A 46,536-nucleotide genomic window follows, 5' to 3' on the forward strand; every position below is an offset into this window, starting at 1 on the left:
TCAGCGCGCGGCGCCGACCAGGACCTTCGGTTCCTCGGGCGGTGCGGCCGGGCGCAGCGCGGTGCCCTCGACGTCGAGCTCGGGCAGCCAGCGCAGCCACTTCGGCAGCCACCAGGCGCGCTCACCGAGCAGGGTCAGGGCTGCCGGCACCAGGATCATGCGCACCACGAACGCATCGGTGAAGATGCCGACGGCCAGCGCGAAGGCGATGGACTTGATGGTGGCCTCACCGGCCGGCACGAAGCCGGCGAACACCGAGAACATGATCAGCGCGGCGGTGACGACGACCGGGGCGGCCTGGCGGAAGCCGGTGTGGATCGCGTCGAGCGGGTTGGCGCCGCGGTGATGCGCCTCGTGCATCCGGGACACCAGGAAGATCTGGTAGTCCATGGCCAGGCCGAACAGGATGCCGATGACCAGGATCGGGGTCAGGCTGATCAGCGGTCCGGTGCTGGCCAGGTTGACCGCGTCGCCCAACCATCCCCACTGGAAGACCGCCACCGTGGCGCCCAGGGATGCGCCGATGGTGAGCAGGAAGCCCAGCACGCCGACCAACGGCACCAGTAGCGAACGGAACACCAGCACCAGCAGAACCAGTGCCAGGCCGACGACGATGGCGAGGTAGATCGGCAGCGCGCGGTCGAGCGAGGTGGCCACGTCCACGCTGACCGCGGTGGCGCCGGTGACCGACGCCTGTGCACCGTCCAGTTCGGACAGTTGGGCGCGTAGATCGGTGACCAGCCGCTCGGTGGCCGGACTGTCCGGGCCGGACTTCGGGATGATCGTGAGCATGGCGGCGGTGCCGGTGGGGTTGGGTACCGGCGGGGTCACCATGGCGACGTCGTCGAGCCGGCCGATCCGGTCGACCGTTCCGGTGGCCGTCGCGACCGGGTCGTCGCCTTCGAACAGCACGATCAGCGGACCGTTGAAGCCGGCGCCGAACCCGTCGGCGAGCAGTTGCTGGGCGCGGGCCTGGGTGGTGTCCGGCGCGGGGATCTGCACCAGGGTGGTCTGCAGGGACGCCGCCGGCAGGGCGAGCACGCCGAGTGCCAGCACCGAGATCAGCAGCGCGGTGCCGCGCCGGCGAGTGACCGTGCGGATCCAGCCACGGAAGAAGCCGCGCTCGCGGACCGGCGCCGCTCCGGCCGGCGCGGTGCGCTCCTTGCGTGGCAGCACGCGGCGGCCGAGCAGGCTCAGCACCGCCGGAACCAGGGTGACGGCGATGAGGACGGCGACCACGATGGTCGCCGCGGCGGCGATGCCCATCTGGGTCAGGAACGGGATGCCCACCACGGCGAGGCCGGTGAGCGCGATGACCACGGTCAGTCCGGCGGTGACGACGGCCGATCCCGCGGTGCCGACGGCGGTGGCGACGGCGGTGCCGACATCCGAACCGTCGCGCAGTTCCTGGCGGTAGCGGTTGATGATGAACAGGGCGTAGTCGATGCCCACGGCCAGGCCCAGCATCGCGGCCAGCGTCGGGGTGGTGGACTGCAGGTCCATGAACCCGGTGGCGATGGTGATGCCCAGCGTGCCGATGCCGACGCCGGTGGCCGCGGTCAGCAGGTTCATCCCGGCCGTGACCAGCGAGCCGTAGGTGAGGGCCAGGATCAGCAGCGCGAGGATCACGCCGAGCGCCTCGGCGGGCCCGCCCACCTCGGGAACCTCGTGCACGGCCTCGCCGGTGACCTCCACGGTCAGCCCGGCGGACCGGGCGTCGTCCACGGCGTCCAGCAGCGCGGCGCGTTCCTCCTCGGTCACCGCCCCGGGCGGCGCGGTGTAGGTGACGGTGCTGTACGCCGTGGTCTGGTCGGCGTTGACCGCCGGCCGGGCGGGATCGAGCGGGTTGCTCGCCGACGTCACACCGGGCAGGCCGGACAGATCGGCCACCACGTCGCCGACCGCCTTGGCGTTCTCGGGCGTGGTCAGCACCTGCCCGTCCGGAGCCTTGAGCACCACGCGCGCCGTAGCCCCGCCCCCGCCGAACTCCTCGCTGATCTTCTCCAGCGCGGTGGTCGACTCCTGCCCCGGGATGGACATGGCGTTCGAGGTCTCACCGGACAGCGTCAGCGCGCCTGCGACCGCGCCGGCGAGCACCGCCAGCCACAGCACGACGGCGATCAGCCGGTGCCGGTGCACCCCGAACCCGACCTTGTACAACAGTTTCGCCACGGCCCTTCAGCCCTCCACCTGGTCGTCGTGCAACGGCCGGGGATGGCCGAGCGTGTCAAGGCAGGTCGCGATGATGTGCGGCCGCCATGTGGTTTTCTCGCCCGCCCGATTGGCGGCAAGAGTGAGTACGGCCATCGCGCTCAGCGCCCCGACCACGCGGATCGCCCGCTCGGACCGCGCCTCCAGGTCGACCCCGAACAGCTCAGGCAACAACAACGCGTCACTGTGGCTGGCCGGGTCCTCCGGTGCCGTGACCGCCCGAAACAGCAGCGCCACCAACCCAGGCCGATCCAGCGCGACATCGGTCAACAACTCCAACACCCGCCGATCCCGCGCCACACCGAGCGGCAGCCCCGCAACCTGATCGAGCACCCGCCTGCTCTGCACCGCCCCCAGCTCCCGAGCAGCCTGGAACAGCGCATCCTTGCTCGGATAGTGATGCAGCAACCCCGCCTTCGACAGCCCCACCGCATCCGCAAGAGCTTTCAACGAGGTGTGCTCAAACCCATGCTGAGCGAACTCACCCGCAACCCGATCGAGGATCTCCTCCTCAACCTGATTCCTGAACGTCCGTGCCACACCCCCGAGGTTACCCCCCTACCGACCGATCCGGTCGGTAAACCAACCGATCTGGTCGGTGTCCTTCCTCACCCTTCCTGCCTGAAAATCTCGTGAACGCCCCCGAGTCAGTCCTCGTCGACGGCCAGAACCGCGACGCCAACCCCACCGCCCCTGCCGATCACGAGTGCGTCAAACGTGTACCGAGTAACAGGATTCCCCGACCTGAGATCACTGTTCGTCCACCATCGGGCCTCCGCACCGAGCAACTGTGCCAGCCGGCCGACTGTCTCCTGCGCCACATCGGACGACCAGTGCCTCTTTCCTCCGTAGGCCAGCGTCGTGGACGCGATCCTCACCAGCATCCCCAACGCCGTGTCCCGGTCGACCTCCCGCACGCGCTGACGGAGCTGTTCGGCGTCCCGGAGCTCCCACTCCTGGTGACCGGATCCGCTCACCAGGTCGACAACCGGGCACTCCTGGATGAACCCGAACACGCGTTCGAAGAAATCGACATCGTCGAGGACCTCCACCAACGTCAACAGGGTCCCGCCGTCGTCTGGTCCCACCAGGTCCATCATCAGACGTCGGACGCGCACCAACCGCTCAGAGGTATCCAGCCTGGTCACCCCGCCTCCGCCACGAGCAGCTCTGTCACGGCACCAGCCTGCCTGGCCGGGTCCATGCTCGCCCAACCACCACCACGAAGTGATTCACTCGCCCACCCCGAATCAGGGAAGAGGCACCGGCCCCAATCGCGGACGGTCGCAGATTACGGCGGCGAAGGCGTACCGAATGCTGCGAGCAATCATGAACGCTCGACGATGAACTGATCAAGCCGAACCCGTGTCGTACCAAGGGAACCGCCCGATAGGCTACATCGGAGCGTCCGATCACGACGATCGTTCAAGTGTTCGCGCTCGCGGATGTGATGCAAGCCCGGTTCCGGGCGTCGATCGTGGTCGCGTCGGCGGGTGCCAGCACTTGGGAGCGATGCACCGAAGGGGCCACGGGAAAGAAGAAGTCCAACTAGGACAGTCGTAAGAAGGCAAGAAGGACGACGAACCCGATAACGGCGAGGCGGCCTCCTGGCCCGCTAATGGCCCGGACTGGGTGTCGATCTACGGGCGGAGTGTTGCCGGAGCACCGGTGGCACCCCCTCTGAGCTGGGGAGGGACCGGCTGGAGCGGGTGACGGGAATCGAACCCGCATGGCCAGCTTGGAAGATCCGGCCCCGATCACGCCCCTGACCAGCCAACCCCCTGACCTGCGCCGGAGCGGGGGACAGGTGCCGTGAACACCCGCCATTGACCGCTGCTGACCGCGAGAAGGGGCACGCGAGGGGCACGACCCGCCGCGTGCGCCTCACCGTGCGCTCCGCCCGGAACACCTCGGTCAACTCCTGCCTAGCCCATAGCACGAGCTGGTTCGGACCCTGTTCCCGGTTTGCCCGCACGACGCCTCCCACCACTCGTCCGACAAGATCAGTTGCTCAGCTCCGCTGGCCCACTCGCCCCCGGTTCCCCCGCCCTTGCCGCCCGTTAGCGCCGGGTCGTTGGGGTCAAGGGTGGCGAAGCCATCGGCGCAGCCGACGCGACGAAGGAGCGCCCTTGATGCCGGCGGCCCGGTGTTAAACGATCTCGGGCGCAGTGGGGACGGCTACCGGGCACCGCGCTGCAAGCCTGGTCGGCTTACGATCAGACATGGAGCTAGCGCCTGATGACGAGATCCGAAGCCGCGAGGAACTGGCGGCATTCGTACGCAATCTTCGCCAACACTTCCTACGGGATGGTGATGAGTGGGAGAACCCCACCCTGGACCGCTTCCTAGATGCGCTGGCGGCGTGGATTACGGACGCCCCTGGCTGGTCGGAACGTTGGCAAGGAGTTGCCACCTCAAGGCGACTGGACCTTCTTCGCTCGCGCACTCGACGCAGCCGTCCTGTATGAGTGACTGCTGCATCGCGTCCCGGCCCACCTGTTGACCGTAGTCAACGGATTCGTGCCGCCCGGCGGCGTGCGGTCGTCCGCCCGAGCTGAGTCGCGCCGCGCGGGCCCGGTCGGCGTGAGCGAAGCGGCAGCCGGCCGTGGTCCGCGATGGATGCCAGCACCAGTCCCAGCGTGAGCGGCACCGCAAGCGCGCCGCCGGGCGGCGCGCCTTGATCCCATAGAGCCAGGTTCGGCAGCAAGGTGGGGACCGATCTGTCGTGTTCCGGCTGATGCTTGACAGGTTGGCTCCACCTGATGCTTGACACCGCTGGTCTTGGGTTTGATCACCCGAACGTGATCGTTCGTGGTGGAGGTCCGGGGCCTGATGCTGGTGGAGCTCAGTGTGGTCGAGCAGCGGTATCACGCCGTGATGGAAGTTTTGGCGGGCATTCCGGTGACCGAGGTGGCTGCCCGTTATCGGGTGTCGCGGCAGTCGGTGCATGTCTGGGTTGGCCGCTATCGGGATGGTGGTCTGGCCGGGCTGGCGGATCGGTCGCACCGGCCGAAGTCATGTCCACACCAGGTGGATGGGCAGGTGGCGGCCCTGGTCTGCGAACTACGCCGGGCGCATCCCGGCTGGGGACCGCGTCGGCTGGTGCACGAGTTGGCGCGGCGGGAGGTCACGGCGATGCCGTCGCGGTCCACGGCCTATCGGGTGCTGCTGCGCGCCGGGCTGATCGAGCCCGGGGCCCGGAAACGCAAGCGGGCCGAGTATCGGCGGTGGGAACGGTCGGCGCCGATGCAGTTGTGGCAGCTGGACATCATGGGCGGGGTGTTCCTCACCGACGGCTCCGAGGTCAAAGTGGTGACCGGCATCGATGACCATTCCCGGTTCGTCGTCTGCGCCACGGTCGTCGCGCGTGCCACCGGACGGGCCGTGTCCACCGCGTTCGCCCAGGCCCTGAGGCGCTATGGGGTTCCGGGGGAAGTGTTGACCGATAACGGAAAGCAGTTCACCGGCAAGTTCGGCGGGCCCCGCGCCGGCGAGGTGCTGTTTGATCGGATCTGCCGGGAGAACGGCATCACCCACCGGCTGACCGCGGTCCGCTCACCCACCACGACCGGGAAGATCGAACGGTTCCACGGCACGTTGCGCCGCGAACTGCTCGACCACAGCGGACCGTTCGAGTCGATCACCCATGCTCAGGCGGTGATCGATACCTGGGTCACCGGCTACAACATCGACCGACCCCACCAAGCCCTGGACATGGCCCCGCCGATCGACCGCTTCACGGCCTGCGAGCAGGAGCAGCCCAACGACGTGTTGCCGTTGGTGTTGCCGGCCGAACTGGAGATGATCGACGCCTCAACCCAGTCCACACCGCAGTCGTCCTCAAGTCCGCAGGGCGCGCGGACGCCGTTGAATGTGTTGCGGCTCAACGAGATGGGTCCCACACCACGAGCTGAGGCGGTTACCGTCGAATTGGACAGGACCGTCCCGACCTCGGGCAACCTGTCGATCAGAGGCCAGCAGCTCTGGCTCGGACCGGATCGCGCTGGGATACCGATCACCCTGCGGATCAACACCCGTTACCTGCGGGTGTTCCTCGCCGGGATCCTGATCAAAACCGTCGCCTCCAAGTTGGCCGCCTCCGACCTGCACGCCCTGGTCCAAGCCGGCCAGGCCCGCGTCATCACGCCCGAGACCACCAGCGACCAACAGGCCGATCACGTGGTGGCCGGCGCGATCGAGGTCGACCGCACCGTCAGCGCCGTCGGCTACATCAGTCTGGGCAACAAGCAGTTTAGCGTCGGCTACGCCCTCGCCGGCCGACGCGTCACCCTGCGGTTCGACACCCGTGTCATGGCCGTGCTTGATCCCACCGAGCGCACCCTGCTCCGCACCATCCCCAACCCACTCACTACCAGGTCGATTGCCTATCTCCGCGGCGCCCGACCAGCAGGCCCACCGCCCACACCACCCGAGACCGGGCCGATCACGGTCGAGCGGATCGTCTCCAGCAGCGGCGGCATCATGATCACCCGCCAACGCATCCAACTCGGCCGCCAACACGCCCGCAAAGTCGTCACCATCACCCTCGACCAGCACACCATCCACATCCACCACGGCCCGAACCTGCTGGTCACCACCCCGCGAACCACCACCCAGCAGGTGACACCACACAGAGCCCACAACCACTAAGTTGACCAGGTCCAACGTCAAGGATCAGATGAACCCAAACCGTCAACCATCACCTGAACCACGACAGGTGGGGACCGATCGGGAGGAGACGACAGTACAGACAGTGGCCGAACGTGGCGGTCAATGCGTTCTGACGCCTTGAAGCACGGCTTCAACACTTGGGTAACGTCATGGGGTGGCTGTTGCCTGTTTGGCAGCGACAACGGGTACTGTCAGCACGCCCTAACTTAGATGTCCTCACCCTAACTGTTGGCATATGGAGTGGAAGGCGAAGCGGTGGTTGTTCGGTACATGGGCACCAAGCGCCATATGTCCGACCACGTCCGGGATGCAATCGCTGAGTTAGAACCGGCCGGTCGCATAGTCGATCTATTCTCTGGGGTTGGCAGTGTGGCAGAAAGCCTGCAGACTACGGCGTCCGTTGTTACTAATGATGCTTTGAGTTTTACGGCGTCATTGTCTCGCGCTCGTTTTATCGGTAGAAAGCGCAGCGAGGCTCCCGAAGCGGTTGTTAAACGGCTTAGCTCGATCTATCGGGAACGTTTGCTCGAGCTGCGGCGACTATATAGAGATCAGCTGGCTGCAGAGAATGCAGCCCTGGCGGGGACGCGTGAAGACCTCGGTCGCTACATGAATCGCACCAAGCATGTAGGTAATGATCCGGCCTTGAATCGACGAGCACGCCGCGCGGCGGAAACAAGTGACTTGGCGCACTATGAGTTGGCGACCCTCTATTTCGCTGCCGGATACCTCAGCTTGCAGCAAGCAATCGAGGTCGACTCGATTAGGGCTGCAATCGATGGAGATAGGAGATTGGACCAACGCGATTGGCTACTTGCGTCATGGATTGCCGCAATGTCCGTTCTCGTCAATTCACCTGGGCACACGGCCCAGTTCCTAAAGCCGAACAGCGACCCAAGTCACGTGCGAATTGTTCGAACGTGGAGCCGATCAGTGTGGAAGGAGTACAGTGCGGCGCTAGCCGCAGTAAGTCAGGTGGGAACCTATCGATGGCGGTCGCGCAATGAGGTATATGTTGGAGACGCGCTCGAATTAATCAGCGGGGGGTATCTCGAAAATATTGGAGCGGTTTATGCTGACCCGCCGTACACAAAGGACCAATACAGCAGGTATTACCACGTGTATGAGACGCTGTTTCGCTATGATTTTCCGGATTCGCTAGGCGAGGGGAGGAATCGCTCCGATCGTTTTACCACGGGGTTTTCACTCAAAACCGCAGTTATCGCTTCGTTTCATGATCTATGTCGAAACGTCGCCCGCATGCATGTCCCTTTGGTCTTGAGCTATCCCAGTGAGGGTTTGCTAGCTGACGCGGGGGCAACGGTTTCGGATATCGCAGGTCAGTACTTCTCGAATGTGATTACGCGGTCCATCGAGACGAAGCACTCAACCATGGGTGCCTCAAAGGGGAAGTCAAAGAAGACGGCTACGGAGAATATCTATGTCTGCACCATCTGAGTCGCTCGGAGGACAGCCGATCGGCGCAGTACAGCTGCTTGAGCTGTCAGTCGAAGACGTGATTCCCAATGAGCGGAATCCTCGCCTTGACTTCCCTCAAGATGAACTTGACAGACTAGCTGATTCAATAGATCAAGAGGGCGTATTAGTTCCGATTGTGGTTTTCCTACATGACGGTAAGTATGTGTTGGTGGACGGTGAACGGCGGTATCGTTGCGCTCGTGAGTTAGGACATGTGAAGATTCCTGCGCTTGTAACAAAGGAGCGCAGCGAACGAGAAGTGCTGCAGCAGATGTTCAACATTCACCTAATTCGAGAGCCTTGGCGCGATATACCCACTGCGAAAGCGCTCCAACGCCTTGCGCGGGAGATCGCTGCTATCGAAAACCGTGAGCCGAACGATAGAGAATTACGGAACCTGACTGGCCTATCGGTCGAACGTGTTCGGCAGCTTCGCTATGTCGTTACCTTGCCGGACGAATGGCAGGACTATATCCGCGAAGGCACTATTCCTCTTAACTTCTTCTGGGAGCTCAAGAAGAATGTAATCGATGCACTACGCGCCAACCGGCCCGCAATTCTTGACGAGATCGGCGAGTCTACAGTCAGCGCAGCATTTGTTCAGAAGCGACTTGATCAGGTGATAACAGATACGGTCAGCCTGCGGAAAATCGCACCCATCATAAAATTTGCTGCCCAGGATGCAGCGACCAAGCCTGATGACACTTCGCCCATCGATGACTCGATCAGGGATTTGATAACGCGGCCTGAGTCGACGATCGACGACGCATATGAAGACACTGTTCAGATGATGGTTGAGGTCGACAAACTTGGTCGTCGAACAAGGACCATGATCGCAGTTTTCACCAGGCTGCTGTCGCAGACTGAAGGTACCTCGGATCACACCATTGTGACGCAGTTGGGTAGGAGCTTCATTCGTGAACTCTCTATTGTCCTCGATGTTGCAGAGAAAAAATGAAGCTGATGTCGCAGGAACCAGCCATGGACGAACTGATCGATGATGTACAGCAGATACCCATCCGGGTTGAGGCGGTCGGCCGTGTGGTCGAAAACATCGTTACTGCCGATTCAAGAGTACAATGGATCCCGGGAGAAGAGCTAGATCTCGGTAGCAAGCGATGGCGGCCGTCTGCCGTGTCTCAGGGTAGTGAGACGCGACTTCTCTATGTATGTCTCCAGGAGGAAATCCCAAGGTTTGTGGCAGAAAGAATTAGCCTGGCGGCGGCGAGGGGTATCAGAGTAACGGTAGCGTTGATGATTCCTACGCTCTTTTCGGAGCAGGTAATTGAAGTGCTGACTGATGTGGACAGCGACGTTTATGTGATAGACGATTACCAAGAGGATCGGCGATATCGGGCCCGCCACTTACTTGCTGCTATAGCCGATGTGGGCGTCCCTATCGAGCCTAACCTGCGAAAGTCGATGGCAAGAAAGATATGGTCGCGGATAGATGAAGGCACTAATAACCAGAAGGGCCGCCGCCTTGAGGCGTTTCTGTCATTTTTGTTCTCTCAGGTTCTCGATCTGAGGGTTGTAGAACGAAATTACCGAAATGAGTCGGAGGAGATAGATCTGGTCGTCCAGGTTGACAACTTTAGCAATAGGGCGTGGCAAAAGCCCGGCGTGCCGTTTATTCTCGTCGAGTCTAAGAACACTCAGGATAAATCAACTCAGTACATGGTCTCCACTATGCTGACTAAACTACAAACGAAGCGGGGAAGCGCGAAGATTGGAATCATGGTCTGTCCTAGTGGGTTCACCGAGGCCGCTCGATTGCAGGAGCTCCGTTTTTCGACGCAGGATCTCTGTATTGCCATGGTAGATACAGAGGATATTCTGCGCCTCATTGAAGTCGATGACCTTGATGGCGCCTTGGAGGCGATCGTCCGACGGTCTTTGCTTCGCTAGTCAGACTAATTGCGTCATTTGACAGTATTGCTGGGTGAATTTTCGGGTCGGCCGGGTCGAGTTGGAGAAATTGACTGGTGTTCAGGATCTTTGTCCAGTCATTTAGTTGCGCCGACCAATTTGACTACTAGAGCGGCCAGTTCCGGCGTGACTGCAATCGTCTCGGTCGAACTGAGGTCATGTTGGGCTCCAGAGTCGTTGACGACCTCCGCTCCCGCTTCTCGTGCAACTAAGACACCCGCGGCGGTGTCCCAGGGCTTGTTTGCGAGGATGATTGTGGCGTCTGTGCGGCCTTCGGCTACCCAGGCTAGGTCGAGGGCGGCGGTGCCGAACATGCGGATGCGTTCGACGCGTTCGGCCAGGAGTGCGGTGAGGCGAAGGCGGATTTTGTTCTTTTCGGCGGCGTTGGGGCCTACGGCGTAGTCGCCGATGGAGACGATGGCTTGGGAGAGGTCGGTGGTGTTGCTGACTTGGAGGCGGCCGTTGATGCCGTAGGCGCCTTGGCCTTTGGCGGCGTGGTAGCGGAGGCCGAGTTGGGGGGCGACGATGGCGGCTACTACGGGTTCGCCCTGGCGGATGAGGGCAAGGGATATGGCGCAGAGGGGGATGCCGTGGGCGAAGTTGGAGGTTCCGTCTACAGGGTCTAGGGTCCAGACGTCTTGGTCGGCAGCGAGGACGGATGGGCCGCCTTGTTCTTCGCCGAGGAATCCGATGCCGGGGGTCATTTTGCCGAGGAATTCTCGAACTTCTTCTTCGATGCGGACGTCTACGTCGGTGACGATGTCGCGGTCGCCTTTGTGGCGGATCTCCTGCGGGGTGGTGTTGCGGACCAGGTCGTAGCCGAGTCCGACGGCCTGCTGGGCGATGGTGAGCAGGTCGGCGAGGTCGTTCACGCGGTGACCTCGGTGGAGCGGGCCCACATGGAGTCGAAGACGTGGGCGAAGGTGTCGAACAGGCCGGCGGGGCTGGCCTGGCGGCGCAGGACGAGGGTGGGGGACTCAACTCCTCGGGCGTCGGGGAGGTAGGGCTGCACGACGCAGGTGGCGTTGTCGACGATGGTGATGTTGAAGCGGACGGTCTCGTCGTAGGTGTGGATGCGGAGGTTGGCCCGGGCATCGGGGGAGAGCTTGGCGTGGATGCGGCGGATGGCCTCGATGTTGAGCCGGGTAAAGGTGGACAGGTGGCCGGCGGGCTGGGACTCCTCGTGTTCGCGGCGGGTGATGTGCTCGCCGTCGGGGTCGAGGAACAGGCACTTGACGGTGGTGCCGGACTCGAGCAGGTCCAGGAGGGCGCGGTCGGGGTAGTGCTGGCAGAGCAGGTTGAGCGACAGGCCAACCATGCGGATGTCCTTGGCGCCGTCGAACAGCTCGCGGGGCGGCATCTGGTGCATGAAGTCGGAGCGGCTGGCGAAGGCCGCGGTGATGTCAGCGACGGGCCCGGCCGGCGGGGGCTGCTTTCGGGCTGGGGCGGCCGTGGGCGGGATGTGGGCCGGCGGTTGGGGGATGAATTCGATTCCGCCGCTATAGGGCTGGAAGAGCTGCTCGGCCGTCCAGTTCGGGAACATGCTCTCGAGAATGCGGCAGTGGTCGGCGTACGGCAGTCCGACGAGTTCGCCGGACAGCCATCGGTAGTACTGCGCCTTGCTGGGGTAGGTGCCGCGTAGCTCGGGTTCGATCTTGGCGGCGGTCTTGTCGTACTCCCGGCAGAACGCCCGGTGTCCCTGCAAGTGCCGTTGCTTGAGCAGGACCTTGAGCAGGATGTCGGTGCTGGTCGTGTCCGCTTCTCCGATCGCCATGGGGGACGAGACTAGCACAGACGAGACACAGAAGAGACCGAACGAGGGTCAGACGTTCGAGAGGAGACAGACACGCAGTCTTGAGGGGACCGGCCAGATCCGACTGTGGAGGTAGGCGCCCGAAACAGGGCGGCGAGACCACACAGAAGGGTCAACAGAAATGGCGATTTCCAAGGGCCACCGGTTCCCGATCGAGTTCGCGGATGCGTTTCCGCAGGGGCTGGTGTTGATGGGCGAGATGGCGCCGGACACCGAGTACCAGTCTCGGGAGGATCGGGCGTCGGGCCGGCCGGTGCGGCAGCGGGTCGACGAGGTGACCGGCAAGCGGCAGTGGAAGGGCACGGTCACCGACCCGGACGAGCGCAACGCAAAGCGGGCCTCGTTCGAGGTCACCTTCCTGGCCGATGTGCAGCCGGTGCCGACCACATCGGAGGTGCTGCCCGGGTTGCGGCAGATCGAGCTGGACGGGCTGACCGTCGAGCCTCGGCTGGCCGGGTCCGGTGAGTTCAAGTACCAGTCCTACGTCTTCCGCGCGACCGGGTTCAAGCCGGCCACTGGCCGAGCCGGGACCGCGAAGGCGGCGGGCAACGAGTCGGCCGGCAAGGCCGCGTGAGGCCGGACATGCGTGCCGGGCAGGCAGAGGTGTCGACCGTGGCGGTCTTCGGGCTGCCCGGTCGGCCCCCGGCCGTTGCCTGGCGGGAAGGTTCAGGCTTGGCGATGTTGCCAGAGAAGTTGGTGTACCGCTGGGAGTCCGCTTATCGCCGGTACGGCGAGGCGTCCAAGGCGGCGTCCACGCTGACGGCCGGGGACCGGGACGCGGCCCGTGAGATGGCGGCGGCGTCCTGGGAGGTCGCGGCGGCGTGGCGGGAGATGGAGTCCACAGCGGACATGCCGTGGTGGGCTCTGGCCGCACTGTCGGCTGCGGTGCAGGCCTTCGAGTTTCAGGCTCGGGACTGGAACGCCCGAGCCTCGCACGGCTGGCCGGCGGACAGCGAACGGCGGACCCGACCGCAGCACCAGATCCCCACGTCGCGGCCCACCTGCGGGTAAGTCGAGCAGGAGGGCTGAGCGGTGGGGTTCAGTGTGACGTGCACCCCGGGCCGGCAGGCTGCGGCCGCGTTCATGAAGGTCAGCCCGGAGTTGCCGGCCTTGGTGATGTACCTGGATCCGGTGAACATGGCCATCCAGCTCCCACCGTTCCCGGACGGGCCGAGCGTGCTGGCGCGGTTCTGCCGGGAGTTGGCCCGGGAAGCTGGCCGGCTGGCTGACAAGCTGGAGTCGGGTAAGTCCGATGGATGAGCGCAGGCCGGCTGCGGTATGGCAGGACGTGCAGGCCTGCCAGACCTTGATGCAGGTTCACGAGGCACTGGCCAGGCTGCGCCCACCGAAGGGTGCGGACGCGGCGAGGTGGGTGACGTACCGGCGGCGTAGCGCGGCGGCCTATGAGCAGATCGCCGACATCGACCGGGGGCACCATCACGAGGCCCTCTATTGGGCGCAACGGGAACGCACACAGGCCAACGAAATTGCCCGGCACGGCGTGCCGAAGCCTGGCGGGAGTGGTGCCGGACAGTCCTAATCGAACACCGAACAAGTCCAAATAAGACGGTTGAACATGCGGCGACAGGTCGTGTGGCGATGACACGTGTCCCTGTTGCCCTGCAAGGAATCCATAGGCGCAGAAGCGGCCGGCTACCAACCACTCCGCTTCTGCGCTGTCCACCCGAGAAGGTGAACAATGAACAGGCTAGAACCAACAGTCCCGACCCCGCTAGAGGGGTCTCCTACTACCACTACTACTCGTCCCCGTTGCGTGGCCTGCCGGCGCTTTGCCCGGCTGCGGCCTGGTGAGACCCGGTGCGCAAGATGCCGGGGCGAACTGCCGCTGGACTTCACCCCGAGTCGGGGTGATCAGCCATGAACGGCCACGGGTCGCGGTGGGTGGACCCGGCGCCGTTGGAGGTGTCGAGGCCGCGGTTGCCGTGGTGGACCATGCTGCCCGGCTGGGTCAAGCTCGTCCTCTCGCCGGTTGCGGCGGTCATCCTGCTGTCCTGGCTGACGTATCAAGCGGGCCGGGTCGTGTTCCGGTATCCGCTCACGGTCGCGGTGATCCTGGCGGTCGGCTGGTTGTGGTCGCTGCTGGGTGAGTGGCCGCTGACCGTGCTCGGCGGCGTGCTGTTCGTGGGTCTGGCGGTGTGGTGGTGGCGCTGGCGGCGCTCGTTTGAGCGGTGGGTGTTGCCTCGGCCGCGCACGGAGTTCCGCCGGTTCGTCATCTACGCCTGCCAGTGGCGCACGGTGATGCGGTTGTCCGAGCTGGCCAAGGACAAGCGCGGCAAGGAGCACCGGCCCCGGCTGCGGCGGGTCCGCGCGGAAGGCTGGCGGGATCTGGTGCGGGTACGCATGATCAAGGGTCAGGCTCCGCAGCAGTGGGAGCTGCACGCCTCCGGGCTTGCCCACTCGTTCCACGCGACCTCCTGCCGGGTCCGGGTACGCAAACCCGGCGTGCTGGAGCTGGACTTCATCCACCACGACCCACTCGCCCGGCGGGTGCCGGTTCCGGCCCTGTCGGAGGATCCGGCGTCGGTGGACCTCGCCCGGGTGGTGATCGGACAGACCGAGACCGGCAAGCCATGGCGGCTGCAGCTGCGCGGCACCCACGTCCTGACCGTTGGCGTGTCGGGCGCGGGGAAGGGGTCGCTGCTGTGGGCGGTGGCCTGGGCACTGGCCCCGGCGATCCGCGCCGGCTTGGTCAAGCTGGTCGGGATCGACCCCAAGGGCGGCATGGAACTCGGCGCCGCACCCGAGGTGTTCGACCGGGTGGTCTTCGACAATGGAAAGACTGCCGTGACCCAGCTCGAATGGCTCGCGCTGGAGGTCAAACGCCGCGCCGAGTCCTACCGGGGTCGGCGGCGGGTCTGGACCCCGGAGACCGGGGATCCGTTCCTGCTGCTGGTGATCGACGAGTTGGCCGACCTGATCGCCTACCAGCCGGACAAGACCTTGCGGGAGCGGGCAACACGGGCGATCCAGACGATCACCTCGCAAGGCCGGGCGCCCGGCGTATGCGTTCTGGGGCTGTTGCAGGATCCGCGCAAGGAGATCATCTCCTTCCGGCACCTGTTCTCCACCCGGGTAGCGATGCGCCTGGACGAGGCCGCCCAGGTGGACATGGTGCTCGGCGACGGCGTACGCCAACGCGGCGCCAACGCCCACGAGATCAGCGAAAACACCCCGGGAGTCGCATGGGTCAAGGAAGACGGCCGGCGCGAACCAGTGCGGGTCCGCGCGTTCCATGTCACCGATGACGATCTGGCCCAGCTCGTCGCCTATCTCGTCGGGCGGGTGGCCCTGCCGGCCCGGGCGGAAGTGGTCCCGTTCCCGGTGGCGGGTGGGGACTCGGACGGGGGTGCGGCGGCATGAACGCCAACACCACACTGATCCAGCTGCTGGGCGCGCTCCGGGATCACCTGGTGGTGGTCGAGCCGGCCGGGGAGATCGTCACTGTTGAGGCGTCGGTCATCGACGGCGACATGATCACCGTGCATCTGCGCGGCGGTCGTCTGGCGGAGCTGGCGGGCAGCCTGCTCGGCTGGGCCTACACCCTGCGCACGCCGACCGTCACCGCCTGGCGGGTACCCGATGGCGAGTGGGTGCACGTCTCGGTGTCCGGGCGACTGGTCGACGAGTCGGTCTACGTCTACGGCGGAGTGGCCTTTGACCCGGACATCTTCGGGTCCGACTTGCAGCCGGGTGGACGAGCGGGGGTCGCGCTCGGCGTGCTGCGCGGCTGGGCCGGCTTGGGGGTGGCGGCATGACCACGCCAGTGCCCACGCTGCCGGCCGATGTGGCTGGGCAGACCCGCGCGGAGCGGATGCGCCAACCGCTGGCCCTGGACGTGATCACCGCGACGGCCGAGCAGCACGGGGTGTGCGTGCGGCCGTTCACCATGGAGGTCGGCGACCGCGACACCGGCGAACTGAAGTATGTCGGCGTCCCATGCGGATCCACTGTGGAATCGCAGTGCGGGCCGTGTGCACGTAAGGCCCGGGCGCTGCGAATGGTCCGGTGCCGGGAGGGCTGGCATCTCACCGAGGAGCCGGACTTCGCTCCAGAACCACCCACCGCAGACCAGACGGCTCTGTTGGCCTACCGGGCGGATCTGGTGGCGTCCTACCTGCACGCCGTTGGCGAGCAGCAGGCCGGAGATGTGGACGAGCTGCGCGAGGAGATCCACTCGGTAGACGATGAACTGCGCGCGCTCGGGATGCGAGGGCGGCTGCCTAACCCGGATGGACCGGGTGAGCGGACTCCGAACAGGTCGACTCGGCGGCGGCAGGACGCACCGAACCTGCCCCGCCGCAAGGTCGAGAACCGCACCCTCGGGCGGGAGTTCGCCGGGCGGTTCCGGCCGTCCATGTTCGTCACGCTCACCTGTGACAGCTACGGCCGGGTCCGCGATGACGGCACACCCGTTGACCCGGCGTCGTATGACTATCGGCGGGCAGCACGGGATGCCGTGCACTTCGCGAGCCTGGTGGACCGGTGGTGGCAGAACCTGCGGCGCTGTGTCGGGTGGGACGTGCAGTACTTCGCTACCGTCGAACCTCAGAAGCGGGTGGCGCCGCACCTGCACACCGCGCTGCGCGGGTCGATTCGACACGAGGTGTTGAGGCAGGTCACCGCGGCGACCTACCTGCAGGTCTGGTGGCCGGCGCATGACGAGCTGGTCTACGGCGGTGACCGGCTGCCGGTGTGGGACGGGGAGCGGTTCATCGACCCGGGCACCCGGCAACCGCTGATCGAGTGGGCCGATGCGATCGAGGCGGTGGAGGAGCCGGCGCACGTTGCGACGTTCGGGGTGCAGGTGCATTCCAAGGGCATCCTCGGCGGCACCGACCAGGCCGGCCGGCACATCGGCTACCTGACCAAGTACCTCACCAAGACCGTCGGCGAAGTGGTCGAGGCCAGCTCCGAGCGCCAGCGGCAGCACCACGACCGGCTGCACGAGGAGCTGTCCGTCACGCCGTGCTCGTCGCGGTGCGCGGTCTGGCTGCTCTACGGCATCCAACCCCTCGGCGCCACCCGCAAGACCACACCCGGCCACTGCAAGAACCGGGCACACCGGCGAACCACGCTCGGCCTACCCGGCCGGCGCGTCCTGGTGTCGCGCAAGTGGTCCGGCAAGACCCTGGCCGACCATCGGGCCGACCGGAAGCGGTTCGTGCTCGAAGCATTGGCGGCGCTCGGGATCGAGAAGCCCGAACCGGACCGGACCCGGCTGGTCTGGTTCAAGGTCGAACCCGGCGACCCGAACGTGCCGCCCCGGGCGCACCTGCTCATGCACGCCATCGCGCAGCGGATCCGATGGCGGGCCGAGTACGACGCGGCGCTGCTGGCCGCACAACCGCCCGATGTTTCAGCAACTCCACCACAAGCGGCCTGACCTGGGGAGGAAGGGATGGAGACCAACTACCTGACCGTCGACGAGGCGGCGGAGTACATGAACACCACGGCGCGGTTCGTGCGGCGGTTGATCGCGGAGCGGCGGGTCCCGTTCCACAAGATCGGGCGGCACGTGCGGCTGAAGGTTGTCGACCTCCAGGCGTTCATCGATGCCGGGCGGGTGGAGGCGTTCGACCCGATGGCGGTTCGTCGGCACATCAGGCGGGCGTCATGAGTGAGCGCAAGCGGCGGCGGTTCGGGAGAGTTCGACAACTGCCGTCCGGGCGATGGCAGGCCCGGTATCCGGGGCCGGACGGGCAGCTGCGCGCAGCGCCATATACGTTCGAGCGGGAGGCGGATGCCGACCGGTGGCTCGGTGAGGTGGAGACCGACCTGCGCCGGGGCGATTGGACCGACCCGGACGCGGGACGGATTCCCCTTGGCCTGTATGCAAAAGCGTGGATCGAGGAGCGGCCGGGGCTGGCGGTTCGGACGGTCGAGCTGTACGAGGGACTGCTGCGCAACCACATCGATCCGTACCTCGGAGATGTGATGCTGGCCGACCTGTCGCCGGCGAAGGTCCGGCGGTGGCGGAAGGATCGGTTGGACGAGTGCGGCCCGGTCACGGTGGCGAAGGCCTACCGGCTGCTCAAGGCGATCATGAACACGGCACTGCTGGACGACAAGCTGATCAAGATGAACCCGTGCACGATCAAGGGCGGGGGCAAAGAGGACAGTCCGGAGCGGCCGACCGCCACCATTGAGCAGGCGTTGGCAGCGGCGGACGCGATGCAGCCGCGCTACCGGTTGATGGTGCTGCTGGCGACCTTCGCGAGCCTGCGGTTCGCCAAGATGGTCGGCCTTCAGCGCGGGGACTTCGACCTGGACGCGGGGCTGGTGTACGTCCGGCGGCAGGCGGTCCAGACCAACGGCGGGAAGATCGTCGTCACCGGCCCGAAGTCGGAGGCGGGTAAGCGGCGGGTAGTCGTGCCGGCGTTCCTGGTGCCGGAGATCCGGACGCATCTGCGGACCTACGTCAAGCCGGGCGATGAGGCGTGGGTGTTCCTCGGGCCGAAGGGCGCCCGGCCGACGCGGAACAACTTCCACAAGGTGTGGAACAAGGCGCGCACGGCGGCCGGCATCCCGAGCCTGCACCTGCACGACCTACGGCACACGGGCAACACGCTGGCCGCTGAGACCGGCGCCACACTGCGGGAGCTGATGGACCGGATGGGGCACGCCAGTACCCGGGCGGCGCTGATCTATCTGCACGCCAGGGAGGAGAGGGGCCAGGCGATCGCGGCCGGGATCAACGCGATGGTGACCAGGGCGACCAGGAAGACGAGAAGGGGCGGCAAGGGGCACGCGAAGGGCACGGGGCAGGTTGGAGTCCAGAAATGAAGTCCACTTGGGAGGGTCCGCGAGGCTTTGACCTGCGGGGGAGTGGTGGAGCGGGTGACGGGAATCGAACCCGCATGGCCAGCTTGGAAGGCTGGGGCTCTGCCATTGAGCTACACCCGCGCGCGTGTGGGCGACGCGCGAACAGCGTAGCGTGCCACGCTACGCTGTTGGGGCGGCACCTCCGAGGGGGTGCGGGCGGGCTGTAGCGCAGCTTGGTAGCGCATCCGCTTTGGGAGCGGAGGGTCGCAGGTTCAAATCCTGTCAGCCCGACCAGGAGGAGGGGTCCTGACCTGCGGGAACGTAGGTCAGGTTGCGCGGGCCTTTCGGTCCGGGGGTGCTCGTTCGATCCGTAGCACAAGGTCAACAGGCTGGGCACCGCCAAGATCAGGAACTGGGCTGGGGTGGAGCAACATGGAGACGCCTTCCTCACCCCCCGAGGAAGGCGTCCCTCACGTCATCGTCTGGAGCATGGCGATCTTCGGTCAAGGAGTTGACCGCAACTATGCGTGATCACGCACTCCGGAGGCCGGCGCGGAACTCGAGGCGGCGCTGGTAACGGCGCCGGGTGCGAGGGATACCTGCGGAGATTCGGGATTACGCAACACCGCGCGGTGCGTCTTGGCAGCGGCGCCAGAGTTTGGTTGCATGACGCGCGAAACGGGGTGACGTGGATGCGCCAGGGCCAGGAAACGTTGACACTCGGCAAACACGTGCCGTCGTTGCAGCGTTGGGGGCAGTCACCGGACGCGGACCTGGTCTACCGCACCCTGATCACCTTGGGACCGCGGACGGTCGGGGCACTGGCGCGGGACTTGGGGCTGTCGCACCACCGCGTCACCAGTGCGCTCGAAGAGCTCGTCGCGATCAGTGCGGCACAGGCCGGTCGGGCGGCCGGACGACGCGCACTCGTCTGGACGCCTGTGGCACCGGCTGAACTGGCGGTGGCCGTGCGCTGCAGGCGGACAGTCGACGACGCCGACCAGCGGAACGGCAGGCGCCATGCGCTCACCGAAGGTCTGATCGCCGAGGCAAGGACGATCGGCGACGGGCTGAGGCATCTGCAGACCCGTGAGTTGGCAAGGGCCCGGCTGACTGAGCTCACCGACGTCATCCGCCACGAGCACCTGGCCATGAACACCGAGGTTGTCTTCGACGCCGAGTCGGCCAGGGCGGGCGTGTCCCACGATCGCAAGTTGCTGCGGCGCGGTGTCGACCTGCGGGTGCTCGGGCTGCATGTGGCCGCGCCCGATCCCATGCTGGCCTTTGGTCGGCAACCGACCGAACCGAGTCCGGCTTATCGCGTGGTGCCGACGGTACCCATGAAGCTGTTGGTGATCGACCGGAAAATCGCGCTGTTTCCCGTCGCCCCGAACGACTTCGAACGCGGGTACCTCGAAGTGTCCCAACCACCCCTGGTTGCCGCACTCGTGGCTCTGTTCGAAAGGCACTGGGCGAATGGCACAGATCCCGAGGAGCGCACCGTGCCAGAGATGTTCGGCCCCCGCGAACGTGCGCTGATAACCCTGCTGGCGCAGGGACACACCGATGCGACCGCCGCCCGCGAGCTCCGGATCAGCGCGCGGTCGGTCTCCAACATCGTGCGTGCGCTCATGGACCGGCTGGAGGTTGACAACCGGTTCCAACTGGGCCTCGTCCTCGGTGCACTGCGAGTCGCCAGCCCGCCGGGCCAAACCGGCACGACCAGCCCCGGTCATCCCGACGAAACGGTCTGACCCGAGGTGATCTCGGCCCGGCGGAGGTCGGACATGCGGCGTTCGGGGCCGCGGCGGCGCAGCCAGCGGTAGCCGAGGAAAGCGGCGGGGCCGAAGAAGACCTGGGCGGGTACCACGGTGGGGGCGGCCGGTAGCAGGACCGGCAACATGGCGGGCAGGGTGGCCCCGAACACCACCACGACGGCGAGGCCCGTGCGGATGCCGGCGGTGCCGTAGGCCTTGTAGGCGGCGGCGGTGAACAGGGCGTAGGCGAGCAGGTCGCCCATGCCGATCACGGCGCCGAGTTCGCCGATCCGCAGCCCGGCTGAGGGGGCGAACGGGTAGCCCTGGATCGCCGCGGCAAGGCGTTGCGTGATCGGGAAGACGGTGGCGAACAACAGGTCGTAGCCGGCAAGGAAGAGCACGAACCAGGCGATGTGCGCGAGCCGGACGCCGCCCTGCACGTTGAGGTTGGTCGCGGACACCACGACCAGGCCGACGATGGCGCTGTTGGCCAGCCAGTACACCGGCGAGTTCGCGCCGAGCACGAGGAAACCGGTCAGGTCGATACCGAGCAGGGCAAGGATCAGGGTCCAGCGCAGCCGGCCGGAGCGGACCACGGGCTGGTAGCCGACGGTAAGCCCGCCGGCGAACACCAGCGCCAGCAGTACCGGCAGGGCCGGGCCGGGCAGTGCCAGGTAGAAGAACGGCAGGGCGAGGACGAAGCCCATCATGACCGCGATGTCGCGGCTGTTGACCACACCGACCGGCGGCCGGGGCACCCGCACGGTGCGCAGGTACCAGACCGCGCCCATGGCGACAAGAAACGCATAGCCGAGGTCGACGAACACCAGGAAAAGGGTCTGCGACGCGGTCATGACGGCCGGGCCACGAACGTCGTCTCGCGCAGGTCGCAGCGCAGCCGGCGCAGCTCGACGGCATCCGGGACCACCTCGGCGGTGGCCTCGATTCCCACCGCGGCGAACCGTTTCACGAGGTCTCCAGGCGCCGCGTCGCCGGCCATGATCACGTGCAGCCGGCCGTCCCGCACCGATGCCTGGTACCGCACCGGCCAGCGCACGCCGGGCAGGTCGTCGAGCACCTCGACGACCTCGCGCGGCGTCACCGGCCGCGCGGCCGTGCGCAGCAGCCCGTCCGCCTTGCCGAGGATCGCCGACACGGCCGGTACCGCGGCCAGCTCGCAATCCGGCGGCGCCGGCAGCACCCGCACCACGTCGCGGGTGTCGTACCGGAACACCGGCATGCACTCGCGGTACGGGAAGTACGGGGTGATCACCAGGGTGCCGAGCGCGCCCGGCCCGGCGGGCCCGGCGCCGGCGAGATCGATCACCTCGGTGAAGCCCATGTTCACGTCCAGGTGCAGGTGGCGCCGGCTGCAGCTGCGCCCGCCGACCGGCAGGACCTCGGTCATTCCGTAGGTGTCGTCGACCCGCCCGGCACCGAGCGTGGTGCGCACCGCCTCGGCCAGCGCGGGGGAGAGGATCTCGCCGCCGGTGTAGACCGAGCGCAGCCGGAAGTCGCCGGGACCGAGCCCGCGCCGCCGCGCCGCGGTCACCAGCTGACCGACGTAGCTGGGGTAACCGTTGAGCAGGGTGGGTTGGCCGGGGCCCGGATCCAGCAGGTGGTCCAGCGCCTCGTCCGGCGGGATCTGGCCGACCACCCGGCACGCCGCGCCGGCCAGCCGCAGCATGTCGATGTCCTCCTGCACCGCGGCGGTGGCCCGGGAGCTGATGCCGATGTGCATGCAGTCGCCGGGAAGCACCTCGCCGCGCAGCAGCATGGACAGCGCGATCAGCGCGGGCCACAGCTCGACCTCGTAGCGGGACAGCCAAATCCGGACCGGGGCGCCGGTGGTTCCGGTGGTCTGGGTGATCACCTGTGGCCGGCCGCAGAGAAAATCCGCCGGGCGGCGCACCAGGTCGTTTTTCTCGGTGACCGGAATGTCCGGCATCGTCGCCGGCGTCAGCCCGGCAGGATCAATTCCGGCGGTCGCGAACCGGTCTCGGTAAAACGCCGACCGGGCGGCCAGCCGGCGCGCGGTGCGGCGCAACGCGCCGGTCTGCAGATCCAGCCGTTCAGCCGGATCGGCGAATGGACCGTCGACCAGTTGGGCGACATCGTCCCCGGGAGAACCGAACTCCGCCAGGGTCGCCAGCGCGTCGTCCACCAGCCGGCGCACCAGCCGCACCGACAGCGGCCGCCCGGTGACCATCGCGATGGCCACTCGGACCTGCCGAATCGCGGTCTCCAGCATGGATCCCTCCGGACACGCCGCGACGAACGGTCGCCAGTGGACCGGCGGGGCGGCCGACCGCCCCGCCGGGTTCGCGGACTCAGGAGCCGGTGCAGGTGGTGAAGAACACCGCCGTCATCGCGCCGAGCACATAGCGAATTTGTTTCGCACCACGCTTTATGGCTACCATCGCCGCCTCCTTTCTCTGCGGAAATTGGCTTGGCTCCACGATTCTCGGTGCATAATGCGTGTGGTCAATCGCGCGTTCGGCCGGACCGGGCACACCCGCATCGCCCAATTCACATGCACATAACTGCCGGCCCTGTCCCCCGAACAGGGGTGGTAGCGGCCCGGAGTGATTACCCGGCGCGCGGGTGGAGGGGGTCACTCGCCTAGACTCAGGGCCTGGCCCGCGGTCTCGATCCCGTCGGGCGCTCATCCATGCACTGCGAGGAGAACACGTTGAAGAGCACCGTCGAGCACCTCAGCCCGACGCGGGTCCGGATCAACGTCGAGGTGCCGTTCGACGAGCTCAAGCCGAACTTCGACCGGGCTTACCGCAAGCTTGCCCAGCAGATCCGCGTGCCGGGTTTCCGTCCGGGCAAGGCCCCGGCGCGGGTCATCGAGTCGCGCATCGGCCGCGCGCCCATCCTCGACGAGGTGGTCCAGGAGGCCATCCCGTCCAAGTACATGGAGGCCGTCACCAACAGTGAGATCCGTGCCATCGGCCGGCCGGACATCGAGGTGACCAAGATCGAGGACGGTGACCTGGTCGCGTTCACCGCCGAGGTCGACATCCGCCCCGAGATCACCCTCCCGGCCTACGGCGAGCTGTCGGTCGCGGTCGACGACCTCGAGCTCACCGACGAGGAGGTCGACGAGCAGCTGGACGAGCTGCGCGCCCGGTTCGGCACCCTGACCGGGGCCAACCGCCCGGCCGAGACCGGCGACTTCGTCTCCATCGACCTGTCCGCCGCGGTCGACGGCGAGGACGTGGCGGACGCCCGGACCTCGGGCCTGTCCTACGAGGTCGGCTCCGGCAACCTGATCGAGGGGATCGACGACGCGATCGTCGGCGCCGACCAGGGCGAGGTGCGCACCTTCACCACCAAGCTGCTGGCCGGCGAGCACGTCGGCAAGGACGCCGAGGTCACGGTGACCGTGCAGTCGGTCAAGGTGCGCGAGCTGCCCGACGCCGACGACGAGTTCGCCCAGCTGGCCAGCGAGTTCGACACGATCGACGAGCTGCGTGCGGACCTGCGGCAGCGGCTGTCCCGGGTCAAGCAGATGCAGCAGGGCGTGCAGGCCAGGGACAAGGTGCTGGAGGCGCTGCTGGAATCGATCGAGGTGCCGCTGCCGGAGGCGGTGCTGAACGCCGAGATCGAGTCCCGCAAGCACGACGCGGTGCACGTCTTCGACCACGACGACGCCAAGTTCAACGAGTTCCTCGAAGCGCAGGGCAAGACCCCCGAGGAGTTCGACGAGGAGCTGCGCGCGGACGCCGAGAAGGCGGTCAAGACCCAGCTGATCCTGGACTCGATCGCCGAGGCCGAGCAGATCGGCGTGAACGACAGCGAGCTGACCGAGCGGATCATCTACCAGGCCCAGCGGTTCGGCATCAGCCCGGACGAGTACGTCAAGCAGGCCCAGGAGTCCGGCCAGCTCGGGGCGATCTTCGCCGACGTCCGGCGGGGTAAGGCGCTGGCGACGGTCGTGCGGCAGGCGGTGGTGACCGATGCCTCCGGCAACACGGTCGACCTCGAGGAGCTGTTCGGCCGGCCGGAGCCGGCCGCGGAGGAGGCGCCGGAGGCGGCGGTCGCCGAGGATCCGGCGCCGGACACTGAAGGCGCGGTCAACAAGTAGTGACGCTGTAAGCGAACGTGGGCGGTGTCGGGCACTCGGCGCCGTCCACCTTGGTTAATGTCGATTGCGTGAGATCGGCTCAAGTTCCCGGAAGAAGGCAGGCAGAGGTGCACCCCACTCCGCACATGCGGTCCGCGACCGCGGGGCTCAACTTGAACGACTCGGTGTACGAGCGGCTGCTCCGGGAGCGGATCGTGTTCCTCGGCTCGGAGGTCGACGACGACATCGCGAACCGGATCACGGCGCAGCTGCTGTTGCTGGCCGCCGAGGACCCCGAACGCGACATCATCTTCTACATCAACTCGCCGGGCGGCTCGGTGACCGCGGGCATGGCCATCTACGACACCATGCAGCTGGTCGAGCCGGACGTGCAGACCTGGGCCATGGGCCTGGCCGCCTCGATGGGCCAGTTCCTGCTGTCCTCCGGCACGCCGGGCAAGCGCTACGCCCTGCCGCACGCCCGGATCATGATGCACCAGCCGTCGGCCGGGATCGGCGGCACCGCGTCGGACATCGCCATCCGCGCCGAGGTCTACGCGAAGTGGAAGCTGGAGATGGCCCAGATCACCGCCCAGCAGACCGGCCAGCCGCTGGAGAAGGTGATCGCCGACGGGGACCGGGACGCCTGGTTCACCGCCGAGGAGGCCCGGAACTACGGCTTCATCGACCACGTCGTCACCCGCGCGAACCAGGCTCCGGGAGCCTGACGGCCGCGCCGCGTACATCACAAGGAGTGTCCAAGTGAGTGAGCTTCATCTCCCACAGTCCCGATACGTGCTGCCGTCCTTCGTGGAGCGCACCAGCTACGGGGTCAAGGAGTCCAACCCGTACAACAAGCTGTTCGAGGAACGGATCATCTTCGTCGGCGTCCAGATCGACGACGCCTCGGCAAACGACGTGATGGCCCAGCTGCTGTACCTGGAGTCGGTGGACCCCGACCGGGACATCACCATGTACATCAACTCGCCGGGCGGCTCGTTCACCTCGCTGATGGCGATCTACGACACGATGCAGTTCGCCCGGCCCGACGTGCAGACCTTCTGTCTCGGCCAGGCCGCCTCCGCGGCGGCGGTGCTGCTCTCCGCCGGCACCCCGGGCAAGCGTTACGCGCTGCCCAACGCCCGGGTGCTGATCCACCAGCCGTCCATGGAGGGCGCCTACGGGCAGGTCTCCGACCTGGAGATCCAGGCCAACGAGATCCAGCGGGTGCGCCGGTTGATGGAGACCACCCTGGCCCGGCACACCAACAAGTCGCCGGAAGACATCCGGACCGACATCGAGCGCGACAAGATTCTTACGGCCGAAGAGGCTAAGGAATACGGCATCGTGGACGAGGTGTTGGCTTACCGGAAGCTCTCGGCGGTCAAGTCCTGAACTCGGCCGTGGGTGAACCGAGCCGGACCACCTGATCGGCCTAATCCGGCCAGTCGCCGGTCTGGTTCTCCCACTCAGCCGGGGTTGGCAGGTACCGTCAAGGGCAAACGGGTTCGACCCGACCCCGGAATGCCGTGTTCGGCACGTCCGGCCGGGGGCGGCGGCCCGGCCATACAGCCAGGCGTACCAGCGGGTATGCCGGAGGGGACAGAGGTCAGCGGTCATGGCACGTATCGGTGACGGCGGAGACCTGCTGAAGTGCTCGTTCTGCGGAAAGAGCCAGAAGCAGGTGAAGAAGCTCATCGCCGGCCCCGGCGTGTACATCTGTGACGAATGCATCGACCTCTGCAATGAGATCATCGAGGAGGAGCTGGCCGAGGCCGGCGACGTCAAGCTCGATGAGCTGCCCAAACCCGCTGAGATCCACGATTTCCTCAACCAGTACGTGATCGGCCAGGACGAGGCGAAGCGCACGCTGGCGGTGGCCGTCTACAACCATTACAAGCGGATCCAGGCCGGCGACCGGACCAGGCCGGAGGGCCGCGAGGGCCGGGACTCGCACGAGACGGTCGAGCTGTCGAAATCCAACATTCTGATGCTCGGCCCGACCGGCTGCGGCAAGACCTACCTGGCCCAGACACTCGCGAAATTGCTCAATGTCCCCTTCGCGATTGCTGACGCCACGGCGCTGACCGAGGCCGGATACGTCGGCGAGGACGTCGAGAACATCCTGCTGAAGCTCATCCAGGCCGCCGACTACGACGTGAAGCGCGCCGAGACCGGCATCATCTACATCGACGAGGTCGACAAGATCGCCCGGAAGAGTGAAAACCCGTCGATCACCCGGGACGTCTCCGGCGAGGGCGTGCAGCAGGCGCTGCTGAAGATCCTGGAGGGGACCACGGCCAGCGTCCCGCCGCAGGGCGGTCGCAAGCACCCGCACCAGGAGTTCATCCAGATCGACACGACGAACGTGCTGTTCATCGTGGCCGGCGCGTTCGCCGGGCTGGAGAAGATCATCCAGGACCGGTGCGGCAAGCGCGGCCTCGGGTTCGGCGCGGAAATCCGGTCCAAGGCCGAGGTGGACGTCACCGACTTCTTCGCCGACACCATGCCCGAGGATCTGATCAAGTTCGGGCTCATCCCGGAGTTCATCGGCCGCCTTCCGGTGGTCGCCAGCGTGACCAACCTGGACAAGGACTCGCTCGTCAAGATCCTGACCGACCCGCGAAACGCGCTGGTCAAGCAGTATCAGAAGCTGTTCGAGATGGACGGCGTCGAGCTGGAGTTCACCGCGACCGCGCTGGACGCGGTCGCCGACCAGGCCATCCTCCGGGGCACCGGCGCGCGCGGCCTGCGCGCGATCATGGAGGAGGTGCTGCAGCCGGTGATGTACGACATCCCGAGCCGCACCGACGTGGCCAAGGTCGTGATCACCGAGCAGACGGTCCGGGAGAACGTGAACCCGACCATCGTCGCCCGCCAGCCCTCCCGCCGCGAGCGCCGCGAGAAGAGCGCGTAGGCGGCGACGGCGTAGCCGGACCCACCCTGGCGTGCGGCTTGCGGATGTGGGCCTGAACCCGGGTCTCGTGGTAGGCAATGGGCATGGCTGAGTTGCCGTACGTGCTGCTGGTGCACGGGCACACGGGGTCCGGTCCGAAGCACTGGCAGAGTTGGCTGGCCGGGGAACTGGCGCACGTGGGCGGGGCGGTGGACGTGCCGCAGTTCACCGAGCCGGATCATCCGAGCCTCGAGGTGTGGCTGGCGGAGCTGACCCATCATCTGGAGGCGGCGCCGGACGCGGCGGAGCGGGTGGTGCTGACGCACTCGTGCGGGTCGCTGCTGTGGCTGCACCACGCCGCGCGACTCGGCCGGGACCACCACGGGCCGCGGTTCGACCGGGTGCTGCTGGTGGCGCCGCCCGGGCCACGGTGGCACACGCCGGAGGTGCACGGGTTCAGCCCGGCGCCGCTGGACCCGGCCGGGATTCGCCGGGCCGCGGCGTGGACCCAACTCGTGGTGGGCGATGACGACGACGCCTGCTCGGTGGACGAGGCGGTGGACATGGCCGCCGCGCTGAAGATCGACCTGGACGTGATCCCCGGCGGCGCGCACCTGAACACGGCGGCCGGCTACGGCCCGTGGCCCGCCGTGCTGGACTGGATCGGCGACCGGCACACCCGGTTGGTCCCGGCGTAGACGTTCATGCTCTGGCCGCGCAGGAACCCGACCAGCGTGATGCCCTGTTCCACGGCCAGGTCCACGGCCAGCGACGAGGGCGCGGACACCGCGGCCAGCGCCGGCACCCCGGCCATGGCCGCCTTCTGCACCAGTTCGAACGAGGCCCGCCCGGACACCATCAGCACGGTGCCGGTCAGCGGCACCCGCCCGGCCAGCAGCGCCCAGCCCAGCGTCTTGTCCACCGCGTTGTGGCGGCCGACGTCCTCGCGCACCACCAGGACCTCGCCGCCAGCGGTGAACAGGCCGGCCGCGTGCAGCCCGCCGGTCGCCGAGAACACCCGCTGGTGGTCGCGCAGCGCACCGGGCAGCCCGACCAGCACCTCGGGCCGGATCTCCACCTGATCGCCCGCGGGGGAGTAGCGGGTGCGCAGCCGCACCGCGTCCAGCGCCGCCTTGCCGCACACACCGCACGAGGACGTCGTGTAGAAGTTGCGCTCCACGCCGGGGTCCGGGGGCGGCACGTGCCCGGCCAGGGCCACGTCGAGCACGTTGTAGGTGTTGCGGCCGTCCTCGTCGACGCTGTCGCAGTAGCGCGCCGTGCGCACGTCGCCCGGCTCGCCGATCACGCCCTCGGTGAGCAGGAAGCCATGCGCCAGCTCCACGTCGTTGCCCGGGGTTCGCATGGTGACCGCCAGCGCGCGCCCGTCCACCCGGATCTCAAGGGGCTCCTCGGCGGCGAGGACGTCCGGGCGGCGGTGTTCGCCCTCCGCGGAGAGCCGCAGTACCGGACGCCGCACCGTCACCCGTCCCATGCGCCCCAGCCTACGGAACCGGCATAGCAACACATGCTTCCAAAGAACTCTTGCGAAAGAAGTCCTTAGCAATATATGTTGTTAAGCATGCCGAGCAAGCCCCGCCGCACGATCACCGATCCCAAAGAGTTGCGCGCCCTGGCCCATCCGCTGCGCTGGAAGCTCCTGGAGCTGATCAACCGGGAGGGCCGGGCGACCGCCACCCAGTGCGCGCGCGAGGTGGGCGAGAGCGTGGCGAACTGCTCCTACCACCTCAACATCCTGGCCAAGTACGACTACATCGAGGCGGCCGAGGGCGGGGCTGGCCGGGAGAAGCCCTGGCGGGTCGTGCACGAGGGGCACAACTGGACCGACCTCGGCCTGGACATCGAGGGCGCCCTGGCCGCCGAGGCGGCCAGTGAGGCCTATCTGGAGTTCTCCTTCGCCGAGATCCGCAGGCGGCTGCGGGTCGCGAGCCTGGAGCCGGACCACTGGCGCGAGGCAATCGGCGCGAGTGACAGCAACGAGTTCCTCACCGCCGCCGAGGTGCTGGCCATGCAGGAGGAGATCCGGGCAATCATGCAGCGGCACCGGGACCGGCGGGACAACCCGGAACTGCGCCCGGAGGGCGCCCGGCCGGTGCACTTCTTCCTGACCACCACGGTCCCACCGAAACCGGACAAGTAACCGAACTGGGAGGCAGTCATGGATCCGTTCAGGTCGCATCTGATGGCCGCGAGTCGCACCGAGGACTACCTGCGGGAGGCGGCCGCCGATCGGCGGGCCGGCCCGCTGCGCCGCCGCACCCGGGCCGAGACCGCCGCGCCCCGTCAGGGATCCCGGCCGCGCGAGGTCGCCCGGCCGGTCACCGCCTGATCCCCGGGTAGCGTTGCCGGCATGACCCGACGCTTCGACGTGGTGGTGGTCGGCGGGGGCCACAACGCGCTGGTGGCCGCCGCCTACCTGGGCCGGGCCGGGCGCTCGGTACTGATCCTGGAGCGGGACGACCACCTCGGGGGCGCCGCGGTCAGCGCCGAGGCGTTCGTCGGCGTGCCGGCCCGGCTGTCCCGGTTCTCCTATCTGGTCAGCCTGCTGCCCAGCCGGATCGTCGCCGACCTCGGTCTGCGGGTGTCGCTGGCCTCCAGGGGGGTGTCCTCGTTCACCCCGGCGATCCGGGCCGGGCGTCCGGTGGGCCTGCTGGTCGAGCGGGAACCGGGTCCGGCCACCGCCGCGTCGTTCCGCGCGCTCACCGGCTCGGACACCGAGTTCGGCCGCTGGCTCGACTTCTACGGCCGGCTCGGCGCGCTGGCGAAGGTGGTCGCGCCGACCTTGCTGGAGCCGTTGCCACGCAAGGAGGAGCTCCGCGCCGCGGTGATCGCGGCGGCCGGCGAACCGGTGTGGCGGCAGGTGTTCGAGGCCCCGATCGGCGAGGCGATCACCGAGACGTTCGCCGACGACCTGGTGCGCGGCGTGGTGGCCACCGACGGGTTGATCGGTACGCACACCTCGTTGCACGCGCCGGACCTGCTGGCCAACCGGTGCTTCCTGTACCACCTGATCGGCGACGGCACGGGGGAGTGGCGGGTGCCGGTGGGCGGCATGGGCGCGGTCACCGCCGAGTTGGTCCGGGTGGCCCGGGAAGCCGGCGCGGTCATCGCGACCGGAGCGGAGGTGACCAGGGTGGACACCGATGGGCGCTCCGCCGAGGTCGGCTACCGCACCGCGGACGCCGCGAAAACCGTTGCCGCACACCAGGTTCTGTCCGGGGTGGCGCCGCACGTGCTGGCCGGGCTGCGCGGCCGGCCGGCCGGCGCCCGGCCGGTCGGCTGCCAGTTGAAGATCAACGTCCTGCTCACCAGGCTGCCCGGGCTGCGCTCGGGCGCCGACCCCAGCCAGGCCTTCGCCGGCACGTTCCACCTGGACGAGTCCTATGTAGAGCTGGAGAACGCCTACCAGGCAAGCACTTCGGGAACGGTGCCGGAGTTCCCGCCAGGGGAGACGTACTGCCACACGCTCACCGATCCGTCCATTCTGGACCCCGAGTTGGTGGCGAAGGGCTGGCACACCCTGACGCTGTTCGGGCTGCACCTGCCGGTCGAACTGTTCACGGTGGACAACGACGCCGTGCGGGCCGACCTGGTAGAGCGCTATCTCGCCGGGCTCAACCGGCACCTGACCGAGCCGGTGCAGGACTGCCTGGCCCGCGACGCCGAGGGGCGGCCGTGCATCGAGGCCCGCACGCCGCTGGACCTGGAGGCCGAGTTGGCCATGCCGGGCGGGCACATCTTCCACGGGGACCTGGCCTGGCCGTTCGCCGAGGACGGGCCGGGCGGCTGGGGCGTGGAGACCGACGCGGGGAACCTGTTCGTCTGCGGGGCCGGCGCCCGGCGCGGTGGCGGGGTCAGCGGCATCGGCGGGCACAACGCCGCGATGGCCGCGCTGGCCGCCGGTTAGCGGCGGCCGGTCAACTCGCCGGCCATCCGGCCGACCAGCGCGCGCCGGGCGGAGTGCACGTGGTCCTCGGCCACCCGGGCGAGCGTCTCGGTGTCCCGGTTGCGCAGCAGGGCCGCGATCTCGAGGTGCTCGGCGACCAGACGGGAGCGGTAGTCCTCGTCGCCGAGCCGGATTCGGGAGAGCTGGAACAGGTACACCTGGGAGCGCAGTCCCTGCCAGGCGTCGAGCAGCCGGCGGTTGCCGGCGGCGTGGTAGATCTGGTCGTGGAAGTCGATGTCCAGCGCGAGCAGCCGGTGGCCCTCGCTGCGCGCCGTGACCTGCTCGCCCATCGCCGCGACCGTCGAGTCCAGCCGGTCCAGTTCCGCAGCGGTCACCCGCTCGGCGGCCTTGCAGGTGGCCAGCCGCTCCAGCGCGGCGCGCACCGAGTAGACCTCCTCGATGTCGGTGACCGTGAGGTCGATCACCCGGGTGCCCCGGTGCCAGGCGCTCTGCAGCAGCCCCTCGTGCTCGAGCATGGCCAGGCCCTCGCGGACCGACCCGCGGCTGACGTCCAACGCCTCGGCCAACTCCACCTCGCGCAGGGCGGCTCCGGGCGCGAACAGCCCGGAGAAGATCGCCTCCCGGATCCGGTCCGCTGCCTCTTCGGCCAACCCCCGGCGCTGGGCTTTACCGATCGTCCGTGGCGTCATCACCAGCACACTTTAATGCAATCGGGTCAATGTCAACATTTGGACAAGATAGGATTGCGCGGCACGCGGAGATCGACTGTAGGAGGAGACCGGCGATGACCCAACCCGCCGCCATGCCCAGCTTCCACCTGGCCATCCCGGTCGACGACATCGACCGGGCGCGGGAGTTCTACGGCGGCGTGCTCGGCCTGCCCGAGGGGCGCTCGGCCGAGGTGTGGGTGGACTGGAACTTCTACGGCCACCAACTGGTCACGCACCTCGCGCCGGGCCGCGCGGTGACCGACGCCGGGCACAACCACGTCGACGGGCACGAGGTTCCGGTGCCGCACTTCGGTCTGCTGCTGTCCACACCGGACTTCCACGGGCTGGCCGAGCGGCTCCGGGCGGCCCGGATCCCGTTCGTGATCGAGCCGTACCTGCGCTTCGCCGGAGAACCGGGCGAGCAGTGGACGATGTTCCTGCGGGACCCGGCCGGCAACGCGCTGGAGTTCAAGTCGTTCAGCGACCAGTCGCAGGTGTTCGCGACTACGCCGCGAGCTGCGCCTTGACCTCGGCCAGCGTCGGGTTGGTCAGCGCCGTCCCGTTCGGGAAGTGCACCGTGGGCACCGTGGCGTTGCCGCCGTTGACCCGCATCACGAACTCGGCCGCGTCCGGGGTGCGCTCGATGTCCACCTCGACGTAGGCGATGCCGTCCCGGTCGAGTTGTGACTTCAGCCGGCGGCAGTACCCACACCAGCTCGTCGAGTACATGGTCAGCGTCAGCGGTGCTTCGGTCACGTCCCGCACAACACGCCCCACCGTGGAAATATGCCCAATTCCAGCCGCACCGCGGTCGACGTGGATTGCACCATCGTTCGCCCATCGCGCTCTGGTGCGCCGGGTGCCCGGTGGCAGAGGATGTGGGGGTGAACGATCCCGCCGAGGCGCTGCGGGCCATCCGGGCAACCTGGGACCGGGCCACCCGGGGCTGCGGCGAGGCGTGCGGGATGGATGTCGTCGAGCGGGCCTACGCCGAGATGCAGGCCGCCTGGTTCGACGAGCTCGGCGTGCACATCGCGGTTCTCGGACGCGCCGATGGCGAGTAGCGACTACCACCAGGTGACCACCCTGGTGCAGCGGCTCGGCCGGCTCCTCAACCCGGTGACCCTGGTCGAGTTGATCCGCGAGGTGATCGCGGCCGTCACCGACCCCCCGCCCGGCGACCCGGCGGCGCTCGAGGCGCTGGCGCAGGCGTATCGGACCGCGGCGCAGGACCTGCGGCCGCTCACCCCGGCGCGGGTGCCCACCGCGTTCACCGAGGCCGCGGCGGCCCTGGACGACCTGGCCGAGACCGTGCGGGAGCAGCGCCGCCGGCACACCGAGCTGCGGCTGGCCCTGCGCGCCGCCGCGCACGACGCCACCCACGTCGGCGCCGCGCCGCTGCCCGACCCGACCGCGCTGGACGACGTGGTGCGCCGGGTGAACGAGCTGGTCGCGGTGTACACCGCCAGCCTGGACGCCGCGGACCGGGTGGCCAGCCGGTTCACCGACCTGGCCGGGCGGGCCCGGGCGGCCGCCGGGGTGGACGGCGGGCTGCCGCCGGCCGAGGCGGTCGTGCTCGCGGCCCAGATGGTGACCGTGCCGGGCATCGGGGACGGCTACGACGACGGCATCCTGTCCGCCGCCCAGCTCCGGCTGGCCGGCTGGCGCCGGGCCGGGCTCAGCCCCGCCGACCACGCGGCGTTCATCCGGCTGCTCGGCGACGCCGGCTCCGACGCCGAGCGCGCCTGGCTGCACAAGGCCCTGGTCGCCGGCCACCCGATGGCCGAGCTGATCGAGTTCGCCGGCACCATCCGGGATCGGGACACCGGGTGGCTGGACGCCCACCTGTCCCTGATCGACCGCGGCGGCACCGGAAACCAGAGCCGGCTGGCGCACGACGTCCGGCAGTACGAGGACACCACCTGCGGCACCACCTGCCTGATCATCACCAGGGCCGAGGCCGACCCGCTCTACGCCCTGTCGCTGACCGCCGGGGACTTCCCGGCCCGGTTCGCCGCCGAGCGGGCCCGGGTGCACGACGAGACCAACGTGCTGTGGCCCGAGGCGCTGGGCACCTCACCCCAGGGCATGGCCCGCTACCTCAGCGCCAACACCGGCATCCGGCACGACTGGCACCTGGTCGACGACACCGAGGCCCGGCGCATCTCGTCGGTGCTCCGCGAGATCGTCGCCGCCGCCGACCACGGCCACCCGGTCCCGGTCCTGGTCGGCGGCCCGGTGCCGCGGCACTACGTGCTGGTCGTCGGCCACTCCGCCGGCGACGTGCTGGTCTACGAACCCACCTCGGGCGACACCGTCCGGGTTCCCGGAGCGGACTTCCTGGCCGGCACCCTCCAGCCCAGGACCGGCTTCCCGCACATCCAGGCCGTCGTCCTCCCGGACACCGCGCACTGAGCACCGGTTACCGCGGGCACCCGCTGGTGGCGGGCAGGGGAGTGTCGATGTTGAAGTACGCCGCGCGATCCCCGCTCGGCGTGGTGGTCTTGCGTTCGGTGATCACCGGGGCGATGAAGCCCTTGCGATAGGCATCGCAGGCGATCGAGTAGGCGTAGCCGCCGGCCCGGCCGTACCACCAGCCGTGGCTGCCGGCGGCCCAGGAGTCACCGGCCCGCAGGATGTAGTCGACGTCGGCGCGGACCACGACCAGGGCGTCCATCAGGTCGGTGCTCGGCTCCGGGGCCTCGAAGGCGTAGACGAACAGGTAGTTGGTGTGCACGACCAGCTCGCCCGCCCCGCCGGCCTCCGGCCACATCCGGCCGGTCACCTTGGGTTCGACCGGGAGCAGCCGGGCGTCCGCCGCCACCATGCTGACCAGCGACTGGGCCTGCGCCTCGCGCCCGCTGCCGAACAGCGGCTCGAGCTGGCGGCGGGCGTCCGGAGCGAACGCGGCCAGGAACCGGCTCGGGTCGTGGGTCACCACGATGGCCGGGTCCAGGCGGCTGGTCACCAGCAGGGTGCGCACCTGGTCGAGGGCCGCGGCGACCTGGGGCTCACTGAACCCGCCGAGCGCGATCGGGGCCGGCGGCACGATGCCTGCGGCACCGTCCGGCCAGCTCGCGGCCGGGGTGCCGGCGAACGGCCGGGTCGGGTCGGCGGGCCGGGCCACCGGGTCGAAGCCGGGGGTCTGCTGGGCCGGTGCGGCGGGCGCGCCGCCGCCGTCGAACAGGCCGATCCGGCCGAGCAGCACCAGCACCAGGGTCACGGCGACGAGCACGATCACGCCGACCACCCAGCGTTCGAGGCGTCGCCGCCGCGCGATGCGCAGCATCTGCCGCACATCGGCGCTCGCCGCCTGCTCGACGCGGCTGTCCCACTCGGAGTCTCGCGACCCCGGACAGGTACTGGACTGACTGTGGTCCACCGGCTCCCGGTTTCCTAGCGCGGCCCCAGCCGTTTCTTCTCTGGTGCTCCCCTCATCGATCGAACCGAGGAAGGTGTTAGCAACCGCTGCGCCGTCCGGGCGAGTGCGGTACGTCGCATGCGCCCGCGTTTTCTGCCCTGGTCAGGGGAGTGTTAATCCGAATGAAGTAGCCCTCGGGCGGTTCGTAGACTTTGTTTCCGTGACCAACATCCCATCGCAGCGGCATACCGACCTTCCTTCGGCTTGGCAACCGGTCGAGGTAGAAGCGGAGCTGTACGAGCGGTGGGTGGCCGCCGGCTATTTCACCGCGGATTCGGCCAGCGCCAAGCCGCCGTTCTGCATCGTGATCCCGCCGCCGAACGTCACCGGCAGCCTCCACATGGGCCACGCGCTCGAGCACTCGCTGATGGACGCGCTGACCCGGCGCCGCCGGATGATGGGCGACGACGTGCTGTGGCTGCCCGGCATGGACCATGCCGGCATCGCCACCCAGAACGTGGTGGAGCGCGAGTTGGCCGGCGAGGGCAAGTCCCGGCACGACCTCGGCCGGGAGGCGTTCGTCGAGCGGGTCTGGCGGTGGAAGGCCGAGTCCGGCGGCATGATCCTCAACCAGATGCGCCGGCTGGGCGACGGCGTGGACTGGTCCCGCGAGCGGTTCACCATGGACGAGCGGCTCAGCCGCGCCGTTCAGACGATCTTCAAGCGGCTCTACGAGGACGGGCTGATCTACCGGGCCGAGCGGATCATCAACTGGTGCCCGCGCTGCCACACCGCACTGTCCGACATCGAGGTCGAGCACTCCGACGACGAGGGCGAGCTGATCTCGATCCGGTACGGCGACGGAGATTCCAGCGTCGTGGTGGCCACCACGCGGGCCGAGACGATGCTCGGTGACACCGCGGTCGCGGTGCATCCGGACGACGAGCGCTACCGGCACCTGATCGGCACCGAGGTGGTGCTCCCGCTCACCGGCCGGGTGGTGCCGGTGGTGGCCGACGAGCACGTCGACCCGTCGTTCGGCACCGGCGCGGTCAAGGTGACCCCGGCGCACGACCCGAACGACTTCGAGATCGGGCAGCGCCACCAACTGCCCGCGCTGATCATCATGGACGAACGCGGCCTGATCACCGCGCACGGCCCGTTCCAGGGGCTGGACCGGTTCGAGGCCCGCCCCGCGGTGGTCGCCGCGCTGCGTGAGCAGGGCCGGATCGTCGCCGAGAAGCGGCCCTACCTGCACGCGGTCGGGCACTGCTCGCGGTGCGACACCGTGGTCGAGCCGCGCCTGTCGATGCAGTGGTTCGTGAAGGTGGCGCCGTTGGCCAAGGCCGCGGGCGACGCGGTCCGGGACGGTCGCACCACGATTCACCCGGCCGAGTTGGCGAAGCGGTACTTCGACTGGGTGGACAACATGCACGACTGGTGCATCTCCCGCCAGCTCTGGTGGGGCCACCGCATTCCGGTCTGGTACGGCCCGAACGACAAGGTGGTCTGCGTCGGCCCGGACGAGGAGCCACCGCAGGGCGAGGACTGGCGGCAGGACCCGGACGTGCTGGATACCTGGTTCTCCTCGGCCCTGTGGCCGTTCTCGACGCTGGGCTGGCCAGAGCGCACCGCCGACCTCGACCGCTTCTACCCGAACAGCGTGCTGGTCACCGGCTACGACATCCTGTTCTTCTGGGTGGTCCGGATGATGATGTTCGGGCTGTACGCGATGGACGGTGTGCAACCCTTCGACCACGTGTACCTGCACGGGCTGATCCGGGACGCCAGCGGCAAGAAGATGTCCAAGTCCCGCAACAACGTGATCGACCCGCTGAGCTGGCTGGACCGCTACGGCGCGGACGCCACCCGGTTCACGCTGGCCCGGGGCGCGAACCCGGGCGGCGACATGGCTCTGGCCGAGGACTGGGCGGCCGGTTCGCGCAACTTCTGCAACAAGCTGTGGAACGCCAGCCGGTTCGCGCTGATGAACGGCGCCAGCACCGAGCTTCCGGTGCCGGATCGGGCCGCGCTGACCGACGCGGACCGGTGGATCCTGGACCGGACCGACGCCCTGGTGTCCGAAGTGGACGATCTGTTCGGCCGGTACCAGTTCGGCAAGGCGTGTGAGGCGCTCTACCACTTCACCTGGAACGAGTTCTGTGACTGGTACCTGGAGCTGGCCAAGGTGCAGATCGCCGCGGGGGAGGAGCGCGCCGGGTACACCAGGGCGGTGCTCGGTCACGTGCTCGACGTGCTGCTGCGGCTGCTGCACCCGGTGATCCCGTTCGTCACCGAGGTGCTGTGGACGGCGTTGACCGGCCGGGAGTCCGTGGTGGTCGCGGACTGGCCGAAGGCGACCGGTGTCGGACCGGATGTCGTTGCGGCGAACCGGATCGACGGGCTGCAGCGGTTGGTCACCGAGTTGCGCCGGTTCCGCTCCGACCAGCTTCTCAAGCCCGGGCAACGGGTTCCGGCCCAAATGTCCGGTATGGACGGTGCGGGCCTGGCGGGCCTGGAGTCCGCGGTGACCGCGCTGGCCCGGCTGGAGCCGGCCACCGAGTCGTTCACCTCGGGCGCCTCGCTCGAGGTGGCGTTGCCGGACGGCACGGTCACCGTCGAGGTGGACCTGTCCGGCACGGTGGACGTCGAGGCCGAGCGCAAGCGGCTCAGCAAGGACCTGGCCGCGGCGCAGAAGGAGTTGGCCCAGACCGAGGCGAAGCTCGGCAACCCGCAGTTCGCCGACCGGGCACCGGCCGACGTGGTCGCCAAGATCAAGGCGCGGCGGGAGTTGGCCGCGAGCGAGATCGCGCGGATCGAGGCGCGGATCCGCGCGCTGGCGGGTACCTGAGGCGATGGACGCTCCGGAGGATCTGCTCCAGGTCGAGTCCGAGCTGAACGCCCGGTGGCCGGAGACCAAGATCGAACCGTCGCTGTCCCGGATCGCCGCGCTGGTGGATCTGCTCGGCGACCCGCACCGGTCCTACCCGGTGGTGCACGTGGCAGGCACGAACGGCAAGACGTCCACCGCGCGGATGATCGACGCGCTGCTCACCCGGATCGGTCTGCGCACCGGCCGGTACACCAGCCCACACCTGCAGCTGGTGACCGAGCGGATCGCGCTGGACTCGGCGCCGATCGGCCCGGAGCGCTACGTTGAGGTGTTCCGTGACATCGAGCCGTACGTGGCCATGGTGGACCGGGCCGGGGATGTTCCGATGAGCAAGTTCGAGGTGCTCACCGGCATGGCGTTCGCGGCGTTCGCCGACGCGCCGGCCGAGGTGGCCGTGCTCGAGGTCGGGCTGGGCGGAACCTGGGACGCGACCAACGTGGCCGACGGGAAGATCGCGGTGGTGGGCCCGGTGAGCACCGACCACGTGGAGTTCCTCGGCTCGGACATCGAGGGGATCGCGGGGGAGAAGGCCGGGATCATCAAGCCGGGCTCGATCGCGCTGGTCGCCGAGCAGATCCCGGATGCGGCGAAGGTGATCTTCGAGCGGGTCGCCGAGGTGGACGCCACGGTGGCCAGGGCCGGACTGGAGTTCGGTGTGCTGCGCCGGGATGTCGCGGTCGGCGGGCAGCTGCTGAAGCTGCAGGGCCTCGGCGGCGCCTACGACGATGTCTTCCTGCCGCTGCACGGCGCCCACCAGGCGGCCAACGCGGCGCTCGCGCTGGCCGCGGTGGAGGCGTTCTTCGGGGCCGGGGCGCAGCGCCGGCTCGACCTGGACGCGGTCCGCGAGGGCTTCGCGTCCGTCGTGGTGCCCGGCCGCCTCGAGCGGATGCGCTCGGCGCCCAATGTGTTCGTCGACGCCGCGCACAACCCGCACGGCGCCCGGGCGCTCGCGGCGGCACTGGACTCCGAGTTCGGGTTCCGCCGGCTGGTCGCGGTGGTCGGGGTGATGGCCGACAAGGACGCCGCCGGCATCCTCGCCGAGCTGGAACCGGTGGTGTCCGAGGTGGTGCTGACCCGCAACTCCTCGCCGCGCGCAATGGACGCCGACGAGCTTGCCGGCGTGGCCCGGGACATCTTCGGCGAGGACCGGATCGCGGTCGAGCCACGGCTGGACGACGCGATCGAGACCGCCGTGCGGCTGGCCGAGTCGGCCGGCGACCCGAACGAGCCGCTGTCCGGCACCGGTGTGATCGCCACCGGCTCGGTGGTCACCGCTGGCGAGGTCCGGTCGCTGTTCGGCAAGGAACCCGCATGACCGGTACCCCCACGCCGTGCGTTCGGCGCGATGTCACGTTGCGCCCGGCCCAGGAACCGCATGAGGTGGCCGCGTGACGGCGCCGGATCCCCTGCGGTCGTTCCGTGGCGTGGTGGCGGCGACCCTGATCCTCGAGGGCATCGTGGTGCTGCTTGCGCTGCCGGTTGTGGCCAAGCTCGGCGACGGTTTGGCCACCTGGCAGGGAGTTCTGGTCGGCGCGCTGGCTTTGGCGCTGTTCCTGACCTGCGCGGTGGCCGGCCGGCCGTGGGGGATCGCCGTCGCGCTGGGCCTGCAGCTGGTGCTGATCGCCTCCTGGTTCGCGGTGCCCGCCCTCGGCGTGCTCGGCCTGGTGTTCGGGCTGGTCTGGTTGTGCCTGCTGTGGTTCCGGCGCGAGGTGGCCAAGCGGGTCGCGGAGTCCACTTCGGACTCCTAGGTCGCGGCGCCGAGCGCGGCCGTGACGATGCGCAGCGCCTCGGCCCGGCCGAGGCCCAGCGCGTGCACCTTCGCCGCGTACTCGCGGGCCGCCGTGGCCGCCGCGGCGCGGGAGGCGTCCCCGGTGGCGCCGACGAACGTGCCGGCCCGGCCGCGGGTGTCCACCAGCCCGGCGTCCTCCAGCTCGCGGTAGGCACGGGCCACCGTGTTGGCCGCCAGCCCGAGGTCGGCGGCCAGCCGGCGGACCGTGGGCAGCCGGGTGCCGACCGCCAGCGTGCCGTCGTTGATCTGCGTGGCGAGCTGCGAGCGGACCTGTTCGTAGGGCGGGACCGCCGAGGCGGTGTCGATGGTGATCATCGGACGGCCGGCTCGACCTTCCGGGCACACCGGGCGTTGCGTTCGGCTAAGTACCAGCACGCCCCCCCGGCAACCGCGTAGCCCAGCAGCGCCATGCTGGCCGGCGATCCGAGTCCGATCGTGGGATCCATGGCGAACATCAACGCAACGATGAGCACGTACGGCAGGGTGGCCCGGCGGGCGTCCTCGGTCCGCAGCGCGTCGTCGACCAGCAGCGATTCCGCGTCGTCGGCCAGGGACGGACGGCGCAGCGTGGTGGCCAGAGCCAGCCCGCTGAGTGCGCCCAGCACCGTCACGCCCGCCAGGAAGACCAAGGCGAGCCCCCGCGCGGTTCCGGGCGGCGCGAACATGGCCAGCGCCGTGCCGAGGAGCAGGCCGCCCCCGTAGACGGCGACGGCGGCCCGCAGGTGGGCCCGGCCGAGGACCCGCTCCACGCCGGCGGCCGCCGGATGCGCGGCCCGGGTCGGGTGGCCGGCAAGCAGCGGCCGCTCGACCCGGCGCTGCCACCAGAACCCGACCAGCATCCCGACGACGACGATGCCGATGATCCCGATCGACCAAGCCTGATTGGTGACCGGGTCGTCACCCCCGTGGACCAGGAACATCCAGGTGAGCAGGGCGATCACGCCGGCCAGCTCGGTGACGATCTCCGCTCGGGCGCCGCGCCGCCGCGCCTCCAGACGGCCCACGACGAGCGGGGACGGTTCGATCTCGAGCCGCTGGCGGCGCAGCCAGCACCGGGCTCGCTCCAGAGCCGCTTCCGTCGCCATCGCACGCCCCTTCTGTAGCAATCGATGTATCACCATCATGGGGCAAGACTTGGTACAAAGTCAACCCTCGATACGCTGCGGCCGAACCCCAATCGCGAAGGAGAGACGTTGAGCGAGCGCACCCTGGTCCTGGTCAAGCCGGACGGCGTCGGCCGTGGGCTGGTCGGGGAGGTGATCTCCCGGATCGAGCGCAAGGGCCTGACGCTGGCCGCCCTCGAACTGCGCACCGTGGACCGCGCGCTGGCCGAGCAGCACTACGCCGAGCACGCCGGCAAGCCGTTCTTCGAGTCGCTGCTGGAGTTCATCACCTCGGGGCCGCTGGTGGCGGCCGTGGTCGAGGGCCCGCGCGCGATCGAGGCGTTCCGTCAGCTCGCCGGCGCCACCGACCCGGTGAAGTCCGCGACCGGCAGCATCCGCGGCGACTTCGCCCTCGAGGTCCAGTTCAACATCGTGCACGGCTCGGACGGCACCGACTCGGCCGCGCGCGAGATCAAGCTCTGGTTCCCCGACCTGGGCTGACGGGGTAAACCGTTCGTCGGCTGTCGGTGGGTCGCTCTACCCTGCGAAGCCATGGGTGGGAACGGTCAGCTCGTCCACGCGCGGGATCTCGCCAAGCGGTTCGGTGAGTTCGAGGCCGTCCGCGGGATCGACGTCGAGGTCCGGCGCGGCGAGGCGTTCGGGTTCCTCGGCCCCAACGGCGCGGGCAAGTCCTCGACCATGCGCATGATCGGTTGCGTGTCGCCGCGCTCCGGCGGCGAGCTGAGCGTGCTCGGCCTGGACCCGGACCGGGACGGCCCGCGGATCCGGGCCCGGCTGGGTGTGGTTCCGCAGCTGGACAACCTGGACGTCGAGCTGACCGTGCGGCAGAACCTGCACGTCTACGGCCGCTATTTCGGCATGTCCCGGGCCCAGGTCCGGGAGAAGGCCGCCGAGCTGCTCGACTTCGCCCAGCTCACCGACCGGGCCGAGGACGAGGTCGAGCCGCTGTCCGGCGGCATGAAACGCCGGCTGACCATCGCCCGGTCACTGATCAACGACCCCGAGCTGCTGCTGCTCGACGAGCCGACCACCGGACTCGACCCGCAGGCCCGGCATCTGTTGTGGGACCGGCTGTTCCGGCTCAAACAGTCCGGCGTCACGCTCATCCTCACCACGCACTACATGGAAGAAGCCGAGCAGCTGTGTGACCGGCTGGTGGTGATGGACAACGGACGGATCGCCGCCGAGGGCAGCCCGGCCGAGCTGATCGCCCGCTACTCCACCCGCGAGGTGCTGGAGCTGCGGTTCCCGCCCGGCGAGGAAGAGGGCGTCGAGGCGACCGTCGCCGACCTCGGTGAGCGGGTCGAGGTGCTTCCGGACCGGGTGCTGCTCTACACGACCGACGGCGAGGCCGCGCTGGAGGCGGCGCACCAGCGCGGCGTGCGCCCGATGTCCAGTCTGGTCCGGCGCAGCACGCTGGAGGACGTGTTCCTGCGCCTGACCGGCCGGACGCTGGTGGACTGAGGGGACGGGAACGATGACCGAGGTGGCCGAACGGACCAGAGGGCTGGGCCGGGTGCCCGGCCCGGTCGCCGCGGCGTTCCTGGTGATGGAGGGCTACTGGACCTGGTACCGGCGCAACTGGCGGTCCTCCGCCGTGTCCAGCGTGGTGCAACCGGTGCTGTTCCTGCTTGCCCTGGGATTCGGGTTCGGCTCGCAGGTGCAGCCGGGCCCGGCCACCGGCGGGCTGAGCTACGTCCTGTACCTCACGCCGGCCCTGCTGGTGGCCACCGCCGTACAGATCGCCGCGTTCGAGTGCACCTACCCGGTGCTGGGCTCGTTCAAGTGGCAGGCCCAGTACGTCGCCATCGCGGCGACGCCGATCACCGCCCGGCAGATCGTCGCCGGCCAGCTCACCTGGGTCGCGGTGCGGATGACCAGCTCGCTGCTGGTCTTCGTGGCGGTGGCGGCGGTGCTTGGCGCGGTGACCGGCCCGGCGATTCTGATCTCGCTCGTGGTCGCGGTGCTCGGCGGAATGGCGATCGGGGCGCCGGTCACCGCCTACTCGGCCACGCTGGAGACCGAGGGGCCGTTCGCCGGCCTGTTCCGGTTCGTCATCCTGCCGATGTCGCTGCTGGCCGGGACGTTCTTCCCGGTCGACCTGCTTCCGGTCTGGATCCGCCCGCTGGCCTGGCTGACCCCGCTGTGGCATGGCACCGAGTTGGCCAGGGGAGCGGCGTTCGGCGGGCTGAACCCGTGGGCGGCGCTTGGCCACCTCGGCTATCTGGCCGCTCTGTTCGCGCTCGGCGCCGCCCTCGCGGTCCGGTTCTTCCGGCGCAGGCTGGCGAAGTAGGGGGAATCGCGATGACCGAAACCATGGCCGGGATCGCGGCGGGCCGGCCGGCCGGCGGTCCGCAACCGCGCGGGCTGCTGCTGCGCGTGCTGCCCACCGGGATGTACGCCGGCCGGGCGCGGATGCTGGTTGAGCGGTCGCTGCTGGTCAACCGGCGGACCTGGCTCGCCGTGGTCTCCGGGTTCTGCGAGCCGCTGTTCTACCTGGTCGCCATGGGTGTGGGCTTCGGCCGGCTGGCCGGCGATCTGGTCGGGCCCGGCGGGCAGCCGATCAGCTACGTGGCGTTCGTGGCGCCCGCGCTGCTGGCCGCGTCGGCGATGAACGGCGCGGTCTACGACGCCACTTTCAACATCTTCTTCAAGATCAAGTACAACCGGATCTACGAGGCCGTGCTGTCCACCCCGCTCGGCCCGATCGACGTCGCGATCGGCGAGATCGCCTGGGCGCTGCTGCGCGGCGGCCTGTACGCGGTCGGCTTCTTCGCGGTCATGCTCGGAATGGGCCTGGTCACCTCGCCGTGGGCGCTGCTGGTCGTGCCGGCCGCCCTGTTCATCGCATTCGGGTTCGCCGCGATCGGAATGGCGTGCACGACGTTCATGCGGTCCTGGCAGGATTTCGACCTGGTCCAGCTTGCCCTGATGCCGATGTTTCTGTTCTCCACGACGTTCTTCCCGCTCACCGTCTACCCACCGGCGATCCAGTTCGGCGTGCAGTGTTTCCCGCTGTACCACGGGATCGAGGTCATGCGCGCGCTGTCCACCGGCCAGGTCGACGGCTCGATTCTGGGGCACCTGGCCTATTTCCTGGTCATGGCTGCGGTCGGTCTGGTGGTGTCGGCCAATCGGCTGGGCCAGCTGCTCCTGCGATGATCGAATCATTTGCGAGGTGGATCTCGAACCGAGATAGTTGAACGGTTGACCGACCGCCTCGCCTCACCAGGAGGTTTGTGAAGTGGACGTCGTCGCCCTCATCGGACGCATCCTGTTCGTCCTGCTGTTCCTCGGCTCCGGGTACGCGCACCTGGCCCAGACCGAGGCCATGGCCGGCTACGCGGCGAGCAAGGGCGTGCCCGCGGCCAAGCTGGCCACCCAGATCAGCGGTGTGATGATGATCATCGGCGCGGTGATGCTGATGCTGGGCGTCTGGGCCGATCTCGGTGCCCTGCTGCTGGTCGTGTTCCTGATTCCCACCGCCGTGCTCATGCACGCGTTCTGGAAGGAGACCGATCCGCAGACCAAGCAGCTGGAGATGATCCAGTTCCAGAAGGACATCGGACTCGCCGGCGCCGCCCTGCTGATCTTCGCGCTGATCGTCAAGCTCGGTCCGGACCTGGGCCTGACCGTGACCGACCCGCTGTTCGGATAGCGCGCGGAGCGCCGGTTACCCTGAATCACTGTGAGTGTGGAGTCGCTGTTCCCGAGGCTTGAGCCGCTGCTGCCCAGGGTGGCCAAGCCGGTCCAGTACGTCGGCGGCGAGCTGAACGCCACGGTCAAGGACTGGGACTCCACCACGGTGCGCTGGGCGCTGATGTACCCGGACGCCTACGAGGTCGGGCTGCCCAACCAGGGCGTGATGATCCTCTACGAGGTGCTCAACGAGCAGCCCGACGTGCTGGCCGAACGCACCTACGCGGTCTGGCCCGACCTCGAGGCGTTGCTGCGCGAGCACGGCGTGCCGCAGTTCACCGTGGACGCCCACCGCCCGGTCGGGGCGTTCGACCTGCTCGGCGTCAGCTTCGCCACCGAGCTGGGCTACACCAACCTGCTCACCGCGCTCGACCTGGCCGGGATCCCGCTGCAGGCCGCGGACCGCACCGACGATCACCCGGTGGTGGTCGCCGGCGGGCACGCGGCGTTCAACCCGGAGCCGATCGCCGACTTCCTCGACGCCGCCGTGCTCGGCGACGGCGAGGAGGCCGTGCTGGAGATCACCGACGCGGTGCGCCGGTGGAAGGCCGCGGGCCGGCCCGGCGGCCGGGACGAACTGCTCACCCGGCTGGCCGAGAGCGGCGGCGTGTACGTGCCGCGGTTCTACGACGTCGGCTACCACCCGAGCGGAGCGCTGGCCGCGGTCACGCCGAACCGGCCGCGGGTGCCGGACCGGGTCGCCAAGCGCACCACGATGGACCTCGACGCCTGGCCCTACCCGGCCCGGCCGCTGGTGCCGCTGGCCGAGACCGTGCACGAGCGGATGAGCGTGGAGATCTTCCGCGGCTGCACCCGGGGCTGCCGGTTCTGCCAGGCCGGCATGATCACCCGGCCGGTCCGCGAGCGCTCGATCCAGGGGATCGGCGAGATGGTCGAGCGTGGCCTGGCCGCCACGGGGTTCGAGGAGGTCGGCCTGCTGTCGCTGTCGTCCGCCGACCACTCCGAGATCGCCGACATCGCCAAGGGTCTGGCCGACCGGTACGACGGGACCCAGACGGGCCTGTCGCTGCCCTCCACCCGCGTCGACGCGTTCAACATCGACCTCGCGAACGAGCTGACCCGCAACGGTCGCCGCTCGGGCCTGACCTTCGCCCCCGAGGGCGGCAGCGAGCGGATCCGCAAGGTGATCAACAAGATGGTGTCCGAGGAGGACCTCATCAACACGGTCGCCGCGGCGTACGGTGCGGGCTGGCGCCAAGTGAAGCTCTACTTCATGTGCGGCCTGCCGACCGAGACCGACGAGGACGTGCGCCAGATCGCCGAGCTCGCCAAGAAGGTCATCGAGACCGGTCGGCAGGTCAGCGGTCGGCGCGACATCCGGTGCACGGTCTCCATCGGAGGCTTCGTGCCGAAGCCGCACACACCGTTCCAGTGGTGCGGCCAGCTCGGTGCCGAGCAGACCG

At 68.5% G+C, this 46,536-nt stretch carries 48 protein-coding genes and 2 tRNA genes; 36 read left to right on the forward strand and 14 right to left on the reverse strand.

Features of this window, described 5'->3' with window-relative positions:
• The 3 genes from VFV67_RS36335 to VFV67_RS36345 form a co-directional block, all read right to left on the reverse strand.
• A complete protein-coding gene (locus VFV67_RS36335; protein ID WP_326475268.1) occupies nt 1–2,172 on the reverse strand; it encodes an MMPL family transporter in 2,172 nt (723 codons plus the stop codon).
• Between the two features lie 6 nt (nt 2,173–2,178).
• Complete coding sequence (locus VFV67_RS36340) at nt 2,179–2,751, reverse strand: helix-turn-helix domain-containing protein (protein WP_326475269.1); 573 nt, start codon at nt 2,749–2,751, stop codon at nt 2,179–2,181.
• Between the two features lie 107 nt (nt 2,752–2,858).
• Complete coding sequence (locus VFV67_RS36345; protein ID WP_326475270.1) at nt 2,859–3,359, reverse strand: hypothetical protein; 501 nt, start codon at nt 3,357–3,359, stop codon at nt 2,859–2,861.
• A gap of 1,074 nt (nt 3,360–4,433) precedes the next feature.
• On the opposite strand from VFV67_RS36345, the gene VFV67_RS36945 reads away from it, so the two are divergent.
• The 5 genes from VFV67_RS36945 (at nt 4,434) to VFV67_RS36365 (ending at nt 10,269) form a co-directional block, all read left to right on the forward strand.
• Nucleotides 4,434–4,679: a DUF7660 family protein gene (locus VFV67_RS36945; protein ID WP_422652952.1), complete on the forward strand. Its 246-nt coding sequence runs from the start codon at nt 4,434–4,436 to the stop codon at nt 4,677–4,679.
• A 364-nt stretch (nt 4,680–5,043) separates the two neighbouring features.
• Nucleotides 5,044–6,861 (forward strand): IS481 family transposase, encoded by a 1,818-nt coding sequence (locus VFV67_RS36350; protein WP_326475313.1) that lies wholly within the window; start codon nt 5,044–5,046, stop codon nt 6,859–6,861.
• 291 nt (nt 6,862–7,152) lie between these two features.
• Nucleotides 7,153–8,340, forward strand: a complete 1,188-nt coding sequence (locus VFV67_RS36355) for a DNA adenine methylase (RefSeq protein WP_326475271.1) — start codon at nt 7,153–7,155, stop codon at nt 8,338–8,340.
• Nucleotides 8,324–9,319, forward strand: coding sequence for a ParB/RepB/Spo0J family partition protein (locus VFV67_RS36360; protein WP_326475272.1), 996 nt, complete (start codon nt 8,324–8,326; stop codon nt 9,317–9,319). Before VFV67_RS36355 ends, VFV67_RS36360 begins: the two co-directional genes overlap by 17 nt.
• A gap of 23 nt (nt 9,320–9,342) precedes the next feature.
• Entirely contained in the window at nt 9,343–10,269 is a 927-nt protein-coding gene (locus tag VFV67_RS36365) for a hypothetical protein (RefSeq protein WP_326475273.1), read from the forward strand.
• 98 nt (nt 10,270–10,367) lie between these two features.
• Here VFV67_RS36365 and VFV67_RS36370 read toward each other — a convergent pair whose 3' ends face one another.
• A complete protein-coding gene (locus VFV67_RS36370; RefSeq protein WP_326475274.1) occupies nt 10,368–11,162 on the reverse strand; it encodes an inositol monophosphatase family protein in 795 nt (264 codons plus the stop codon).
• The gene (locus tag VFV67_RS36375; protein ID WP_326475275.1) at nt 11,159–12,064 is read right to left on the reverse strand and encodes a DUF5919 domain-containing protein; all 906 of its coding nucleotides are present in this window, start codon (nt 12,062–12,064) and stop codon (nt 11,159–11,161) included. The genes VFV67_RS36370 and VFV67_RS36375 overlap by 4 nt, the downstream gene beginning before the upstream one ends.
• A 160-nt stretch (nt 12,065–12,224) precedes the next feature.
• Between VFV67_RS36375 and VFV67_RS36380 the strand changes: the two genes are divergently transcribed.
• The 9 genes from VFV67_RS36380 to VFV67_RS36420 all read left to right on the forward strand — a co-directional run bounded on the left by VFV67_RS36380 (nt 12,225) and on the right by VFV67_RS36420 (nt 18,907).
• Nucleotides 12,225–12,677 (forward strand): hypothetical protein, encoded by a 453-nt coding sequence (locus VFV67_RS36380; protein ID WP_326475276.1) that lies wholly within the window; start codon nt 12,225–12,227, stop codon nt 12,675–12,677.
• Between the two features lie 98 nt (nt 12,678–12,775).
• Nucleotides 12,776–13,114, forward strand: coding sequence for a hypothetical protein (locus VFV67_RS36385; RefSeq protein WP_326475277.1), 339 nt, complete (start codon nt 12,776–12,778; stop codon nt 13,112–13,114).
• A gap of 21 nt (nt 13,115–13,135) precedes the next feature.
• Complete coding sequence (locus VFV67_RS36390; RefSeq protein ID WP_326475278.1) at nt 13,136–13,363, forward strand: hypothetical protein; 228 nt, start codon at nt 13,136–13,138, stop codon at nt 13,361–13,363.
• The gene (locus tag VFV67_RS36395) at nt 13,356–13,643 is read left to right on the forward strand and encodes an AMED_5909 family protein (protein WP_326475279.1); all 288 of its coding nucleotides are present in this window, start codon (nt 13,356–13,358) and stop codon (nt 13,641–13,643) included. Before VFV67_RS36390 ends, VFV67_RS36395 begins: the two co-directional genes overlap by 8 nt.
• A 338-nt stretch (nt 13,644–13,981) precedes the next feature.
• Nucleotides 13,982–15,484: an FtsK/SpoIIIE domain-containing protein gene (locus VFV67_RS36400; RefSeq protein ID WP_326475280.1), complete on the forward strand. Its 1,503-nt coding sequence runs from the start codon at nt 13,982–13,984 to the stop codon at nt 15,482–15,484.
• Nucleotides 15,481–15,879, forward strand: coding sequence for a hypothetical protein (locus VFV67_RS36405; RefSeq protein ID WP_326475281.1), 399 nt, complete (start codon nt 15,481–15,483; stop codon nt 15,877–15,879). Before VFV67_RS36400 ends, VFV67_RS36405 begins: the two co-directional genes overlap by 4 nt.
• The gene (locus VFV67_RS36410) at nt 15,876–17,507 is read left to right on the forward strand and encodes a replication initiator (RefSeq protein ID WP_326475282.1); all 1,632 of its coding nucleotides are present in this window, start codon (nt 15,876–15,878) and stop codon (nt 17,505–17,507) included. Before VFV67_RS36405 ends, VFV67_RS36410 begins: the two co-directional genes overlap by 4 nt.
• A 15-nt stretch (nt 17,508–17,522) precedes the next feature.
• Nucleotides 17,523–17,741 carry a helix-turn-helix domain-containing protein gene (locus tag VFV67_RS36415; RefSeq protein ID WP_326475283.1) on the forward strand — a complete coding sequence of 73 codons (219 nt, stop codon included), beginning with the start codon at nt 17,523–17,525 and terminating at the stop codon, nt 17,739–17,741.
• The gene (locus tag VFV67_RS36420) at nt 17,738–18,907 is read left to right on the forward strand and encodes a tyrosine-type recombinase/integrase (RefSeq protein WP_326475284.1); all 1,170 of its coding nucleotides are present in this window, start codon (nt 17,738–17,740) and stop codon (nt 18,905–18,907) included. The genes VFV67_RS36415 and VFV67_RS36420 overlap by 4 nt, the downstream gene beginning before the upstream one ends.
• 46 nt (nt 18,908–18,953) lie before the next feature.
• Here the strand turns inward: VFV67_RS36420 and VFV67_RS36425 are convergent.
• Nucleotides 18,954–19,027 (reverse strand) — tRNA-Gly (locus tag VFV67_RS36425).
• A 76-nt stretch (nt 19,028–19,103) separates the two neighbouring features.
• Between VFV67_RS36425 and VFV67_RS36430 the strand changes: the two genes are divergently transcribed.
• A tRNA-Pro gene (locus VFV67_RS36430) sits at nt 19,104–19,180 on the forward strand.
• Between the two features lie 398 nt (nt 19,181–19,578).
• Nucleotides 19,579–20,640 carry a helix-turn-helix transcriptional regulator gene (locus VFV67_RS36435; protein ID WP_326475285.1) on the forward strand — a complete coding sequence of 354 codons (1,062 nt, stop codon included), beginning with the start codon at nt 19,579–19,581 and terminating at the stop codon, nt 20,638–20,640.
• Here the strand turns inward: VFV67_RS36435 and VFV67_RS36440 are convergent.
• Both VFV67_RS36440 and VFV67_RS36445 read right to left on the reverse strand, forming a co-directional pair.
• A complete protein-coding gene (locus tag VFV67_RS36440) occupies nt 20,619–21,497 on the reverse strand; it encodes a hypothetical protein (protein WP_326475286.1) in 879 nt (292 codons plus the stop codon). The genes VFV67_RS36435 and VFV67_RS36440 overlap by 22 nt on opposite strands.
• The gene (locus VFV67_RS36445) at nt 21,494–22,894 is read right to left on the reverse strand and encodes a hypothetical protein (protein WP_326475287.1); all 1,401 of its coding nucleotides are present in this window, start codon (nt 22,892–22,894) and stop codon (nt 21,494–21,496) included. Before VFV67_RS36445 ends, VFV67_RS36440 begins: the two co-directional genes overlap by 4 nt.
• Nucleotides 22,895–23,335: 441 nt before the next feature.
• Between VFV67_RS36445 and tig the strand changes: the two genes are divergently transcribed.
• From tig to VFV67_RS36470, 5 genes are all read left to right on the forward strand, one after another.
• A complete protein-coding gene (gene tig, locus VFV67_RS36450; RefSeq protein ID WP_326475288.1) occupies nt 23,336–24,736 on the forward strand; it encodes a trigger factor in 1,401 nt (466 codons plus the stop codon).
• A gap of 107 nt (nt 24,737–24,843) precedes the next feature.
• Entirely contained in the window at nt 24,844–25,443 is a 600-nt protein-coding gene (locus VFV67_RS36455) for an ATP-dependent Clp protease proteolytic subunit (RefSeq protein ID WP_326475289.1), read from the forward strand.
• A gap of 34 nt (nt 25,444–25,477) precedes the next feature.
• A complete protein-coding gene (locus tag VFV67_RS36460; protein WP_326475290.1) occupies nt 25,478–26,110 on the forward strand; it encodes an ATP-dependent Clp protease proteolytic subunit in 633 nt (210 codons plus the stop codon).
• Between the two features lie 223 nt (nt 26,111–26,333).
• Nucleotides 26,334–27,632, forward strand: coding sequence for an ATP-dependent Clp protease ATP-binding subunit ClpX (gene clpX, locus VFV67_RS36465; protein ID WP_326475291.1), 1,299 nt, complete (start codon nt 26,334–26,336; stop codon nt 27,630–27,632).
• Between the two features lie 83 nt (nt 27,633–27,715).
• On the forward strand, nt 27,716–28,309 hold the full coding sequence (locus tag VFV67_RS36470; RefSeq protein ID WP_326475292.1) for an RBBP9/YdeN family alpha/beta hydrolase: 594 nt from the start codon (nt 27,716–27,718) through the stop codon (nt 28,307–28,309).
• Here the strand turns inward: VFV67_RS36470 and fdhD are convergent.
• The gene (fdhD, locus tag VFV67_RS36475; protein WP_326475293.1) at nt 28,243–29,103 is read right to left on the reverse strand and encodes a formate dehydrogenase accessory sulfurtransferase FdhD; all 861 of its coding nucleotides are present in this window, start codon (nt 29,101–29,103) and stop codon (nt 28,243–28,245) included. The genes VFV67_RS36470 and fdhD overlap by 67 nt on opposite strands.
• An 87-nt stretch (nt 29,104–29,190) precedes the next feature.
• On the opposite strand from fdhD, the gene VFV67_RS36480 reads away from it, so the two are divergent.
• From VFV67_RS36480 to VFV67_RS36490, 3 genes are read left to right on the forward strand one after another with little or no spacing between them, the layout of a single operon-like run.
• A complete protein-coding gene (locus tag VFV67_RS36480) occupies nt 29,191–29,769 on the forward strand; it encodes a winged helix-turn-helix domain-containing protein (protein ID WP_326475294.1) in 579 nt (192 codons plus the stop codon).
• A gap of 18 nt (nt 29,770–29,787) precedes the next feature.
• Nucleotides 29,788–29,958, forward strand: a complete 171-nt coding sequence (locus tag VFV67_RS36485) for a hypothetical protein (RefSeq protein ID WP_326475295.1) — start codon at nt 29,788–29,790, stop codon at nt 29,956–29,958.
• A gap of 21 nt (nt 29,959–29,979) precedes the next feature.
• A complete protein-coding gene (locus VFV67_RS36490) occupies nt 29,980–31,536 on the forward strand; it encodes an NAD(P)/FAD-dependent oxidoreductase (RefSeq protein ID WP_326475296.1) in 1,557 nt (518 codons plus the stop codon).
• Here the strand turns inward: VFV67_RS36490 and VFV67_RS36495 are convergent.
• Nucleotides 31,533–32,225, reverse strand: a complete 693-nt coding sequence (locus tag VFV67_RS36495; protein WP_326475314.1) for a GntR family transcriptional regulator — start codon at nt 32,223–32,225, stop codon at nt 31,533–31,535. The two genes, VFV67_RS36490 and VFV67_RS36495, sit on opposite strands and share 4 nt — an antisense overlap.
• 95 nt (nt 32,226–32,320) lie before the next feature.
• Between VFV67_RS36495 and VFV67_RS36500 the strand changes: the two genes are divergently transcribed.
• Entirely contained in the window at nt 32,321–32,773 is a 453-nt protein-coding gene (locus tag VFV67_RS36500; protein WP_326475297.1) for a VOC family protein, read from the forward strand.
• Here VFV67_RS36500 and VFV67_RS36505 read toward each other — a convergent pair.
• Nucleotides 32,751–33,023 (reverse strand): mycoredoxin, encoded by a 273-nt coding sequence (locus VFV67_RS36505; RefSeq protein ID WP_326475298.1) that lies wholly within the window; start codon nt 33,021–33,023, stop codon nt 32,751–32,753. The two genes, VFV67_RS36500 and VFV67_RS36505, sit on opposite strands and share 23 nt — an antisense overlap.
• 107 nt (nt 33,024–33,130) lie before the next feature.
• Here VFV67_RS36505 and VFV67_RS36510 point away from each other — a divergent pair, with 107 nt between their 5' ends.
• Nucleotides 33,131–33,310, forward strand: a complete 180-nt coding sequence (locus tag VFV67_RS36510) for a hypothetical protein (RefSeq protein ID WP_326475299.1) — start codon at nt 33,131–33,133, stop codon at nt 33,308–33,310.
• Nucleotides 33,300–34,661 (forward strand): hypothetical protein, encoded by a 1,362-nt coding sequence (locus tag VFV67_RS36515; RefSeq protein WP_326475300.1) that lies wholly within the window; start codon nt 33,300–33,302, stop codon nt 34,659–34,661. Before VFV67_RS36510 ends, VFV67_RS36515 begins: the two co-directional genes overlap by 11 nt.
• Before the next feature lie 7 nt (nt 34,662–34,668).
• Here VFV67_RS36515 and VFV67_RS36520 read toward each other — a convergent pair whose 3' ends face one another.
• Nucleotides 34,669–35,535 (reverse strand): hypothetical protein, encoded by an 867-nt coding sequence (locus VFV67_RS36520; RefSeq protein ID WP_326475301.1) that lies wholly within the window; start codon nt 35,533–35,535, stop codon nt 34,669–34,671.
• Between the two features lie 292 nt (nt 35,536–35,827).
• Here VFV67_RS36520 and VFV67_RS36525 point away from each other — a divergent pair, with 292 nt between their 5' ends.
• The 3 genes from VFV67_RS36525 to VFV67_RS36535 all read left to right on the forward strand — a co-directional run bounded on the left by VFV67_RS36525 (nt 35,828) and on the right by VFV67_RS36535 (nt 40,248).
• Complete coding sequence (locus VFV67_RS36525; protein ID WP_326475302.1) at nt 35,828–38,458, forward strand: valine--tRNA ligase; 2,631 nt, start codon at nt 35,828–35,830, stop codon at nt 38,456–38,458.
• A 4-nt stretch (nt 38,459–38,462) separates the two neighbouring features.
• Nucleotides 38,463–39,815: a bifunctional tetrahydrofolate synthase/dihydrofolate synthase gene (gene folC / locus VFV67_RS36530; RefSeq protein ID WP_326475303.1), complete on the forward strand. Its 1,353-nt coding sequence runs from the start codon at nt 38,463–38,465 to the stop codon at nt 39,813–39,815.
• Between the two features lie 73 nt (nt 39,816–39,888).
• Nucleotides 39,889–40,248 (forward strand): DUF4233 domain-containing protein, encoded by a 360-nt coding sequence (locus tag VFV67_RS36535; protein ID WP_326475304.1) that lies wholly within the window; start codon nt 39,889–39,891, stop codon nt 40,246–40,248.
• On the opposite strand, the gene VFV67_RS36540 is transcribed toward VFV67_RS36535, so the two are convergent.
• Together VFV67_RS36540 and VFV67_RS36545 are read right to left on the reverse strand one after the other, a co-directional pair.
• On the reverse strand, nt 40,245–40,604 hold the full coding sequence (locus VFV67_RS36540; RefSeq protein WP_326475305.1) for a GntR family transcriptional regulator: 360 nt from the start codon (nt 40,602–40,604) through the stop codon (nt 40,245–40,247). The genes VFV67_RS36535 and VFV67_RS36540 overlap by 4 nt on opposite strands.
• Complete coding sequence (locus VFV67_RS36545; RefSeq protein WP_326475306.1) at nt 40,601–41,374, reverse strand: hypothetical protein; 774 nt, start codon at nt 41,372–41,374, stop codon at nt 40,601–40,603. The genes VFV67_RS36540 and VFV67_RS36545 overlap by 4 nt, the downstream gene beginning before the upstream one ends.
• Nucleotides 41,375–41,482: 108 nt before the next feature.
• Here VFV67_RS36545 and ndk point away from each other — a divergent pair, with 108 nt between their 5' ends.
• The 6 genes from ndk to VFV67_RS36575 all read left to right on the forward strand — a co-directional run.
• The gene (gene ndk / locus VFV67_RS36550; protein ID WP_326475307.1) at nt 41,483–41,893 is read left to right on the forward strand and encodes a nucleoside-diphosphate kinase; all 411 of its coding nucleotides are present in this window, start codon (nt 41,483–41,485) and stop codon (nt 41,891–41,893) included.
• Between the two features lie 51 nt (nt 41,894–41,944).
• Nucleotides 41,945–42,877, forward strand: a complete 933-nt coding sequence (locus VFV67_RS36555) for an ABC transporter ATP-binding protein (protein WP_326475308.1) — start codon at nt 41,945–41,947, stop codon at nt 42,875–42,877.
• A gap of 13 nt (nt 42,878–42,890) precedes the next feature.
• Nucleotides 42,891–43,706: an ABC transporter permease gene (locus tag VFV67_RS36560; RefSeq protein WP_326475309.1), complete on the forward strand. Its 816-nt coding sequence runs from the start codon at nt 42,891–42,893 to the stop codon at nt 43,704–43,706.
• A gap of 11 nt (nt 43,707–43,717) precedes the next feature.
• On the forward strand, nt 43,718–44,575 hold the full coding sequence (locus VFV67_RS36565; RefSeq protein WP_326475310.1) for an ABC transporter permease: 858 nt from the start codon (nt 43,718–43,720) through the stop codon (nt 44,573–44,575).
• Between the two features lie 82 nt (nt 44,576–44,657).
• Nucleotides 44,658–45,071: a DoxX family protein gene (locus VFV67_RS36570; RefSeq protein ID WP_326475311.1), complete on the forward strand. Its 414-nt coding sequence runs from the start codon at nt 44,658–44,660 to the stop codon at nt 45,069–45,071.
• A gap of 30 nt (nt 45,072–45,101) precedes the next feature.
• Nucleotides 45,102–46,536 (forward strand): TIGR03960 family B12-binding radical SAM protein (locus VFV67_RS36575; RefSeq protein WP_326475312.1); only part of this gene is annotated, 1,435 nt, incomplete at its 3' end.

The organism is Actinophytocola sp., from assembly GCF_035762905.1.
Classification (GTDB): Bacteria; Actinomycetota; Actinomycetes; order Mycobacteriales; family Pseudonocardiaceae; genus DASYTH01.

Excerpts from the sequence above, each read along its gene's own strand:
- VFV67_RS36945 (WP_422652952.1), top strand. The coding sequence starts at position 4,434 with ATGGAGCTAGCGCCTGATGACGAGATCCGAAGCCGCGAGGAACTGGCG.
- VFV67_RS36350 (WP_326475313.1), top strand. The coding sequence starts at position 5,044 with ATGCTGGTGGAGCTCAGTGTGGTCGAGCAGCGGTATCACGCCGTGATG.
- VFV67_RS36355 (WP_326475271.1), top strand. The coding sequence starts at position 7,153 with ATGGGCACCAAGCGCCATATGTCCGACCACGTCCGGGATGCAATCGCT.
- VFV67_RS36360 (WP_326475272.1), top strand. The coding sequence starts at position 8,324 with ATGTCTGCACCATCTGAGTCGCTCGGAGGACAGCCGATCGGCGCAGTA.
- VFV67_RS36365 (WP_326475273.1), top strand. The coding sequence starts at position 9,343 with ATGGACGAACTGATCGATGATGTACAGCAGATACCCATCCGGGTTGAG.
- VFV67_RS36375 (WP_326475275.1), bottom strand. The coding sequence starts at position 12,064 with ATGGCGATCGGAGAAGCGGACACGACCAGCACCGACATCCTGCTCAAG.
- VFV67_RS36380 (WP_326475276.1), top strand. The coding sequence starts at position 12,225 with ATGGCGATTTCCAAGGGCCACCGGTTCCCGATCGAGTTCGCGGATGCG.
- VFV67_RS36395 (WP_326475279.1), top strand. The coding sequence starts at position 13,356 with ATGGATGAGCGCAGGCCGGCTGCGGTATGGCAGGACGTGCAGGCCTGC.
- VFV67_RS36400 (WP_326475280.1), top strand. The coding sequence starts at position 13,982 with ATGAACGGCCACGGGTCGCGGTGGGTGGACCCGGCGCCGTTGGAGGTG.
- VFV67_RS36405 (WP_326475281.1), top strand. The coding sequence starts at position 15,481 with ATGAACGCCAACACCACACTGATCCAGCTGCTGGGCGCGCTCCGGGAT.
- VFV67_RS36410 (WP_326475282.1), top strand. The coding sequence starts at position 15,876 with ATGACCACGCCAGTGCCCACGCTGCCGGCCGATGTGGCTGGGCAGACC.
- VFV67_RS36415 (WP_326475283.1), top strand. The coding sequence starts at position 17,523 with ATGGAGACCAACTACCTGACCGTCGACGAGGCGGCGGAGTACATGAAC.
- VFV67_RS36420 (WP_326475284.1), top strand. The coding sequence starts at position 17,738 with ATGAGTGAGCGCAAGCGGCGGCGGTTCGGGAGAGTTCGACAACTGCCG.
- VFV67_RS36435 (WP_326475285.1), top strand. The coding sequence starts at position 19,579 with ATGCGCCAGGGCCAGGAAACGTTGACACTCGGCAAACACGTGCCGTCG.
- VFV67_RS36440 (WP_326475286.1), bottom strand. The coding sequence starts at position 21,497 with ATGACCGCGTCGCAGACCCTTTTCCTGGTGTTCGTCGACCTCGGCTAT.
- VFV67_RS36445 (WP_326475287.1), bottom strand. The coding sequence starts at position 22,894 with ATGCTGGAGACCGCGATTCGGCAGGTCCGAGTGGCCATCGCGATGGTC.
- clpX (WP_326475291.1), top strand. The coding sequence starts at position 26,334 with ATGGCACGTATCGGTGACGGCGGAGACCTGCTGAAGTGCTCGTTCTGC.
- VFV67_RS36470 (WP_326475292.1), top strand. The coding sequence starts at position 27,716 with ATGGCTGAGTTGCCGTACGTGCTGCTGGTGCACGGGCACACGGGGTCC.
- fdhD (WP_326475293.1), bottom strand. The coding sequence starts at position 29,103 with ATGGGACGGGTGACGGTGCGGCGTCCGGTACTGCGGCTCTCCGCGGAG.
- VFV67_RS36480 (WP_326475294.1), top strand. The coding sequence starts at position 29,191 with ATGCCGAGCAAGCCCCGCCGCACGATCACCGATCCCAAAGAGTTGCGC.
- VFV67_RS36485 (WP_326475295.1), top strand. The coding sequence starts at position 29,788 with ATGGATCCGTTCAGGTCGCATCTGATGGCCGCGAGTCGCACCGAGGAC.
- VFV67_RS36490 (WP_326475296.1), top strand. The coding sequence starts at position 29,980 with ATGACCCGACGCTTCGACGTGGTGGTGGTCGGCGGGGGCCACAACGCG.
- VFV67_RS36495 (WP_326475314.1), bottom strand. The coding sequence starts at position 32,225 with ATGACGCCACGGACGATCGGTAAAGCCCAGCGCCGGGGGTTGGCCGAA.
- VFV67_RS36500 (WP_326475297.1), top strand. The coding sequence starts at position 32,321 with ATGACCCAACCCGCCGCCATGCCCAGCTTCCACCTGGCCATCCCGGTC.
- VFV67_RS36515 (WP_326475300.1), top strand. The coding sequence starts at position 33,300 with ATGGCGAGTAGCGACTACCACCAGGTGACCACCCTGGTGCAGCGGCTC.
- VFV67_RS36520 (WP_326475301.1), bottom strand. The coding sequence starts at position 35,535 with ATGCTGCGCATCGCGCGGCGGCGACGCCTCGAACGCTGGGTGGTCGGC.
- folC (WP_326475303.1), top strand. The coding sequence starts at position 38,463 with ATGGACGCTCCGGAGGATCTGCTCCAGGTCGAGTCCGAGCTGAACGCC.
- VFV67_RS36540 (WP_326475305.1), bottom strand. The coding sequence starts at position 40,604 with ATGATCACCATCGACACCGCCTCGGCGGTCCCGCCCTACGAACAGGTC.
- VFV67_RS36545 (WP_326475306.1), bottom strand. The coding sequence starts at position 41,374 with ATGGCGACGGAAGCGGCTCTGGAGCGAGCCCGGTGCTGGCTGCGCCGC.
- VFV67_RS36555 (WP_326475308.1), top strand. The coding sequence starts at position 41,945 with ATGGGTGGGAACGGTCAGCTCGTCCACGCGCGGGATCTCGCCAAGCGG.
- VFV67_RS36560 (WP_326475309.1), top strand. The coding sequence starts at position 42,891 with ATGACCGAGGTGGCCGAACGGACCAGAGGGCTGGGCCGGGTGCCCGGC.
- VFV67_RS36565 (WP_326475310.1), top strand. The coding sequence starts at position 43,718 with ATGACCGAAACCATGGCCGGGATCGCGGCGGGCCGGCCGGCCGGCGGT.